Annotated in this window: 59 protein-coding genes (1 of these 59 cut by a window edge); 29 read left to right on the forward strand and 30 right to left on the reverse strand. The window is 71.1% G+C overall.

The window, feature by feature from the left end:
- From ABZ135_RS14805 to ABZ135_RS14835, 7 genes are all read left to right on the forward strand, one after another.
- Positions 1-424, forward strand: partial view of an SDR family oxidoreductase gene (locus ABZ135_RS14805; protein ID WP_356695538.1) — the 3' portion only. Its footprint begins 653 nt before the window's first position; only the last 424 of its 1,077 coding nucleotides appear in the window; the start codon falls outside the window, past its left edge; it ends in the stop codon at positions 422-424.
- Positions 421-1,707: an aminotransferase class III-fold pyridoxal phosphate-dependent enzyme gene (locus ABZ135_RS14810; RefSeq protein ID WP_356695540.1), complete on the forward strand. Its 1,287-nt coding sequence runs from the start codon at positions 421-423 to the stop codon at positions 1,705-1,707. Before ABZ135_RS14805 ends, ABZ135_RS14810 begins: the two co-directional genes overlap by 4 nt.
- A 1-nt stretch (position 1,708) precedes the next feature.
- Entirely contained in the window at positions 1,709-2,203 is a 495-nt protein-coding gene (locus tag ABZ135_RS14815; protein WP_356695542.1) for an SRPBCC family protein, read from the forward strand.
- Positions 2,200-2,733 carry a flavin reductase family protein gene (locus tag ABZ135_RS14820; protein ID WP_356695544.1) on the forward strand — a complete coding sequence of 178 codons (534 nt, stop codon included), beginning with the start codon at positions 2,200-2,202 and terminating at the stop codon, positions 2,731-2,733. Before ABZ135_RS14815 ends, ABZ135_RS14820 begins: the two co-directional genes overlap by 4 nt.
- Positions 2,734-2,776: 43 nt before the next feature.
- Entirely contained in the window at positions 2,777-3,619 is an 843-nt protein-coding gene (locus tag ABZ135_RS14825) for an SDR family oxidoreductase (protein ID WP_356695546.1), read from the forward strand.
- Positions 3,616-4,275: a sterol desaturase family protein gene (locus tag ABZ135_RS14830; protein ID WP_356695548.1), complete on the forward strand. Its 660-nt coding sequence runs from the start codon at positions 3,616-3,618 to the stop codon at positions 4,273-4,275. Before ABZ135_RS14825 ends, ABZ135_RS14830 begins: the two co-directional genes overlap by 4 nt.
- 252 nt (positions 4,276-4,527) lie before the next feature.
- Entirely contained in the window at positions 4,528-5,688 is a 1,161-nt protein-coding gene (locus tag ABZ135_RS14835; RefSeq protein ID WP_356695671.1) for a nitric oxide synthase oxygenase, read from the forward strand.
- Positions 5,689-6,155: 467 nt separating this feature from the next.
- Here the strand turns inward: ABZ135_RS14835 and ABZ135_RS14840 are convergent, their stop codons facing one another.
- Positions 6,156-7,031 carry a sterol desaturase family protein gene (locus ABZ135_RS14840; protein WP_356695550.1) on the reverse strand — a complete coding sequence of 292 codons (876 nt, stop codon included), beginning with the start codon at positions 7,029-7,031 and terminating at the stop codon, positions 6,156-6,158.
- A 67-nt stretch (positions 7,032-7,098) separates the two neighbouring features.
- Complete coding sequence (locus ABZ135_RS14845; protein WP_356695552.1) at positions 7,099-7,755, reverse strand: AraC family transcriptional regulator; 657 nt, start codon at positions 7,753-7,755, stop codon at positions 7,099-7,101.
- Between the two features lie 683 nt (positions 7,756-8,438).
- On the opposite strand from ABZ135_RS14845, the gene ABZ135_RS14850 reads away from it, so the two are divergent.
- The 4 genes from ABZ135_RS14850 to ABZ135_RS14865 all read left to right on the forward strand — a co-directional run bounded on the left by ABZ135_RS14850 (position 8,439) and on the right by ABZ135_RS14865 (position 11,459).
- Positions 8,439-9,023 carry a class I SAM-dependent methyltransferase gene (locus ABZ135_RS14850; RefSeq protein ID WP_356695554.1) on the forward strand — a complete coding sequence of 195 codons (585 nt, stop codon included), beginning with the start codon at positions 8,439-8,441 and terminating at the stop codon, positions 9,021-9,023.
- Positions 9,024-9,054: 31 nt separating this feature from the next.
- Positions 9,055-10,215: an NUDIX domain-containing protein gene (locus ABZ135_RS14855; RefSeq protein ID WP_356695556.1), complete on the forward strand. Its 1,161-nt coding sequence runs from the start codon at positions 9,055-9,057 to the stop codon at positions 10,213-10,215.
- 34 nt (positions 10,216-10,249) lie between these two features.
- Positions 10,250-11,023: a PIG-L deacetylase family protein gene (locus tag ABZ135_RS14860; RefSeq protein ID WP_356695558.1), complete on the forward strand. Its 774-nt coding sequence runs from the start codon at positions 10,250-10,252 to the stop codon at positions 11,021-11,023.
- A 70-nt stretch (positions 11,024-11,093) separates the two neighbouring features.
- Positions 11,094-11,459: a MazG-like family protein gene (locus ABZ135_RS14865; RefSeq protein WP_356695560.1), complete on the forward strand. Its 366-nt coding sequence runs from the start codon at positions 11,094-11,096 to the stop codon at positions 11,457-11,459.
- A gap of 188 nt (positions 11,460-11,647) precedes the next feature.
- Here ABZ135_RS14865 and ABZ135_RS14870 read toward each other — a convergent pair whose 3' ends face one another.
- Entirely contained in the window at positions 11,648-12,565 is a 918-nt protein-coding gene (locus ABZ135_RS14870) for an FkbM family methyltransferase (protein ID WP_356695562.1), read from the reverse strand.
- Positions 12,566-12,662: 97 nt separating this feature from the next.
- On the opposite strand from ABZ135_RS14870, the gene ABZ135_RS14875 reads away from it, so the two are divergent.
- A complete protein-coding gene (locus ABZ135_RS14875; protein WP_356695564.1) occupies positions 12,663-13,169 on the forward strand; it encodes an ATP-binding protein in 507 nt (168 codons plus the stop codon).
- Here ABZ135_RS14875 and ABZ135_RS14880 read toward each other — a convergent pair.
- The 4 genes from ABZ135_RS14880 to ABZ135_RS14895 are packed head-to-tail and all read right to left on the reverse strand — an operon-like array spanning position 13,127 to position 17,104.
- The gene (locus ABZ135_RS14880; protein WP_356695566.1) at positions 13,127-14,020 is read right to left on the reverse strand and encodes a glycosyltransferase family 2 protein; all 894 of its coding nucleotides are present in this window, start codon (positions 14,018-14,020) and stop codon (positions 13,127-13,129) included. The genes ABZ135_RS14875 and ABZ135_RS14880 overlap by 43 nt on opposite strands.
- Entirely contained in the window at positions 14,017-15,252 is a 1,236-nt protein-coding gene (locus ABZ135_RS14885) for a hypothetical protein (protein ID WP_356695568.1), read from the reverse strand. Before ABZ135_RS14885 ends, ABZ135_RS14880 begins: the two co-directional genes overlap by 4 nt.
- Positions 15,249-15,953 carry a hypothetical protein gene (locus tag ABZ135_RS14890; protein WP_356695569.1) on the reverse strand — a complete coding sequence of 235 codons (705 nt, stop codon included), beginning with the start codon at positions 15,951-15,953 and terminating at the stop codon, positions 15,249-15,251. Before ABZ135_RS14890 ends, ABZ135_RS14885 begins: the two co-directional genes overlap by 4 nt.
- Positions 15,950-17,104: a glycosyltransferase family 1 protein gene (locus tag ABZ135_RS14895; protein WP_356695571.1), complete on the reverse strand. Its 1,155-nt coding sequence runs from the start codon at positions 17,102-17,104 to the stop codon at positions 15,950-15,952. The genes ABZ135_RS14890 and ABZ135_RS14895 overlap by 4 nt, the downstream gene beginning before the upstream one ends.
- Before the next feature lie 142 nt (positions 17,105-17,246).
- On the opposite strand from ABZ135_RS14895, the gene ABZ135_RS14900 reads away from it, so the two are divergent.
- Both ABZ135_RS14900 and ABZ135_RS14905 read left to right on the forward strand, forming a co-directional pair.
- Complete coding sequence (locus tag ABZ135_RS14900) at positions 17,247-18,218, forward strand: helix-turn-helix transcriptional regulator (RefSeq protein ID WP_356695573.1); 972 nt, start codon at positions 17,247-17,249, stop codon at positions 18,216-18,218.
- A complete protein-coding gene (locus ABZ135_RS14905; RefSeq protein ID WP_356695575.1) occupies positions 18,215-18,784 on the forward strand; it encodes a peptide deformylase in 570 nt (189 codons plus the stop codon). Before ABZ135_RS14900 ends, ABZ135_RS14905 begins: the two co-directional genes overlap by 4 nt.
- Positions 18,785-18,900: 116 nt before the next feature.
- On the opposite strand, the gene ABZ135_RS14910 is transcribed toward ABZ135_RS14905, so the two are convergent.
- Positions 18,901-19,455, reverse strand: a complete 555-nt coding sequence (locus tag ABZ135_RS14910; RefSeq protein ID WP_356695577.1) for a flavoprotein — start codon at positions 19,453-19,455, stop codon at positions 18,901-18,903.
- Positions 19,456-19,574: 119 nt separating this feature from the next.
- On the opposite strand from ABZ135_RS14910, the gene ABZ135_RS14915 reads away from it, so the two are divergent.
- From ABZ135_RS14915 to ABZ135_RS14930, 4 genes are all read left to right on the forward strand, one after another.
- A complete protein-coding gene (locus tag ABZ135_RS14915) occupies positions 19,575-20,759 on the forward strand; it encodes a helix-turn-helix transcriptional regulator (protein ID WP_356695579.1) in 1,185 nt (394 codons plus the stop codon).
- 143 nt (positions 20,760-20,902) lie between these two features.
- The gene (locus ABZ135_RS14920; protein WP_356695581.1) at positions 20,903-21,079 is read left to right on the forward strand and encodes a hypothetical protein; all 177 of its coding nucleotides are present in this window, start codon (positions 20,903-20,905) and stop codon (positions 21,077-21,079) included.
- 257 nt (positions 21,080-21,336) lie between these two features.
- Positions 21,337-21,471 carry a hypothetical protein gene (locus ABZ135_RS14925; RefSeq protein ID WP_356695583.1) on the forward strand — a complete coding sequence of 45 codons (135 nt, stop codon included), beginning with the start codon at positions 21,337-21,339 and terminating at the stop codon, positions 21,469-21,471.
- Entirely contained in the window at positions 21,472-22,653 is a 1,182-nt protein-coding gene (locus ABZ135_RS14930) for a methyltransferase domain-containing protein (RefSeq protein ID WP_356695585.1), read from the forward strand. It begins immediately after the preceding gene.
- A gap of 116 nt (positions 22,654-22,769) precedes the next feature.
- Here the strand turns inward: ABZ135_RS14930 and ABZ135_RS14935 are convergent, their stop codons facing one another.
- The 3 genes from ABZ135_RS14935 to ABZ135_RS14945 are packed head-to-tail and all read right to left on the reverse strand — an operon-like array spanning position 22,770 to position 25,670.
- Positions 22,770-23,948, reverse strand: coding sequence for a cytochrome P450 (locus ABZ135_RS14935; protein WP_356695587.1), 1,179 nt, complete (start codon positions 23,946-23,948; stop codon positions 22,770-22,772).
- A 4-nt stretch (positions 23,949-23,952) separates the two neighbouring features.
- Positions 23,953-25,131 (reverse strand): MAB_1171c family putative transporter, encoded by a 1,179-nt coding sequence (locus tag ABZ135_RS14940; protein ID WP_356695589.1) that lies wholly within the window; start codon positions 25,129-25,131, stop codon positions 23,953-23,955.
- Positions 25,128-25,670, reverse strand: coding sequence for a regulator component (locus tag ABZ135_RS14945; protein ID WP_356695591.1), 543 nt, complete (start codon positions 25,668-25,670; stop codon positions 25,128-25,130). The genes ABZ135_RS14940 and ABZ135_RS14945 overlap by 4 nt, the downstream gene beginning before the upstream one ends.
- 336 nt (positions 25,671-26,006) lie before the next feature.
- Between ABZ135_RS14945 and ABZ135_RS14950 the strand changes: the two genes are divergently transcribed.
- On the forward strand, positions 26,007-26,840 hold the full coding sequence (locus tag ABZ135_RS14950; protein WP_356695673.1) for a helix-turn-helix domain-containing protein: 834 nt from the start codon (positions 26,007-26,009) through the stop codon (positions 26,838-26,840).
- 44 nt (positions 26,841-26,884) lie between these two features.
- Here ABZ135_RS14950 and ABZ135_RS14955 read toward each other — a convergent pair whose 3' ends face one another.
- A complete protein-coding gene (locus ABZ135_RS14955) occupies positions 26,885-27,319 on the reverse strand; it encodes a Secondary metabolite protein (protein ID WP_356695593.1) in 435 nt (144 codons plus the stop codon).
- Positions 27,320-28,133: 814 nt separating this feature from the next.
- Here ABZ135_RS14955 and ABZ135_RS14960 point away from each other — a divergent pair.
- From ABZ135_RS14960 to ABZ135_RS15000, 9 genes are all read left to right on the forward strand, one after another.
- Positions 28,134-29,018, forward strand: a complete 885-nt coding sequence (locus ABZ135_RS14960; RefSeq protein WP_356695595.1) for a helix-turn-helix domain-containing protein — start codon at positions 28,134-28,136, stop codon at positions 29,016-29,018.
- A 2-nt stretch (positions 29,019-29,020) separates the two neighbouring features.
- Positions 29,021-29,737: a hypothetical protein gene (locus ABZ135_RS14965; protein WP_356695597.1), complete on the forward strand. Its 717-nt coding sequence runs from the start codon at positions 29,021-29,023 to the stop codon at positions 29,735-29,737.
- A gap of 159 nt (positions 29,738-29,896) precedes the next feature.
- Positions 29,897-30,538 (forward strand): WhiB family transcriptional regulator, encoded by a 642-nt coding sequence (locus ABZ135_RS14970; RefSeq protein WP_356695599.1) that lies wholly within the window; start codon positions 29,897-29,899, stop codon positions 30,536-30,538.
- A complete protein-coding gene (locus tag ABZ135_RS14975; RefSeq protein WP_356695601.1) occupies positions 30,535-32,124 on the forward strand; it encodes a hypothetical protein in 1,590 nt (529 codons plus the stop codon). Before ABZ135_RS14970 ends, ABZ135_RS14975 begins: the two co-directional genes overlap by 4 nt.
- Positions 32,121-32,312, forward strand: coding sequence for a hypothetical protein (locus ABZ135_RS14980; protein WP_356695603.1), 192 nt, complete (start codon positions 32,121-32,123; stop codon positions 32,310-32,312). The genes ABZ135_RS14975 and ABZ135_RS14980 overlap by 4 nt, the downstream gene beginning before the upstream one ends.
- A gap of 320 nt (positions 32,313-32,632) precedes the next feature.
- The gene (locus ABZ135_RS14985; RefSeq protein WP_356695605.1) at positions 32,633-33,256 is read left to right on the forward strand and encodes a hypothetical protein; all 624 of its coding nucleotides are present in this window, start codon (positions 32,633-32,635) and stop codon (positions 33,254-33,256) included.
- On the forward strand, positions 33,253-34,995 hold the full coding sequence (locus ABZ135_RS14990) for a relaxase/mobilization nuclease domain-containing protein (protein WP_356695607.1): 1,743 nt from the start codon (positions 33,253-33,255) through the stop codon (positions 34,993-34,995). Before ABZ135_RS14985 ends, ABZ135_RS14990 begins: the two co-directional genes overlap by 4 nt.
- Before the next feature lie 163 nt (positions 34,996-35,158).
- Positions 35,159-35,602, forward strand: a complete 444-nt coding sequence (locus ABZ135_RS14995; RefSeq protein WP_356695609.1) for a hypothetical protein — start codon at positions 35,159-35,161, stop codon at positions 35,600-35,602.
- 79 nt (positions 35,603-35,681) lie between these two features.
- A complete protein-coding gene (locus ABZ135_RS15000) occupies positions 35,682-36,374 on the forward strand; it encodes a hypothetical protein (protein ID WP_356695611.1) in 693 nt (230 codons plus the stop codon).
- A gap of 234 nt (positions 36,375-36,608) precedes the next feature.
- On the opposite strand, the gene ABZ135_RS15005 is transcribed toward ABZ135_RS15000, so the two are convergent.
- The 3 genes from ABZ135_RS15005 to ABZ135_RS15015 form a co-directional block, all read right to left on the reverse strand.
- Positions 36,609-37,421: a DUF317 domain-containing protein gene (locus ABZ135_RS15005; protein ID WP_356695613.1), complete on the reverse strand. Its 813-nt coding sequence runs from the start codon at positions 37,419-37,421 to the stop codon at positions 36,609-36,611.
- Between the two features lie 15 nt (positions 37,422-37,436).
- Positions 37,437-37,727: a hypothetical protein gene (locus ABZ135_RS15010; protein ID WP_356695615.1), complete on the reverse strand. Its 291-nt coding sequence runs from the start codon at positions 37,725-37,727 to the stop codon at positions 37,437-37,439.
- Positions 37,728-37,825: 98 nt separating this feature from the next.
- On the reverse strand, positions 37,826-38,179 hold the full coding sequence (locus ABZ135_RS15015) for a DUF317 domain-containing protein (RefSeq protein WP_356695617.1): 354 nt from the start codon (positions 38,177-38,179) through the stop codon (positions 37,826-37,828).
- 296 nt (positions 38,180-38,475) lie between these two features.
- On the opposite strand from ABZ135_RS15015, the gene ABZ135_RS15020 reads away from it, so the two are divergent.
- Entirely contained in the window at positions 38,476-39,327 is an 852-nt protein-coding gene (locus ABZ135_RS15020; RefSeq protein ID WP_356695619.1) for a hypothetical protein, read from the forward strand.
- Between the two features lie 331 nt (positions 39,328-39,658).
- Here ABZ135_RS15020 and ABZ135_RS15025 read toward each other — a convergent pair whose 3' ends face one another.
- From ABZ135_RS15025 to ABZ135_RS15095, 15 genes are all read right to left on the reverse strand, one after another.
- Positions 39,659-40,525 (reverse strand): hypothetical protein, encoded by an 867-nt coding sequence (locus tag ABZ135_RS15025; RefSeq protein WP_356695621.1) that lies wholly within the window; start codon positions 40,523-40,525, stop codon positions 39,659-39,661.
- Positions 40,526-40,727: 202 nt separating this feature from the next.
- On the reverse strand, positions 40,728-41,798 hold the full coding sequence (locus ABZ135_RS15030; protein ID WP_356695623.1) for a SpaA isopeptide-forming pilin-related protein: 1,071 nt from the start codon (positions 41,796-41,798) through the stop codon (positions 40,728-40,730).
- Between the two features lie 49 nt (positions 41,799-41,847).
- Positions 41,848-43,581: a SpaA isopeptide-forming pilin-related protein gene (locus tag ABZ135_RS15035; RefSeq protein WP_356695625.1), complete on the reverse strand. Its 1,734-nt coding sequence runs from the start codon at positions 43,579-43,581 to the stop codon at positions 41,848-41,850.
- 36 nt (positions 43,582-43,617) lie between these two features.
- Positions 43,618-44,409 carry a DUF317 domain-containing protein gene (locus ABZ135_RS15040; protein WP_356695627.1) on the reverse strand — a complete coding sequence of 264 codons (792 nt, stop codon included), beginning with the start codon at positions 44,407-44,409 and terminating at the stop codon, positions 43,618-43,620.
- A gap of 54 nt (positions 44,410-44,463) precedes the next feature.
- Positions 44,464-44,952, reverse strand: a complete 489-nt coding sequence (locus tag ABZ135_RS15045; RefSeq protein ID WP_356695629.1) for a hypothetical protein — start codon at positions 44,950-44,952, stop codon at positions 44,464-44,466.
- A gap of 30 nt (positions 44,953-44,982) precedes the next feature.
- On the reverse strand, positions 44,983-45,852 hold the full coding sequence (locus tag ABZ135_RS15050; protein WP_356695631.1) for a DUF317 domain-containing protein: 870 nt from the start codon (positions 45,850-45,852) through the stop codon (positions 44,983-44,985).
- Positions 45,849-47,078 carry an ATP-grasp domain-containing protein gene (locus ABZ135_RS15055; protein ID WP_356695633.1) on the reverse strand — a complete coding sequence of 410 codons (1,230 nt, stop codon included), beginning with the start codon at positions 47,076-47,078 and terminating at the stop codon, positions 45,849-45,851. The genes ABZ135_RS15050 and ABZ135_RS15055 overlap by 4 nt, the downstream gene beginning before the upstream one ends.
- Positions 47,079-47,119: 41 nt before the next feature.
- Positions 47,120-47,422 (reverse strand): hypothetical protein, encoded by a 303-nt coding sequence (locus ABZ135_RS15060; RefSeq protein WP_356695635.1) that lies wholly within the window; start codon positions 47,420-47,422, stop codon positions 47,120-47,122.
- Between the two features lie 35 nt (positions 47,423-47,457).
- On the reverse strand, positions 47,458-48,693 hold the full coding sequence (locus tag ABZ135_RS15065) for an MFS transporter (protein ID WP_356695637.1): 1,236 nt from the start codon (positions 48,691-48,693) through the stop codon (positions 47,458-47,460).
- On the reverse strand, positions 48,690-49,208 hold the full coding sequence (locus tag ABZ135_RS15070) for a regulator (RefSeq protein WP_356695639.1): 519 nt from the start codon (positions 49,206-49,208) through the stop codon (positions 48,690-48,692). Before ABZ135_RS15070 ends, ABZ135_RS15065 begins: the two co-directional genes overlap by 4 nt.
- Positions 49,205-50,002, reverse strand: coding sequence for a helix-turn-helix domain-containing protein (locus ABZ135_RS15075; RefSeq protein ID WP_356695641.1), 798 nt, complete (start codon positions 50,000-50,002; stop codon positions 49,205-49,207). Before ABZ135_RS15075 ends, ABZ135_RS15070 begins: the two co-directional genes overlap by 4 nt.
- A gap of 40 nt (positions 50,003-50,042) precedes the next feature.
- Positions 50,043-50,456 (reverse strand): hypothetical protein, encoded by a 414-nt coding sequence (locus ABZ135_RS15080; RefSeq protein ID WP_356695643.1) that lies wholly within the window; start codon positions 50,454-50,456, stop codon positions 50,043-50,045.
- 10 nt (positions 50,457-50,466) lie between these two features.
- Entirely contained in the window at positions 50,467-50,886 is a 420-nt protein-coding gene (locus ABZ135_RS15085; RefSeq protein ID WP_356695674.1) for a hypothetical protein, read from the reverse strand.
- 23 nt (positions 50,887-50,909) lie between these two features.
- A complete protein-coding gene (locus ABZ135_RS15090; protein ID WP_356695645.1) occupies positions 50,910-51,389 on the reverse strand; it encodes a hypothetical protein in 480 nt (159 codons plus the stop codon).
- 104 nt (positions 51,390-51,493) lie between these two features.
- Positions 51,494-51,808 (reverse strand): SH3 domain-containing protein, encoded by a 315-nt coding sequence (locus ABZ135_RS15095; protein ID WP_356695676.1) that lies wholly within the window; start codon positions 51,806-51,808, stop codon positions 51,494-51,496.
- Between the last annotated feature and the right edge of the window lie 13 nt (positions 51,809-51,821).

Raw genomic sequence — 51,821 nt, forward strand, 5'->3', positions numbered from 1 at the left:
CGGCCTGATCCGTCGGGGTCGGCGGGACGGCGAGGTCTGGGTCACCGCGGGGACCAGTGCGCTGAGCACCCAGCGTGCCCTGCAGGTCATCGGCGAGACTGCCGAGGAGCTGGGCCTGACTGCTGTGCGGCCGCGCATGGTCGGCCCGGAGATGGTCGACCGTCTCATCCGTCCGGTGTTCATCGCGAACCTTCACGCCCGGGCGCGTCGCCGCTTCGACGACATGCTCGCCATGACGGCGCTGTTCGCTCACGGCCACGTGTTCCCCACCAGTCTGGGCCAGATCGCCGGGATACCCAAGGCACCGGACACGAGCGAGCTTGAGGCCGCGCTGCGGACGTCGGTCGCCTACATGGCCCACGCCAAGGGCATGATCCGCCGCGCGCCGGAGCCGGCGTTCGCGGGCGAGCAGGTGCCGGCATGACCGAACTGACGCTCCCCGCCCCCGCAACCGCCGAAGCGTCGGCTGCCGAGGTGCTGGGCATCTACCGCCGCCACTTGAGCAAGGGCCGGGCGCGGCTGGCGTCGCTCACTGGCGCCGCCATGGAGGTCGCCTCCGAGGGCAGCCGCGTGTGGGACGCGGACGCCAAGGAATACCTGGACTGCGGCGGGTACGGGGTATTCCTCCTCGGCCACCGCCACCCCCGTGTGGTGGAGGCCGTGATCGAGCAGATCCGCCGCCATCCGATGGCCACCCGGCTGCTTCTGGAGCCGGCCGCGGCCACAGCGGCGGCCGCGCTCGCCGCCGTCACGCCCCCCGGCCTGGAGCGCGTCCACTTCGTCAACTCCGGTGCCGAGGCCACCGAAACCGCGATCAAACTGGCCCGCGCCCACGGCAAGCGCCGACTGATCTCGGCGACCGGCGGCTACCACGGCAAGACCACCGGCGCGCTCGCCGTCACCGCCAAGCCCCTCTACCAGGACCCGTTCAGGCCGCTGCTGCCGGCCGAGCACGTCCCCTACGGCGACGCCGACGCCCTTGAGCGGGCGCTCGCCGACGGGGATCCGGCGTGCGTCATCCTCGAGCCCATGCAGGGCGAGGGCGGGGCGGTCCTGCCGCCGCCCGGCTACCTCACGCAGGTGCAGCGGCTGTGCGCCGAGCACGGGGCGATGTTCGTCCTGGACGAGATCCAGACCGGCCTCGGCCGATTGGGCACCTGGTGGGGCGCCGACACGGAAGGGGTACGGCCGGATGTGCTGCTGGTCGGCAAGAACCTCAGCGGCGGTGTGATCCCGGTTGCCGCCGCGGTCGCCACGCCACAGACATACGCGCCGTTCGACAAGGATCCGTTCCTGCACACCTCCACCTTCGCAGCCTCCCCGGTGGCGATGGCGGCCGCCGCGGCCGCCATCACCGCGATCCGCGACGAGGACCTGGTGGAGCGTGCCCGCACCCTGGGCGAGGACCTGCTGGGCCGGCTCCACTCGGCGCTGGCGCCGCTGCATGGCGAGGCGGTGGTGGACATCCGGGGCCGTGGCCTGCTCCTCGGTATCGAGATGCGCGACGAAGGCGCCGCCGGCGAACTCGTCCTGCATCTGCTGGAGTCGGGGCTGCTGGTCAACCACTCCCTCAACGCCCACCGGGTCGTGCGCCTGACCCCGCCCGCGGTGCTCACACCCGCCGACCTGGACTGGATCACCCGCGCTTTCACCTCTGCGGCCACCGCTCTGGCCCGCACCACCGCTTCTACGAAGGGGACACGCTGACATGCCCGAGGTGACCCTCGACGCCCTCATACCCGACACGACCGCCCCGGCCGTCTTCGAACGCCTGCGGGACTTCGCCGCCTACCCGAAGTACACCGAAGCCGTGCGCGAGGTGACCGTCACCGACACCGGCGGCGACACCCTGGACTCGGACTGGTCGGTGAACTTCCGCAACGGCATCCTGTGCTGGTCCGAACGCGACCGCATCGACGCCGCCAACCTGACCATCGAATTCACCCAGACCGACGGCGACTTCGACCAGTTCGACGGCGCCTGGACCGTACACGGCCACGACGATGGCGCGGTCACCGTACGGTTCACCGCCCGCTTCGACCTCGGCATGCCCAGCCTCGCCGCGATCATCGACCCGATCGCCTGCCAGGCCCTCATCGAGGCGATCAGCCTCGTCCTGCGCGGCCTGCTGGGCGAGCACATCACCCTCACCACCCCCGAGGCCGAACCCGTCGGCGCCTCAGCGGCAGCGGACGCACCGTGACCGGCGCCCTCACCACCACGGCGCTCCCTCACCCGGTCCCTGCAGCACCACCGGTAACGGAGCGGGAGTTCAAGGACGTCCTTGCCCACCTGCCCTCCGGCGTGACCGTGCTGACCACCAGCGGACCCGACGGCACCGGGGCGGCGGGCATGACGGCGAGCGCCGTGTGCTCCCTGTCCCTCGATCCGCCGATGCTCCTGGCCTGCGCGGCCAACCACAGCCGCACCCTGGCCCGGATCCGTACCACCGGCGTGATGGCCGTCAACGTGCTGCGCGAGGACCAGGCCCATCTCGCACGACGGTTCGCCGATCCCCAGCTCGACCAGGGCAACCGCTTCGCGGCCACCGCACACGGCCTTGAGGACGGCCTGCCCGTCCTCAACGACGCGCTGGCTTGGCTGACCTGCACCGTCAAGGCCGCCTACCCCGGCGGGGACCACACCATCCTCACCGCCGAAGTGCGCCGGCTCGGCCTGGGCGGCGGGCACCCGCTGCTCTGGCACAACCGCACCTTCCGCATCCTCGCCTGACCACCGCCCCGAACCGACCGCGACCCTTCTGGAGGCTTCCACCGTGCCCAGGGACATCAGGAACAAGATCGTCGCCATCACCGGCGGCAGCCGCGGCATTGGCCGCGCCACCGCCGAGCAGTTCATCGCCGCCGGCGCCAAGGTGGCCATCGGCGCCCGCAACCACGACTTCGCGACCAAGGTCGCCGCCGACATCGGCGCCCGCGCCTACCCGCTGGACGTCACCGACCCGGCCAGCGTCCAGGCGTTCTGGAAGGCGGTCGAGGCCGACCTCGGCGAGATCGACATCTTCGTCAACAACGCGGGCGAGATGATCGTCGGCCCCTTCGAGAAGGAGTCCGACGAGGACACCGCCCACCAGCTGGGCGTCAACCTCCTCGGCACCCTCAACGGCATGAAGACCGCCATCGGCCCGATGCGCCGGCGCGGACGGGGCCACATCATCAACATGGTCTCCGCCGTCGGCATGATCGGCCTGCCCGGCTGCGCCACCTACTCCGCCGCCAAGCACGGCGTCGTCGGCCTCTCCGAGGGCGTGCGTGCCGAACTGCGCGGGTCCGGCGTGGACCTGTCGATCATCCTGCCCATCCCCGCCCAGACGGAACTGACCTCCGGCGTCGGCAAGGGCCGCTTCGTGCCGCTGCTCACTCCCGACGACATCGCCAAGTCCGTCCTGCGCACCGCCCGCCGGCCCGTCTACAACCGGTACGTGCCCGGCTGGACCAACCCCGTCACCCGCTCCCTGTTCCTGCTGCCCCAGCCCTGGCGGGACGCGATGGGCCGCTTCCTCAAGGCCGACCAGCTGCTGCGCACCACCGACTACCAGGCCCGCATCGCCTACGAGGCCCGGGTGAAGGTCCCCACCGCGGAAGGAGCCGGGGCGTGACCTCGCAAACGCCCGCCCGCCCCAGCAACTACAAGGGCGCCGTCCGGCGGGGCACCGCGCCCGCCGTCGTCGGTTGGCGCTGGCTCGACCACCTCATCCACGTCCACCCGGTCACCACCGTCGCCATGTTCACTCCGGTGATCGTCGCCTGCGTGTGGTTCTCCCTAGGCGACGCCGACGGCTGGTCGCTGGCCGCATGGGCGGCCGCCGGCTACGTGACGTGGACGCTGTCGGAGTACTGGGGACACCGCATCGTGCTCCACTACGAGCCCGAGAAGGGCTTCGGTGCGCGCCTGCACTACATCCTGCACGGCATCCACCACGACTACCCCACGGATCCGCGCCGCTCCATCCTCAGCCCGCTGCTCAGCATCCCGATGGTCGCCGGAACGATCTACCTGGCTTCCGGGCTCGGGTCACTCCCGCTGATCTTCGGCGCCGGATACACCTTCGGCTACCTGACCTACGACCTGTTCCACCTCTACCTCCACCTCGCCACCCCCAGGAGCCGGCTCATGCGGCACCTGCGCTCACTCCACATGCGCCACCACTTCCGCGACGACACCAAAGGCTTCGGTATCTCGGCCCCGTACTGGGACGAGCTGTTCGGAACCTCCATCGCCCGGCAGTCCCGGTCAAACGACCTGGCCGCCTGAACCACCCCGCCGGCCCAGCGACCCGGCCCCTTCGCCGACGCGGGCACCTGCGCGGCAGACGGCTCACCCCCGAAGTCGTCGATGCCCCCGCACGGGTGCCCGCGCCCACCATCGCGCCACAGCTCTCCCGGCACCAGCCCGCCTGCGCATGGACCGCTGCCGGAGCCGAACGCCACCCGCGAGGAACCCATGAACTCCGAAACGCTTCTGGCTCGCATCTACACCCTCGACACCACCGCCGATGATCCCGGCATGCCGGCTCCCCGCCCCACAACGAGCGGTCAGCCGCACCCTGCCGAAGCCGACGGGGGCGAAGCGGAGGAGTTCGTACGCCTCCACCACGGCGAGCACCCCGACCAGCCCGTCCCGCTCACCGCACGGCTGCAGCAGATACGCACCCAGATCGACGAGACCGGCACCTACACCCACACCGCCGACGAACTCGTCTTCGGAGCCCGCGTCGCCTGGCGCAACTCCAGCCGGTGCATCGGCCGCCTGTACTGGAAGAGTCTGCGCGTCCTGGACCGCCGCCAGGCCACCACCGCCGACGACGTCCACCAGCACCTTGGCGACCACCTGCGCCAGGCCACCAACGGCGGCCGTATCCGGCCGGTCATCTCCATCTTCGCCCCCGACACCCCCGAAAGCCGGGCCCCGCGGGTATGGAACGACCAGCTCATCCGCTACGCCGGCCACCGCCAGGACAACGGGGACATCGTGGGCGACCCCACCTACGCGGACTTCACCGCCACCGTCAAGCGCCTGGGCTGGCAGGCCCCCGGCGGCGCCTGGGACGTGCTGCCCTGGGTCGTCGAGACCGACCAGGACAAGCCCCAGCTGTTCGACGTCCCCCCGAACCTCGTCCTCGAAGTCCACCTCACCCACCCCGACCGCCCCGACTTCGCCGACCTCGGCCTGCGCTGGCACGCCGTCCCGGCCATCTCGAACATGCGGCTGCGGATCGGCGGCATCAACTACCCCCTCGCCCCGTTCAACGGCTGGTACATGGGCACCGAGATCGGCGCCCGCAACCTCGTCGATGCCGACCGGTACAACCTGCTGCCGGTCATCGCCGAACACCTCGGACTCGACACCAGCAGCGAGGCCACCCTGTGGCGCGACCGCGCCCTGGTCGAACTCAATGTCGCCGTGCTGCACTCCTTCACCCAGGCCGGCGTCAAGATCAGCGACCACCACACCGAGTCCCGGCACTTCATGACACACCTGGCCAAGGAAGCCAAGCAGGGCCGCACCGTGCCCGCCGACTGGAGCTGGATCGTGCCCCCCGTCTCCGGCGGCATCACCCCGGTCTTCCACCGCTACTACGAAGAAGCCGACCAGCGCCCGAACTTCTACCTCGACGACGACGCCAAAGCCCGTGGCAAAGGCGGATGCCCCTTCGGCCACGGCTGACCGGGCTCCATGGACAACGCCGCCAGCCCGGCCACCGGGCTCCGCCAGCCGCCGAACCCTGGGATCCTGGCTGAACTCGGCCGCCTTCTGGCCACCGCAAACTCCCAGCACCGTGGCGCCCTGTGGCGCCTGACCGAACCCGGCCGCGGCCTGGATGCCAATGTCGTGCGCCTTCCTGCAGGTGCGAGCGTGGACGACCACGTCGAGGAGACCGTCGACGTGCTCCTCGTAATCGTCGCTGGGCACGGCCTTCTCAGCTCAGGCCAAGGCGCCGCCGACAGCGTCCTCACAGCCGGGGTGATCGCATGGCTACCGCGCTCCGCTCACCGGTCCATCGAGGCCGGTGACGACGGCCTGACCTACCTGACCGTCCACGCCCGCCGACCGGCGCTGGCCATCGGCCGCCCCGGAGCCGGACAAGGCGCGTTTGGCCCCACGCCGACCGTCGCCCCGAACTCCAGACAGCTTCATCCACCATCCATTTCAGACGTACACGCGCCGCGACCGCGGAACGGCTCCGACAACTGCGCCAGATAGCCCGCCGGGTAGCCCGGCTTGGCCGCGATGCCCAGGTCATCGGTGGAGAATCGCCGACCGGGATCGAAGGAGTACGAGCCGAGCATCCGGTCCCAAAGCAGCGTGAACAGGCCGAAGTTGACGTCGCCGACTCCGGCCCACTTCAGGTGGTGGAAGCGGTGGCCTTCATTGAGCGACAGCACGTACCGCAGCGGCCCGACCCGGTAGTCGGCGTTGGAGTGCTGCAGGAGCAGCTGCACGGCGACGGCCAGCGCCAGGGCCGCGGCAACGTCCACCGGCATCCCGGCGACCAGGAGAGGAGCGACACCCGCGGCCAGCTCCACACTCTGGTGCAGCGGGTGCTTCATCAGACCGTTGAAGCCATAGAAGCGCTTCACCGAGTGGTGCACCGCATGGAACCGCCACAGCAACCCGACCTTGTGGCTCGCGAAGTGCACCAGCGTGATGCCCGCATCGGCCACCAGCACCGCCAGCAACACCTGCAGGGCGAACGGCCAGGCGGAGGGCCACACGTCCACGGCCGTCACGACACCGGCCAGCACCGGAAGCGCCGCAACGCTCGCGAGGATCAGCGTCTCGTTCACGACCGCGTGAACGACATCCCGACGGCGATCGGCCATGGGGACGTTCCACTCCACGGCATAGGGCAACAGCCGCTCCGCCATGAACGACACCGCCACAGCGGCACCCAGCAGAGCGACCAGCCACGCCTTCGACGCGCCGGCGGCCGCCAGCGCGATACCTGCCCCGTTCACGCCGACCAAGAGCAGCGGGACGTATCCGTACCGGATGAGGATGCTGACCATGGCGACAGCGTGCGCTCCTGAGCCGTGAGCGGCTTGTACGAATCCGCTACCGCCCCAAAGAGCCCCCCTACGACGTTGTCGCCGTCGTGGAGTCCTGCCATCGAACGCCGCGCAGGAGCTCCGAGGGCGCCAAGCCGAACATCTCGTGCACGACCCGGGTGAGATGCGAGCTGTCGCAGAACCCCGCGCCGTACGCGGCCTGCGTCAGCGTCGCCCCGGCACGGACCAGCTCGATCGCGCGGCGCAAGCGCGCCCAACGCACATACGTCGGGAAGGACATCCCGACCTCCTGTGCGAAGAGGTGTCCGAGCCGGCTCGGGGAGATCCCTGCGACAGCCGCCACGTCCTCCAGATGGACCGGCCCGCCCAGCAGCAACCGAATGTGAGCAATCGCAGCACGTACTGCCGGGTGACCAACACCAGCCGCATGCTCCCCAATCAGCTCCAGCAGCGAATCTCCCAGCCGATCCGCACCTTCCCCTGGCCCCTCGGACTGCTCTGCTGCCCGCACCCAGTCAGAGACCCGGTCACTCAGAGCTCGATGGGATTGCGCGGCGCGGCCCAGGAGGGAATCCGCTTCGCAGTACACGAGAGTTCCCCGTGCGTCGTAAGAGCGAACGACGTGAACGGCCCGGGCCGGAATCACCGCACCGCACACCGTCCTGCTATGTCCGTGTCCGTCGATCAACTCGACCGTCCCGGACGTAACGATCAAGATCTGCACAGCGGCGTGAGCATGCGCATGGGCTGTCCCGATCCTCCCCCGGAACGTGAGCCGACCCGGCTCGAGGGCTACCTCGCCATCCCACGCTTGGGTCACCGGCGACACCTACCTCACCGGAGGCAACGTCACGACAACAGAGATATCCCCGGCCGACCGGCCGATCGAACGGCATTTATCCGTCAGGAACTTGGCGGAAGGGCCTCGGAAGCTCCGCCACGAGCGGCCCCACGTCGCTGGCCGTCCACCATGGGGCCACCCGAGCTCCATATGGGTGATTCTCTTCCGCAGGTCTCTTCCGGGTGCAGTCTGTCTCAATCAGCAACGGAGGCGTACGGCAGTCAGGATCCTTGGCAAGACGCTAGCCAAGGGTCCGGGGGAGGTGCCGCTGTCTCATGAGACATAGGTTTCGCGGAGAACTCCCTGCGGCAGATCCTGTGCGACCCGGCCTTTCAGGGCCGGATGCAGGCGGTCAGCACCACCGTGACCGCCGGAAGCCGTCCCCTGGCCGCCGCAGGCGCCGGCGCACTCGCACTCGTCCTGGACGTGCCAGCCGTCCTCGCCGTTGGCGCCCTGCTCCAGATCGTGCCAGTCCTCTTGCTGCTGGCCTCGCCCGTACGCGCTCTGCGGACCATGCCTGTCCTACCTGTCCCCGCGGCCGTGCCGTCCGCCCGAGAGGGAACCTCGTGACCGCCACCGCATCCACCGCGACCCCGGCCTATTGGGAGCCGTTGTGGCACAGCGGCCGTCGATACCGGCCGCTGTGCCAGGCCGAGAAGCAGCTGGTGGCCGAACACCTCGGCCCCGGCGAGGGCCGCCCCGCCCTCGACATCGGCAGCGGCGACGGCGCCCTCGCCCGCCACCTCCACCACGAGCTCGGCTACCGCACGACCGGCATCGACTGCTCCCCCAGCGCCATCACGCTCGCCGCCGCCCAGGGCCCCGGCCCCGGACCGACGTGGCAGTGCCTGGACATCGCCACGGGCGACCTCGACACCCTGCCGGATCCGGCATACGCCCTCATCACCTGTCGTCTGGTCTACCGGTGGATGGACGACAAGCCCGGATTCCTCGGCCGGGTCCGCCGCCTGCTCGCGCCTGGCGGCACGTTCTGGGTCGTCACCGAGATCGCCGGCCGCCGCACGACCACCAACCCGGCTCTCCTCGGACTCGGCATCCCGCCGACGGACGCCGAGCTGCTCGCGACCGGCTGGTCCGTCGCGCGGACCGCCGACCTCGACGTCCTGCGCTGCTATGCCCTGCGCCCCTGATCATCCGCCCACGAACGGAAGGAAGTTCCTCGTGCTGGACGTCGAGAAGGACATCGGCGAGATCTGGAATCTCTATGGCCGCCATCAGCTCGGCCGCTCGTTCGACCTGCCGGAGCTGGACACGTGGGCCTGGGATATCCCGCAGGCCGGGCCCGGCATCGAGGTGCTCGGCGAGGTCGCCGGCCTGCGCGTCCTGGACCTGGGAGCCGGAGTCGGCCGGCACGCCGCGCACTTGGCCGCCCTCGGCGCCGACGTCACCGCTGTCGACGCCTCCCCCACTCAACACCAGCGTGCCCTCGCCCGCTACCCCGACACCCCCGGCCTTCGCCTGGTGTGCGCCGACGCCGTCGACCACCTGCAGGAAGCCGCCCCCTACGATCTGATCTACTCCGTCAGCGGCGTCCCTTTCCTGGATCCGCACCGCCTTCTGCCCGCCCTGGCCAACAGCCTCAGGTCCGGTGGGCGGCTTCTGTTCAGCGCGCTGCACACCAACTCGAACGGCGACGGCCCCTCCAACGCCGTCACCGCCCGCCCCGAGATCCTGCGGCTCCCTGGTGCGGACACCGAGCACCAGCTGCCCATGTGGGTCCTCGAACCGCAGCTGTGGGAGGACCTCCTCGTCGACCACGGCCTCGTCATGGAGACGGTCACGACGATCGACTCCTCGCAGACCGACCAGCCGCTGTCGTACCGGCTGTACGCGGCTCGCCGCCCGGAACGGATCCGCAGCCGGCCCCGGACATCGGCGCCGCCCGCGCCCCACGCGGCGCTGGGGGTCGGCATCATCGTGCACGGCCCCGACGGTGTCCTGCTGGGACGCCACCGGCTCGGCACGTGGGAAGTGCCCGGCGGATCGCTGGAGCCCGGCGAGACGTTCGTCGAGGCCGTGGTCCGAGAGCTCGCCGAGGAAACCGGACTGATCGCGAATCCGGCCGACGTGCAGGTGCTCGGCACGCTTCTCGACCATGTGGGCGGCGTCCTCCGTCTCACGGTGCCTGCGCTGATCACCCGCTGGTCCGGTACACCACGGGAGCTGGAGGGGACGATCGGCTCGTGGCGGTTCTGGAGCCTCGACGCACTGCCCCAGCCCCTCTTCGTGCCGAGCAGCCAGTGCCTGACGGCGTGGAAGCAGGAACTCCCCCTCGACCACCCGCCGGCCGACTTCCAGCCCTACAGCACCCGCCTCGCTTAGCCCGGCGGCCATCATCCAGGAAAGGAACACCGTCATGACCCAACCGTCGCGCCCCTCTCTTCTCGCCGTCTTCGGTCACCCCGACGACGAAGCTCTACTGGCAGGAGGCGTCCTGGCACAGCACGCCGCCGCAGGAGCGGACACGGCCGTCGTCACTGCGACGTGGGCCACTGGCACCCATCGAGCCACGGAGCTGGCCGATGCGTTGACCGTTCTGCGCGCCGGGGAACCGCGGATGCTCGGCTATGCCGATGCGCGCGTCCCCGAGTCGTCCCCGGGCCGGCCGCGGCTGTGCGACGCGCCGATCGACGAGCTGGTCGAGGCGATCGTCGCGCACGTCAGGGCGGTACGCCCGCAGATCCTGATCACCCACGACGCGTACGGTCAGCTGACCGGGCATCCCGACCACGTCCGCACCCACCAGGCGACCGTCCTCGCCTTCCACGCCGCCGGCCTCGAACACCGCTACCCGGACGCGGGACCGCCCTGGCACCCCCAAGCCCTGTACGCGGCCACGCACCCGCACTCGAGTGCCGGCACGCTGAGCGCGCTCATGAAGCGGGTCGGCAAGACAACGCTGAGCGTTCCGGACGAGCAGGTCACCACGACGGTCGACGTGGGCAGCCATCTCGACCAGAAGTGGAGAGCCATCCTCGCCCACAGGAGCCAGGTCGCCAGGGAACGCCCCCTGCCCGGCATCCTCTCCCGTCTCGCCCCCGTCGGCCGCGAACCGCTCATCCGGACCGAGTACTTCACTCGCCTCTCCACCGGCCTCGCGCCCGGCGTGCTGCCCGAACTGACCAGCTGAAGAGCGCACTAACCGCGAACCGAATCACCGTCGCGCTACGCGCGCCGGACCCAAGACCATGGAGCCCGTTTTGAGCCCCTCCTCGTGGGAGACCGTCGGCCGACTCGCCGATCTCTTCACCCGCCTCGATACCTCGCGCGGGATTTCCGCTGAGCAGCAGTGGACCCTGCAGGTCCTCAAACTCTCCGAGGAGGTGGGCGAGTCGGCCCAGGCCGTGATCGGCGCCTGGGCCACCAATCCCCGGAAGGGGCAGAGCCACACCTGGGAGCACGTCCAGGAGGAAGTCGCCGACACCGCGATCACCAGTCTCGTCACATTGCACCGGATGCTCGGTGACGAAGCGCCGGCATTCTTCGAAGCCCTGCTCGCCCGAAAGGCCGCCCGGTTCTTGGCCCTCGGTGATGAGGCTGTTGTGCCACCCCTCGAAGGGGCCTGAGCAGTCCCAAGGGCCTCGGCGGCCTGTACGTGCCGGAAGGCGGTGTGAGGTCCTGACCGAGGGCTTCGCAGCGCGGTGCGCCGGGCAAGCTGAAGGGCTCCTCCGGTCCCAGGTGGCGCTCGTGTCAGCGGCCTTGGCGGGGGCCCCTCGCACGACATGCTGCTCTCCTCGAGAACAGTCGGCGGTGCTCAGGGCGCGAGCGGGAGGCTCGTGGCGTCGGTGCGGGAGAAGACCAGGTCGGTCATGTCCTTCGGGGTCGTGGTGCACCGGATGGGCGGCTGTGGCCGGCGCATGGCCCGGGGGTAAGTGGCCGGGTCGTAGTCGTTGGTGAGCATGTAGGGGTGGAAGCCGTGCGTGCGCAGGGTGGCGATGAGCGCAGCGGCGCTCTCGCCCTGCTTGGTCAGAAGCCGTGGTGTGACCTCGATGACGAGTTCGGCCTCGTCGCGCAGGTGCGGGAGCGCGGGCAGGAGCCCACGGACCGCTGCGGCTTCGGCTCCTTCGACGTCGATCTTGATGACGCGCGTGGTGGCGAGGTCGGCCCGGCTGACGAGGTCGGCCAGGGGCGCGGTGGGGACTTCGACGGTCGCGTGGACGTGGCGGGGGCGGACGGCGGTGGTGTGGCCCAAGTTGGAGGGGTCCTCCAGGTACAGGGTCAGGACGCCGGTGGTGTCGGAGGCGGCGGAGCGGACGAGATGGATGTTGGTGCGGCGGTTGGTGGCGGCTGCGGCGGCCAGGTCGTCGTGGAAGAGGGGGTGGGGTTCGATGGCGACGACGCGGCCGTGGGGTCCGACGGCGTGGGAGGCCAGGAGGCTGAAGGCGCCGCGGTGGGCGCCGACGTCGATGAAGGTGTCCCCGGGGTGGAGCCGGTCGCGCAGGAAGGCCGACAGGTTCGGCTCCCACTCGCCGAACAGGTACTGGAAGCGCTGGATGACGTCGCTTGTGGTGACGGAGACCGCGTCGCCGGACCGCAGCCGGACGGTGGCGTGGACAGGGTGGGTGCGCAGGTGCTCGCCGAGGAAGCGGTCGACGAGCCGGGCCTTGCCGAGGGTGCCGGGGGCGTGGCGGACGTAGGCGCGCAGCGTGCGGGCGAGGGCGGAGGCGGGCACGGACGGGCTCCTTCGGGTGGCGGCGGCCGGGACCGGGGGTCCGGTCCGGCCGGCGGTGGCAGACTGCCGGGAACGACGGCGGAGGTGAGGGGAGTTGATGGTGGTCGAGAGCGGTGCTCCGACGGTCTTCCTGCTGGTGGGGCTCACCGGATCGGGGAAGACGACCTATGCCCAGCGGGTGCTGGAGCCTCGGGGTGCGGTGCGGCTGTCGGTGGACGAGGTCGTCTTCGAGCGGCACGGCCGGTACGGCGTCGACTACCCGGAGAACACCTACTTCGAGAAGGAGGCTCCGGTCGTCGCCGAGCTGCACGAGCGGCTGGCCGAGCTGGTCGCGGAGGGCCGGGATGTGGTGTGGGACCACGGGCTGTGGCCGCGCAAGGACCGCGAGGCGATGAAGACTCTGGTGGAGGCCGCCGGAGGCCGGTGGCGGCTGCTGTACTTCCCCGTGGCCCGGGACGAGCTGCTGCGCCGGCTGGCGGAACGCAACGCACGGGGGGACGCGAACGCGCTCGTCGTGACGCCGGAGGCGCTGGACGACTTCTTCGCCCGGTTCGAGGAGCCTCAGGGGGAGGGCGAGGAGATCGTGGAGCCCGGCTGGTTCTGAGAGGTGGGCGGGCGCCAGGCGGTGGTGATCGTGGCCGCTTCGGGGGCCCAGCCCTCGGGGAGGCGGTCGAGGGTGACGCGGCGGAAGGCGAGGCGGGGGTCGGCGACGTCGATGCGGCCGGAGTGCCGGTCGACGTGCTCCAGCAGGCGGGACGCCTCGTCGCGGACGGCCGGGGTCTGCTCGGCCCACGCGCCGGAGGAGAACCGTTCGACCCGTCGGCGCAGGTCGTCCAGGACGCCCGAGCGCCACTTGAAGTGGTGCACGCACGCGAGCGTGTGCGGATCGGGCTTGTGGCCGGAGGCGCGGTGGTTGCCGGAGGCCACGGTCACCGAGGAGTGGGCGAGGACGATCTTGCGGGGGTCGCCTTGGAGGAGGCGGTGGGTGAGGTGGCCGCCGAGCGGGAAGGCCCGGTCCAGCCCGGGTTCCGGGCGCCAGGGGGCGAGGCTGCCGTCGGCCGCGACGCGGTCGAGCATCAGCCCGCCGATCACCTTGCGTCCGGTTTCCTCGGCCTGGGTGATTACGTCGGCCAGCGGGGCGGGGTAGGTCTGCAACTCGTCGGCATCGGCGATCAGGTGCCAGCCGGGCCCGGCCTTCTCGCGCAGGGCGTCGCGCAGCTCGGTGTTGGTGTGCTCGTGCCACGGGCCGGTGCTGACCTGGGTGGGGACGATGCCGAGGGCGTGGACGGCGGCGAGGAGCTGGTGGCGCTGGGCGTCGGGGACGTGGTCGGGGAAGTGGAAGGCGAGGAGGAACCGCTCGATTCCGAGCTGGCGGTAGTGGGTGGTCCAGGCGGCGAGCAGCGCGGGCTCGACGGGGCCGATGACCGCGACCAGGGTGGGAGGGATGAACGTCATCGGAGGCACTCCGTGAGCAGGCGGGTGTAGGTGGTGGTGAGGAAGGCGGCCTGCTCGGCAGCCGGGTACAGGTCCAGCACCGACGGCGCCGAGGTGCCCGGCCGGGCGGGCGTGTCGGCCGAGAGCTTGTCCAGCGCTTCGGCGAGCCTGCCGGCGTCGCCGGCCGGGAATGACCAGACCCACGGCTGGCCGGCGAGCCGGGCAGTCAGGTCGGGGTCGTGTTCGGAGACGAGGAGCGGAACACCGAGGCGGGCGGCGTCCATGACGAGTCCCGACTCCTTGCCCACGCCCGGGTGGCGGGCAACGAGGGCCGCGTCGGCGGCGCCGTAGACGAGCCGCAGGATCTCGTCGGCCACCGGGCCGGGCACGGTGTGGAGGCGGACATGGGGAAGCCGGTGCCAGCGGGCGAGGACGGCGTCGTCCAGCGGGGTGCCGCACACCAGGACGTGCAGCGGGGCGGTGAGGCGGGCGAGTGCGGCATCGATGGTGGCGATGTCCTTGTATGGCCACCAGCCGCCGACCACGCACACTGCCGTCGCCTCGTCGGGGATGGCGAAGGCGGTCCGGCCGCCGTCGCCCTCGGCCTCGGTCAGCCGCCGCCCGTCGTCGACCGCGAACGCCCGCACCGCGCCGGGCAGGGCCGGGAAGGCGGCGGTGATCTGATCGCGGACGGCCGGGGTCGGGTACAGCGCGACCACCCTTTTCTCGGCCCGGCGGGCGAGCCGCCCCAACCAGCGGACAGGGAGGTCCTCGGTGGTGACCAGCTCGTGGACGAACCGCAGGTGCGGGGTGCCACCGAGCAGGGCGGCCAGGCCGTGCAGGGCCTCGCTCGCGCTGAGGATCACCACCGCCGACGCCCGCGGGGCGAGGCGGCGCGCGGTCCGCAGGCAGGCGGCCTCGGTCAGACACCGGGCCAGAAGGGTGACCTGGTGCGGCATCCGGCGCACCACCCGCGGCCAGCGTCGGGAGACCAAAGCCCGCCGGCCGACCGCCGAGACGCGCTCCGCTGTCCGCGCGGCGGCCAGCAGGAACCGCGCCGCTGCCCCGTCCGGTCCGGCCGCGATCCGGGCGCCGGAGCGGGCCAGCAGCCCCAGGCCCTGGTTCAGGCCGGCCGGGGCGACGACCAGGCTCGCCCCGGTGGTGGCGAGCGCGGTCAGCGTGTGCTGGTGGTGCCCGCCGCCCCGGTGCGCGTACGGCTCGATCAGCACCAGCGGTCCCGGCGCGGTGCTCATCCGGCGACCGCCTGCTCGTCGCGCAGCACGGCGAAGTGCTGCTGCAGCCAGGCCGGGTCGTTGATCGCCTCGAAGCGCTCGGGGTCGCGGCCGACGGCCTGGGCGAAGTCGATTCCGTCGAGGGCGCCGGCCGCCGCGTAGGCGGCGAAGTCCCCGGTGCTGCTGGCCTTCCAGGCGTCGATCCGTTCCTGGGCGGAGGCGTCGGTCATGCCGTACTCGCTGCCGCGGGCGAGCATCGCGCACTCCCGGAAGCCCGCCTTCCACGCGTGGAACGGCGACTGGTTGAACCGCGTGGTCCCGGCGGTCTGGCGGCAGAACTCGACCCGGCCGGGCAGGGCGGCCAGCACGTCGACGGCCTGGCCCATCTCCCGCAGCGCCGTCCGGCGGATCAGCTTGAGCCCGCCGTAGCCGTAGACCAGGCCGTTGACCGGGTTGGCGGCCTGCCAGACCCTCATCGCCACCCCGTCGGCCAGCGGCTCCACCTCGCCGGCGGAGAAGTCCTCGTCGATGGCGAAGTCGCCGTCGGCGAGGAAGAACTGCTCGGTGTCGACGAGCTCGGCGGTGAGCCGGTAGGCCCGCCGCATCCCGCGCACGCCGTGCAGGCGCTTGACCGGACGGCCCAGGACGTGGGTGAGACGGGTGTGCAGGAGGTCGGCCTGCGGCTCGTCGTAGGAGAGCAGGACCGTGTCGAAGCCGGTCATCGGATCGCCTCCAGGTAGCGGGCGGCGATCGCGGCCGGGGTGAGGTCGGCGGTGGAGGCGTACGCGCGCTTGGCGTGGAGCAGGTAGAACTCCGGGTCCGTGGCGAGGCGCTCTGCGATCTGGACGGCCTGTTCGCCGGTGTCGAAGAGCAGCTCGTCGTCGATGTGCTCGGCCAGCCATCCGGTGCGCGGGGCGATCACGGGCAGGCCCATGGCCTGGCAGTCGATCACCGACATCGACCAGGGGCAGCCGGGGCGGAAGGGCGCGATGCCGAAGTGGGCGTCGGCCAGGGTGTTGCGGTAGCGGACGCGGTCTCCGCGGTCGGAGGCGATGGTGACGCCGTCCGTGGTCGCCAGCTCTTCCAGGTGCCGCTCGGGGCTGGGGTCGAGACGGATGCGCTCGGGGCTGCGGGTGCCGAACAGGTCCATCACCGTGAGCCGCACCGTGCCGCTGGCGACAAGACGGCGGGCCAGCTCGGTGAAGCGGGCGGTGCCGTAGTGGGCGTAGAGGCGGTGGTTGTAGATGCCGGTGGCCCGGCCGTCGGGCGGGGTGATGCCGGCCGGGTCGCGCACCAGCCGTACGTCCCTGGGGGCGGGGACGATGTGCAGCCTGTCGCCGAGGTCGACGCCGGTGCGGGCGGCGGCTGCGGTGGTCCAGGAGGCGGCGGTGGAGGAGTGGACCAGGACGCGGTCGCAGGCCGCGAGGCCGGCGGCGAAGGCCAGCAGCACACTGCGGCCCAGGCCCCGGTCGTCCATCGCCGGGTCCAGCTCCAGGACGCCGGTGTCGGTGAAGGAGAACGGCAGGTAGTGGCAGTACCCGACGACCGCTGCGTCCACCCCAGCCTCCAGGAGCGCGGCCCGGATCGCCGGGGCGGCCTCGACCTGGTTGGCCACCACCACCTCGGGCCGCCGCGCCCGGAACAGGGCGACCAGAGCGTCCATCCCCGGGTCGAAGCGCGCCCGGTACTTCGTGGACGGCGAGACGGTGGGCTCGAAGGCGACCCGTGCGTCACCGACCGCGACCGGCGAGGCCACCGTCACCTCGACCCCGGCATCCGTCAGGGCCGGGGCGAGCAGGTCGGCGAAGGTGAAACCCGAATCGGCAGCCAGCTGGCTGGCGTTGGAGACATTGAGCAGATACAGCAGGCGCATCCCCGCCGCCTTCCTCGTCGGGACCCGAAGGGAGACTCGGGCCGGTGAAGGAAGGAAACTGGCGACCGGGACCGTGACAGAATGATGAATCGAGATCACGCACGGTTCACTCATCTCATCCAGCATCCAGGCGGGGGCTTCGATGGACGCGCGAGACGATGCCCAGACAGTCGAGAAGGCCGCCGAGGACTTCGCGGCGACGGTCGCCCACTGGCGCGAGGTCCGGGGCCTCTCGAAGCGAGCGTTAGCCAAGAGGATGGGCTTCGACCCCTCCTACGTCAGCCACATCGAGTCGGGCCGGCACAAGCCGACCGAGGACTTCGCCCGCCGCGCCGAGGAGACCCTCGGCGCCGGCAAGGCCATCTGGAAGTGCTGGCTCGACTACGAGTCACGCAAGGCCCGCACGGCCCCGTCCGATCCTGTACCGGCCCCCCGCCGACCGGAGCAGCCGTACGCGACCGGTTCGGCGATCGTCGTGACGCACGACGCCGCCCGCCTCGACTACGACGGCCGCCTCTACCGGCTCACGATGCGCCGGCTGCTGCGGAACACCGGCACCGAGCCGATCACCCGCTACCTCATCCGCATCAGCGTCGACCGCTACCCCGGCGAGCCCGAACGCTCCAACGCCCACTACCGCGAAAACCCGTTGACCTGGGACGAACTCGCCCTGACCGCGACCTGCCGCGGGGAAGACATGCGCTGGCAGGCCAAACACGACCGCGACGCCTTCAAGGAAGTGTGGCTACGCTTCGAGAACAGCGAAGGCCGCTTCCCCCTCTACCCCGGCGAGTCGGTCTGGATCGAGTACACATACTCGGTGGGCGAGGAGCAGTGGGGCCGCTGGTTCCAGCGCGCCGTTCGCCTGCCCACCGAGCACCTGGCAGTCGAACTCGTCTTCCCCGCCGCCCTCGACCCCGCCGTCTGGGGGACCGAGACCTCCATGACCGCTGAAGCCGCCCCCCTCAGGACGGCACCGGTCCAGCGCGAGGAGAACGGAAAGCGGATCTTCTCCTGGAGCACCTCCACACCCGCCCTCCACGCCCGGTACCGTCTCGAATGGAGATTCCGGGCGAGGCCGGAACAAGACGTGATTCAAGGGGAGTTCAGGTGACCCAGGCACGGCCCAGCGAGCAGATGCGCGACCTCGGAGTCGTGCAGCGCGGAGCCCCCGTACTCGCTGAGCCGGCCCGCGCCTTCGATCTGCCGGCCGAACGCCAGGCGGCCGAGCAGGCCGTCGAGCAGTTGTTCTCGGCCATGGAACGGATCGGCCGGGTGCACCCGTTCGCGAAGGGGATGGGACTCGCAGCCCCTCAGATCGCGATCGGCCGGGCCGCCGCCGTGGTCCAGCCCCCTGCCCCCGGCACCCCGCCGATCGTTCTGCTGAACCCCCGCATCACCGACCGGTCCGACGAGACGGATGAACAGTACGAGGGCTGCTTGTCGTTCTTCGATGTCCGCGGCCTTGTCCCCCGGCCGCTGCGGATCACCGTGGAGACCACCACCCTGGAGGGCCGGGTGGAGACCGCCGTCTACGAGCGTGGGCTCGCTCGACTGGTCCACCACGAGATCGACCACCTGGGCGGTCTGCTCTACACCGCGCAGATGCGGGCCGGCGCCACACCCATCCCCGTTGAGGAGTACCGCCAGACCGGCCGGTCATGGACCTACGACCAGTAGGCCGCCTGGACGTCAAGCCGAGCTCGCCCCGCATCCGAAGGTCCCTGCCGTCGGACACCGCTGATTCGTGCCGCGGCTGTGGATTCCTGCGCCCACCAGCCGGTCAGCACGTCCTGTTAAACAGTCGAGGTCGGGTCGAGTACGTCGGCGACGGCGTCCAGGGCGGCCCGCCACGGGTATGCGGCGGGGTTGCCCTGGCCCGGTTCGTTCGGGATGAAGCCGCCTTCGCCGTACAGCACCCGGACCCCGGCTCCCCGGAGGCTGTCGATCGAGCGGTCGAACTGCGGATGGGCGACGTAGGCCCGGTTCACGCACGGCATCATCGCCATGGGGATGCCCTTGCCGATGCCCTCGGCGACCACGCCGACGAGCCACTTGTCCGTGATCCCGAGCGCCCACTGGTTGATCGTGTTGAAGGTCGCCGGCGCGACGAGGACGGCGTCCGGCTTCGGCCACATGTCTGGCTGTCCGGGGAGGCGGTAGTCCCAGCGGACCGGGTGGCCGGTGAGGGCGGCGAGGCCGTCGAGCGAGTCGGCCAGCCAGCGGGCCGCCGTCGGGGTGAGACCGAGGCATACGTCCCAGCCGTCGGCCTGTGCTTCCTCGATGACGCGGGCGACGTCGAAGACGGGCGGGGCCGCGCTGCTGAACAGGTACAGGGTCGGAGTGGTCATGGGGCTATCCGATCACAGCCGGACCACGCTCAACTTGGCGGATCCCTTGCGAATCGGCCTGTCCCGTCATCGAGTGGCGCGTAGCGTTCGGGGTGACGGGTCAGAGACGGGAGTCCGGTATGCCGACGCGGGACGACGACCACACCGGTACGCGGATCAAGGAGCAGCGGAGGCTGGCCGGTCTGACGCAGCGGGAGCTGGCCGACCGGATTCCGTACTCGTACAGCTGGCTCACGCAGGTCGAGTGCGGGGCGCGGCCGGCGTCCGCGGACTTCGTCGCGGCCGTCGCGCGGGCGCTGCGGATCGACGTCACGGTGCTGACGGGTCAGCCGTATGTGACCCAGATGCAGGAGGACCGGCTGGCGGAGCTGATCAGGCCGATCCGGGAGTCTCTCGACCTGTACGACCTCGGCGACGATCCCCGGGTCACCACGCGCACGGCTGGCGAGCTCGTCACGGCCACGGAGGAGCTGTGTGCCCACGTCCGCGCCACCCATCTGCACGCGGCGGCGGCAGCCCTTCCGGACGTGATCACGGAGCTGACCGTCCTGTGCTGGCGCTCGCCGACGACGGAGCTGTGGCGGGCCCTGGGCTCCGCCTACCGCACGGCGCACGACGTCACGGTGAAGCTGGGCTTCTTCGATCTCGCGAGCGTCGCCCTCGACCGGCTCGGCTGGGCCGCGGAGCGGACCTCGGATCCCTGTCTGGCCTCGATGCGGCAGTACTTCCGGGGGCTGGTCTACTTCCGCGAAGGCGAGTACGGCATCGGCCTGCGCCTGATCCGCTCCGGCCACGCGCTGCTCGACCCGGACGACACCACCCGCGAAGCCCTCACCGTCGCCGGCCAACTTCACCTCGGCAGCTCCGTGCTGGCCGCGCGGGCGGAGGACGCGAGCACCGCCGCGGACCACATCGCGCGGGCCCGCGAGTACGCGGGTCGGGTCGGCGACGCCAGTAAGGTGCACTGGCTCAATTTCAGCCCGGTGAACGTGGCCCTGCACGAGATGAGCGTGGCGATGGAGCTGCGTCAGTACGACGAGGCTCTGCGGCAGGCCAAGGCGATCAGGCTGCCGGCCTCGATCGCGACGTCCCGCCGCGCGCACTTCTTCATCGATCGGGCCCGTGTGGAGATGGAGCTGGGCCGGAGCGAGCCGTCGTTGAAGTCGCTGTGGGCGGCCCGGCGGGCGGCGCCGGAGCAGACCCGCTATCACCCCGGTGCCCGGGAGACGATCCGCGGGCTCGTTCACCTCTCCCGCCGGGCCCCGGAGCCGCTGCGGAACATGGCGGCCTGGATCGGCATGTAGGGCTGCCGGGGACTCTCTCTCAAGTGAAAGATTTTCCGGGGGCGCCGGCGGCCACGATGACGGCGTGAGCGATGACACGGACCTGACCGAGCAATGGTTGGAGGGGGCTGTCTCCCGAAGCGGTGGAGCAGGCCCGTGCGGCCATGGAGCGCCGTGAGGGACCCGCGGATGTGGAGACCTGCGACTACTGCCGGTCCGTCAGCGAGTCGATGTTCCGGGCGCTCGTGGCTGGCAGCGGGTTCGTGGCGCAGGTGGAGGTGGCCTGCTTCCACATCCACAACGCGCACCCGAATCTTGCCGCCGAGGGGGCGGCGCCCTGAGGCTCCCACCGCGGCCCGTGCTCACGCATCACCCGCAGACTTCCGAGGCCCGGTGGAGCCTGTTCCCCGGCAGTGAACGGGCGCGACGCGTCAGGCCGGCGTCCCGCCGGGTCTCGGAACCGAACACCCCGGATGCCTCCTGTCCGACCCACGCCAACGCGTCCTGGGGCAGTACCCCCGCCTGGCCGTCCCTCCGTGGGGACGGAAGACGGCCAGGCGGGTTCACCGAAGAGTCCGCGACCGAGAGGAGTCCCGGTATGGGATGGGGTACGGGTAAGGGCGGAAGCGGCGGCAACGGGCAGCATTCCGGGGGCAAGGACCCGGGAACGTCCAAGCCGTCGTCGGACACGGCCAAGCCGAAGGACCCGCCGAAGCACAAGAAGGACAAGTAGGTGACGGCACCGGATCTCGCCGCGTCCGAGCAGATCGCCCTGCGCGATCTGCTCGGCGCGGTCAAAGCAGAGATGGATACGCCCCTGGCGCCCGAGTGGGAGCGCGCGGCCTGGGCCGTTCCACGGTCCGCCTTCGTCCCCGCCCGCATCTACCTGGGCGAGGACTTGGAGCCGTGCGACCGGGCGCACGACCCGGCCGTGTGGCTGCGGGCGGTATACGCCAACGATTCCGTGGTGACCCAGATCAACGATGGCCAGGACCCCGGGGACGGTGAGCGGTGGGCGTCGTCGTCCGCCTCGGCCCCGGCCATCGTGTTCCGGATGCTGCGCATGCTTGACGTGCGCGAGGGACACAGGGTCTTGGAGATCGGCACCGGGACCGGGTGGAACGCGGGCCTCCTGGCCCACGTCGCCGGTCCTCGGAAGGTGACGACCGTCGAGGTGGACCCCGTGCTGGCGGCCGAAGCCGCGGAGCGACTGGGGAGGGAGGGCGCCGCGGCGGACGTGGTGACCGGGGACGGGGCCGAGGGATATCCGGACAACGCGCCGTACGACCGGCTCGTGGCCACCTGCTCCGTGCGGTCCGTCCCCCGCCCGTGGCTGACCCAGGTGAAGCCGGGCGGCGTCATCCTCACCCCGTGGGAGAGCCCCTGGATCTGCTACGGCCTGCTGCACATGACCGTGGACGACACCGGGAGCGCGTCGGGTAAGTTCTCGCCGCACTCCGCGTTCATGCTCATGAGGAACCAGCGCACAGACCTGCGGATCTTCCGCGACGTGGTGCGCGACGACCACCAGCCCGACGAGTCGACCACCACACTCCCGCCATGGCGGGTGACCGCGGACGATCACGCCGCGCAGTTCGCCATGGGGCTACAGCTCCGCGACGTGTGGTGGACGTGGCACGACAACCCCGACGTGGAAGGGGTCGCGTTCCGGCTGTGGCTCGCCACGACCGACGCCACGTCATGGGCAGCCGTGGACTGGGACGGCAAGTCCGACGACCAGTTCACGGTGTGGCAACACGGTCCGCGCCGGCTGTGGCATGAGGTGGAGGCCGCTCACGCCTGGTGGCGGATGCACGAACGGCCCGGCCCCGACCGATTCGGCCTCACCGTCACCACCACCGGTGAAACCGCCTGGCTGGACAACCCCGGTCAGCCCGTCCCTCTGGCCGGCTGACCCTCCAGACGCCCCGCTCGTGCGCTCCCCCCGTGGCGCGCGGGCGGGGTCCTCGGCGCCTGGGCCCCGGTTACAGAGGCCGTCGTACTGCCCTCGCGGGGCGCTGGACCGAGCGGCTACGCCAAGACGGGAAGCGAAGTGAGGCCGCGAACCAGGCGGGTACGTCGCCAGTCCAGTCGATCAGCCGGTACGGCGAGCCGGATTCCGGGAAATCGGACGAGCACCGCCCGCAGAACGATCTCCATCTCGGCCTTGGCCAGGGGAGCGCCGAGGCAGCGGTGGATGCCGTGTCCGAAGGCGAGATGGGCAGCCGCGTCCCGGTCGAGGTCGAGCCGGTCCGGCGCCGGGAACCGCGCGGGATCTCGGTTGGCTGCTCCGAGCGCGACCAGGACCGGGACACCGGCCGGAATATCGGTGCCGCCGAGTGTGACGGCTTCCGTGGTGAATCGGAAGGTGGCGGTGCTCACCGCGGAGTCGAAGCGGAGCAGCTCGTCCAGCACGGCCGAGACCTCGTCCGGATTCTTCCGGAGGTGGTCCAGTTCGGCCGGATGCTGGAGCAGAGCCAGGAGCGCGTTGCCGAGGGCGGAGGTGGTGGTTTCGTGACCGGCCACAAGCAGCAGCACGGCCAGGGAGACCAGTTCCTCCTCGCTCAGGTGGTCGTCTTCGTCGCGTGCCGAGATGAGCTGGTCGAGGAGAGAGCCGGTGGGGTTCCGGCGCTTGGCGGCGATGAGCTCCGTCATGTAGTCGGCCACCGTATGCGAGGCGGCGTCGATAGCTTCGGGCCTTCCCGCCGCGAAGAGCTGCGCGGACCATCGTTGAACATCGGCTCGGTCGGACTGTGGTACTCCGAGGAGTTCGCAGATGACGATGACCGGCAGGGGAACCGCCAGGCCCGCCACGAAGTCGAGCGGTTCGCCGACGGGCCACTGGTCCAGCAGCTCGTCGGTGGTCCGGGCGATAAACGGGCGCAGCTGTGCGACGGCCCCCGTGGTGAAGGCTTTGGTCACCAGCTTGCGCAGCCGGGTGTGCTGCGGCGGGTCGGTGGCCAGCATGGAGTGGGCGAACGCGGGATGCAGACGGCGCTGTGACCCCTTGCCCGCGAAGAAGACGGCCGTGTCCTTCGAGAGCCGGGCGTCGGCGAGAGATTCTCGGGCTTCCGCGTGGCCGGTGACCAAGTAGCTGGGGCGCTGGCCTGAACCGGCGGGCAGGGGCTGCACCGGGCAAGTCGAGCGCATGGCCGCATAGGCCGGGTAGGGGTCCTGAAGGAAGCGGGGGTCCTGAGTCGGGTCGGTCATGACCTCAGGCTCCAACGGGCTCCGGTCGGCCGTCGCCGGCGACACGCCCGACGCGGTTGGTGTAGGCGTCCGCCACCAGGAGGAGCCACTCGGTGTCCGCGCGCAGGTCCTTGCGGGAGGCGGCTTCCGCCGACGGCGGGGCGACGTCGACGGCGAACCGGCCGGTCTCCAGGCTGCGGAGCGCTGCCTTCACGACGGCTGCTTCGACTGCTGCGGCATCGCGTACCGTTCCAGTGCCGAAGGCGCCCTCGGCCGCTTCCTGCACGTTCCGGGATCGGTACGGCCGGAGGGTGAGGATGCCGTCGCTGATCTCGATGACCCGCCGCTGGAGCAGGAAGTCCGAGTCGGCCGACATGTCCTCGGCGTCTGCGGGCTCCAGGACGATGTGCGGCATCGCGGACGACAGGTCCTGCCACAGGCCGCCGAGAGCTTCGAAGGAACGCGCCTCCCAGCGCCGGCGGCGGGCCTGGCTGATCGGATAGGCCACGGCGGGCAGGGTGAGGCCGAGGCAGATCAGCAGGACGGCGAGCGCCGGCGCGGTCACGCTGAAGGCGCATCGGCCAACGAGTGTCGAGCACTCGGATGTGCTGTCGATGAGGCCCAGGCCCAGGCCCAGGTCGATGAGGCGGGTCGTCTTGTAGGCGATGTAGATCAGAGCGAAGACACAGCCCGCCGCTGCCATCCGGAGGCCGACGCGGACACTGCCGCGGCGGGTCGACTTCGACTGGCGTACGGCCTGCAGCATGAAGTCGACGACCGCGAAGCCGAGGTAGGACACGTACAGGAGCAGATACACGGCGTACACCCGCGGAGACCGGTGGGTCATCTCCTCGTAGGTGAACAGGCTGGCCATGCCGACGACCGCTACGGCAAGCAGGACGAGGCGTACGCGAATGCGCCGGCGGGCCTCCGAGGGGTCCAGGTTGAGCTGGAGGATGACGGCCACGACTGCCGTGGCAGCCGCGAGGGAAGCGGAGTTGCTCAGCAGCCGGGCGACGTTCGGCACGAGCGTCTCGACGGCGTCCTCGACCAGCGGCGAGTAGGAGGCGAAGGCCAGAGCGAAAGCCCCGAGGAGCGCGCCCATGGCCCACGTGCCGGCGGGGCGAGGCGTCCCTCGACCGAGCACCCAGTATCCGGCCGCCGCGGCAAGCAGGAGGGCCATACCAAGGAAGACGTAATTCATCGGCCGAACCGACCTCTCTTGAAGGGCTGGGCGAAGAGCGCGTCCCAGCTGTCCGGTCCCTTCTCGGGCCGGAGGGAAGGGGATTCTCGGTCGCGATAGATGCGCCGGCGAATGACCGACGCCATCATCTCGGCCTGTCGTTCGTAGGTGCCGGAGTAACTCGTACGCCCCGACATGCGCATCACCAGGGTGGGGTTCACTCCAAGGGCCCGAGCCGTCTTCGCGTCGATCTCCAGGCTTCCCGGATGATCGCAGTACACGTGGCACATTTCGTGCGTGAGGATGTGCCGCTGGTGGTGAACAGAGGTGCCTTCCTCGTAGAAGAGGAGGTCGGCCTCCGGGAGTTCCAGCCGTATACCGCAAGGCGCATCGACCGCGCCGAGCGTGGCCAGCGGCTTCAGAATGATCGGCTTTCCACGCCGTTCGGATATCGCCTCACGCAATTCACGCGTGCTGAACCGGTGCGGCAGGTTCAGGAGATCGACCTGCTCCTCACACCAGGCGCGCAGTCGATTCTCGTCATTCTCTGGCAAGGACATGGCAATCCCATCGGCCGTGGCTGTACGCCACCTCGCTGGTCAGCGGCCATGAGGATGCCAAAAGGAAGGCGGAACTCGCACTTCCCGGAAGCCGTAGTTCCGGTTACGGAAAGTGAAACGGTCGGGCGCCATTCCCGGGGCGCGGAACGCCTTCAACCCCACCCAGAGTGGCGCGACACCCATCACCTCGGGCTTACACATCCCACCGTCAATTGCTTGAAATATTGACCACCCGTTATGTCCGACTACTCTGAATGACTGATTCATGATCCGTTTGCCGCGATCGAGGAGACGGCGTGGCGCACGTCACCCGGCGAGGTGACCTATTTTCAGGTCATGGACTCCGGGGGTAAGCGGGTCGAGGGAAGAGAGCCTGACGGCGAGTCCCTGCCTGCGCTGCTGCGATCGTGGCGGAGCCGTACGAATCCCCGAAAGATCCCGGGCCTGGTGACCACGGGCCGGCGGGGCGATGGGCTGACTCAGAGCGATGTCGCCCGCCTGGCGGGAGTGAGCGTCCGCTGGTACGGCGCACTCGAACGTGGCATCGACGCCGACTACTCGACCGACTTCCTCGACCGGGTCTCGGCCGCGCTTCGGTTGAGCCCGGCGGAGCGCCGCGCTCTGTACCTGAAAGCGGTGGGCCGCCCGCCAGCTCTTACGGCGCCACCGGAAGCCGAGGTGGACGAGGCGCTGCTCCAGCAGTTCCTGGACAACCAGACCCCTGCGCCCGCCTTCGCGACGGATCTCGCATGGAACGTGATCGGCTATAACAAGCCGATGCTGGACTGGTTCCCCGGAGTTGTCGACCAGGCCAATCAGATGAGATGGGCGTTCCTCACGCCGGAGGCCCGCGAGCAGCTTGTGGCCTGGGAGCAGGACTGGGCACGCCCCTACCTGGGGCAGATTCGCTACGAGCGCGCCCATCACCCTGAGGACAAGGCGCTGCTACAGCTGGAGCGGGACATCCTCGCGGGATCGGCTGCCGCGCGGGAGCTGTGGGATCGGCGCGAGGTGGTCGAACACTCGCACGGCGCACTGCGCCGGCTCAGGCTCCCGTTCCACCAGGGACGGGAAGTCGCTGTTCGGATCGTCGCCCTACGGCCGACGCGCAGCGAACTTCTCCGTGTGGTCGTGCTGCTGGAGGACCGCGGAGGGGCCGGCAGAGCTTGAGCGACCTGCGGGCCTGGCATGCTCCGCGCTTCCGACCGAGGGTCTCACTCGTCGTCGAGCAGGTCCGACTCCTCCGACTCCGGCATCCCCTCGAGCCGGCGGGCCTGATTGATGACGCTGGTCAGCATGTCCAGACTCGCCGCACTGAGCCCGTTGGCGCGCAGGGCGATCCGCCGCACGTCCTGGTCGCGCATCGCGGCGAGAAGCTGAATCTCAGCACTCTGGCGCTCAGCTTCCCCCTCGTCGAAGAAGTAGCTCGGCTCCACCCCGAAGAAGCCGGCCAGCGCCCGGATGGTGTCCCTCTTCGGGTTCTTGTTGACTCCGGTGCGGAGCTGCTGGATGGCACTCGCGGAGATCTTCAAGCCGGAGGTCTCACGGATGCCCTGTGAGACCTGCTCGTACGTGTACGAGCCGCGCCCCTTCGGGTGCACCGTCCGAAACAGATGGTCGAGCAGCTCCGCGAAGCTCTTGTCAGTCATCCCCTGCCCTTCGTCACGGCCACCATTCTATCCACTCCAGTGGCGATCGCGCCCACTCTTGCCTCGCGCAGCGACATCACAGTTGACGACAGAGTGCCATTGCGATGTACGTTAACCCCGCAGCCACCCAGTCCAGTGTTGAACCCCTGGTCAGAGCGGGTGCAATCAATGAGGTCGAACTGGAGCCAAAAGTCCCATATGGCAGCAGATGGGGGGTGGGGTGAAGTGCTCACACGAGCCGTGACATACGCGGCGCGCGGGCGCACTCGCGCCCATCGAACGGGCGCCGGGACGCCGCACCCGGCGAAGCGCAGCAGCTCCGCCGGGGACCGAGAGCGGCAACTCTCGGACGGGCGTGAAATCAGGAGGCCCCGTGACTCTCTGCAACCAGTACAGAGTTTAAGAACCAAGCCTGGATCTTGACGCGGGTCCGCGCGTATGTTCGTCGTCCCCCGGGCACGCCACCCGGCACATCGGACGTAAGGAGCGCGGCAGATCGACCAGACCGCGTAGGTCCGCATACAGCGACGGCGCCCGGGAGCGGGAACTCCCAGACGCCGAACGCTAAGTGGCATGTCCGCCCCGGCAAGGGCGGCGATTGCCCACCATCACCACGCTGAGTCCTTCCGAGGGGCGCATCAGCGTGGCAACACTGCAACGAGGAGTATCGCATGCCTCCTGCCCTGCGCGAAAGGCCCTTCCGCCTGGCCTGCGCGGCAGCCACCTCCGCCCCGGCGCGTTCACGCGCCGCGACGGAGCCCGCCTCCCCCGCCCCGGCGAGCCGCCGGCGTCGCCCCGTCACCGGGAGCGGCCGATGAGCAGCGAAGCCCGCGAGTGGGTCTGGGAGCACAGCTCCAGCCGGGGGACGGCGCGCCTGGTCCTGCTGTCGATCGCCGACCGCGTGGCCGACGAGCAGTGCGTCTCCTGGGCCTCGCTGTCCAGCCTGGCCAAGCGCACGCGCGCGTCCGTCTCCACGGTGCGCGAGGCCATCGACCGCCTGGTCCACGCCGGTGAGCTGGAGCAGCTCGACGACCTCACCGGCCCGCAGCGCAGCACGGTCTACCGCCTCCCCCTCGCCGCCCAGGCCACAGCACAGACCGCGCAGGACGAGGACGCCGACCAGGCGCCGGCGGGCGAGCACGAGGCCGCCCCCACCCTGCGGGTCTCAGTTCTGCGGCGGTACGGAATCCGGCCGCGTGAGGTACCGGAATCCCCCGCGAGGGACCGGAATCCGGCAGTACCGGAAACCGGCAGGCCCCGGCGGAAACCGGCACCCCGACGTACCGGAAACCGGCACAGCGATGTACCGGAAACCGGCACACAGAACCGTAGTGAACCTGATTTGAACCGTAGGTACAGCAGTGGTGCCGCCGTCATCTCGGCCAGCGAGTGGCAGGTCGACCCCGCCACCCACACCTGGGCCCGCGAGCAGGGACACCTCGACCGGCTCGGCCAGGAGGGCCTGCGGGCGGCCGACGCAAAGTGGCGTGCCCACCGGTCGGCCTTCAAGCCGAGGTCGGCGGACGCCTGGGCCACCGACTGGCGCTCCTGGATCGCCCGGGAGCACGCCCCCAACCGCCCGAACCTCTACGCCGTCCCCGGCGGAGCCTCCGCCGCCACCGGCGGTATGACGCGGGCCGAGGCCCACACCGCCGCTCTCCTCGCCGCCCTCGACGAGCCGACCGGAACGGAGGGCTGACCGTGGACCGCCGCGAAATCGCCGCCCTGCTGGCCTACATCGGCCGGCTCGACCCCCGCACCATCCGCACCGACCCGGGTGAGGCCCGCGACCAGCTCGCCCAGTGGCACGAGCTGCTCGGCGACGTACCGATGGCCACCCCGCATGGCTGGGACGCCCGCGTCGCCGCCCGCCAGCACGTCCGCACCTCGCCGTACCAGATCCTGCCCGCGGACGTAGCCCGTCCCTGGGAGAGCTACCGGCGCGACCGCCTGGCGAGGCACTCCGACCCCACGCCGTCCGTCGACCCGGACGACCAGGCCGCCTGGACCGCCGAGCTTGCCGGCGCCCGCCGCGCCGTCGCCGCCGGCCTCGCGCAGCCCGCACAGGCTCGGGCGATCACCAGCGGGCGTAGCGGGATCGACCCGAAGCTGGAGGCCCGGCTGCGGGAGATCGGCTCCTGCATACCGCCCGCCGCCCGAGCCGCCCTCGCGCCCTACCGGCCCGCCCGGGCCGCACGCGAGGCCGCCGTCGCGCAGGGCCAGCCCGACCCTCTCGGCGTCCGCTGCGGCTGGTGCCTGGCCCAGCCCGGTGAGCCCTGCCGCCGACGCCGGATCGGTCCCGACGACGGGGTACGCGGAACCGCCCCGCGTGCCACCCCGCACCCCGGCCGCCTCGACCTTGCCGCCGCCCAACAGGCCCAGCAGGCCCAGCAGGCCCAGCAGCCGGCCATGGTCTGACCGGCGTCCACGGCTCGTGCACCCCGCTCGATGCACCACCGACCACCACCGTCCCTCCTCGGCTGCGGCGCACACTCCCGCGCCGCAGCCGGCGCCCGACGCCGCGCCCGCCGAGCACCGCCCTGGCCCGCCGACGCGGCAGCACATCGGAGAACCGCCTTGCGCCACATCACCACCCACGACGCTCCGGCCACCGGCCTGCGCGGCATCGCAGACACCAGCTGGCACACCCGCGGAGCCTGCCACGGCATGGACGTCGAGGACGCCGACGCCGTCTTCTTCCCTCTCCCCCGGGACCACGAAGCCATCGCCGAGGCGAAGGAGCTGTGCGGCTGGTGCCCGGTGCGCAGCGACTGCCTCAACTACGCACTGGAGAACGTCCTCAAGGAGGGCATCTGGGGCGGGCTCACCGAGGCCGAGCGCCGCCCGTGGCACGACGGGCTGCCTCAGCGCCTCGACTACCGGCGCGTGATCGCGTTCTTCCAGGGCCGCGACGTCCACCTGACCGAGGCCGAGCGCCAGGTCGTCGTCGACCACGCCTATGTCCGGGGCTGGCGGCCCGACCGGCTCGCCGCCGGTCTGCAGATCAGCCACAAGCACGCCCGTGACCTGCTGCGGCAGGCGGCCAACAAGGTGCTCGACCGCGACCGCCGCCAGGGTGTGCCACGGCCCAAGAAGAAGCGGCAGAAGACCGCTCCAGCATCGGGCCGCCCCGTGACCACCAAGCCCGGCACCCGACAGCCGGTGTCCCGCCAGGCGGCGTCGACCGCGACGCCCGCCTCTTTCGGAAAGGCCGCATGACCCACCCCGTCCTGTCCCTGGGTGCCGCTCCGGACCTCCCTCTCCTCCTCGTCGCCGGCGTCCCCGCTGCCTTCGCCCTGGTGCTGGTCGCCTGGACGATCCGGCGCCGGGGAGCCCGCCCGCAGAAGCGCGTCGGCGGTCCGGCGGTCAAGGTCGCCGCCGTCGCCGCCCTCGGCTGCACCGCCTACAGCGCCGACACCTCGTGGCGCTTCGCGGCCGACTACCTCGACATGGCCGGCACCGCCGAGCGTGCCGGGATGTTCGCCGCCGCCGAACTGGCGCTCTTCGCGACCGCGCTGATGGCGCGGCAGAACCTGGCCACGCAGGGCGCCCCCGGCCTGCCCGGCACCCTGGTCTGGGTGATCACCGGAGTACAGGTGATCCCCGCCTACGCCGAAAGCGGTCCCGTCGGCGGCACCGTCCGGGCCTTCGTCGGCCCGGTCATGGCAGCCATGCTGTGGCACCTCGCCATGGGAATCGAGCTGCGTCTCCACACCCCTGGCGCCGCCTCCCACGGGCTGCTCGCCGTCCTGGGGCGAGAGGTGCGCGAACGGCTGCTGTCCCGCCTCGGCATCGCCACCCGCGACCGCGACGCCGCGCAGATCACCCGCGACCGGGCCACCGCCCGCGCGGTCGACCTGGCCGCCCGCCTCGCCGAGCGCGCCCCCGAGCGGCGGGAAAGCTGGCGAGGCCGGCGGCTCGCCCGACGGCTGTCGAAGGCGGTCGCCAGGGCCTCGGTCGGCACCGACCCCCTCCAGCGCGCGCAGCTCCTCGATCAGCTCGCCGCCCGCCGGCACGCGCTCGCCCTCGCCACGGTCCCGCTCCCCTCTCCCTGGTCCCCGGGGCTTACCACCACCGCGGCTGCCACGGTCCCCGCGCAGCAGACGCCGGAAGCACCGGTCCCCGTGGCCGGTCCCCACGGTCCCGGCGAGTCGGAGGACGGGGACCGGGGACCGGGCGTCCCGAGGGGACCGGGGACCGAGAACTGGGACGTCAGCGCACCACCAGCGGCGGGGACCGAGGGCGATGGCATGGGGACCAAGACCCCAGACGTGAACGCCGTCCCGGGGACCGTCCCCGTCGAACCGGACCCCGGCGAGGGGACCGCCGACGGCGCGGGGACCGGCGGTCCTACTGCCGAAGTGCCTGCTCAGACGGGTGATTCGCATCGGGGACCGAGGGGCGCCGAGTCGGGGACCGAGCCCACCGGGGACCGGGGACCGACCGACACCGACACGGGGACCGAGCCCACCGGGGACCGGGGACACAAGGTCCCCCTCCGGCGGAAGACGAGCTCGAAGACCAGAGCCAAGGGCAAGGGACAGCGCGGCAGTCGCCCCCGCACCCCGCAGGCGCAGCGCCCGTCGCGCGAGTCGGAGCAGTCGGTGGACCAGCTCGTCCAGCAGGTCCTCCCTCACGTCCCCGCCCTGCTCGAACGGGACGGCAACCCGGCCATCACCCGAGTCCAGCTTCGGGAGATCCTCCGCCGCGAGGGACTGAAGGGTGGCCGGAACGACCGGCTGAGCCTCGTCCTGCAGGAGCTGCGGAGCATCGACAACACGACGACAAGGAGCAATTCCGGATGAGGACCTGCCACTACTTCACCACCATCCGTACGCAGTACGAGCGGGAGATCGGCTTCATGCTCGCCCACGCCAAGCGGTACGAGGGCAGTCCGGCGGCGAAGTCCAGCGCGAAGCAGGCCGCGTCGGCGAAGCAGCGGATGGCCCGGGCCCTCAGCGGCCATGTCGGGCGCTGCCCCGAGTGCGGCTGAGCCTGCAAAGCCCCAGCTCAACGCCCCTATCCCCCATGGGTGGCCCGGCCTCGCGCCGGGCCACCGCCCCGCTTACGGAGGTACGCCATGATTCCGCCTTCTCCTCGGTCATCCGAGCCTACGGTCACCGAGGCCAGCGCCTGGGCGGACGTCCTGGTCCGCCGGCGGCTCGTACACGCCGCTGTTCTCGCGCCCACCGGCCAGTGGCTCGTCCAGGGCCATCCCGACGGCCCAGTCCGCGTCCTTGCGGGACCGGCCGACATCCTCGAACTGGCCGCCGCCATCCAGCACCGCATCCGTTCCGCGAGGCCCGAATCCCGATGACCTACCCCACCCAGAACGGCACCACCCCGGAACTTTCTCGCGACCACAACTCGGTCTCGGGGCGAGCAAGTTGGGGCGGAAGTACTACTTCCGCCAAGCCCGCCCTTGAAGGGGCGGGAGAGGACCTGCACCGGGGGGCGCAGGTCCGGGGGGCTTCGACCGAGGGCGGATCGAAGCCGGAGGAGGAACGCACGCCGAATCGTCGACCTCGTGAGCGTCCCGCCCGTCAGCGTCCGCGTCAGCCGCCCGAGAAGAAGCGCCGCCACCTGCGCACGACCCGCTTCAACGATGCCGAGTGCGCCCTGATCGTTTCCGCCGCCGCCCAGTGCAACCTGACCGTCGGCGGCTTCCTCGCCCGTGCCGCGCTCGCCGCAGCCCGGGATCTCGACCGAACGAACGCCGAGATCGCCACCGAACGCGATGTCCTGACCGCCCTGTTCGACAGTCGGCGCAAGCTCGGCTGGGCCGGCAGCAACCTCAATCAGATGACCAAGGGCCTCAACGCCGGTGCCGATGCCACCATCCCTCAGCTGGAGGCGAGCCTCGCGGCCGTACGGCGGGCCGCCGACGCGGTGCACGCCGCCGCGACCGCCGTCCTCGAACAGCGGCAGGCATCATGATCCCGAGCGTCAACGACCCGGGCGACCGGACCATCGGCCTGCTCGCCTACCTCTACGGCCCCGGCAAGCACGAGGAGCACACGGACCCGCATCTCGTCGCCTCCTTCGACGGCATGTCCCCCGACCCCGGCCGCGACCCGAACGCCACCCTCAAGGACCTCCAGCAGCTCCTGGACCAGCCCGTGATGGCCCTTCCCAAGCACGCCCGCCCGGCCAAGCACGTGTGGCACACCTCCGTCCGCACCGCCCCCGGCGACCGGACGCTGTCGGACGAGGAATGGGCCGACATCGCCCGCCGGATCGTCGCCGCCACCGGCATCGACCCCGGCAACGGGCAGCCCGGCTGCCGCTGGGCCGCCGTACGGCACGCGGACGACCACATCCACATCGTCGCCACGCTCGTCCGCGAGGACGGCCTACGCCCCGACGACTTCCGCTCGGGCGCCCGCGCCCAGGCCGAAGCCCGGCTCATCGAGAAGGAACTCGGGCTCCACGAGGTCGCCCCCGGCGACGGCACGGCCGCTCAGCGGCCCACCAGCGCCGAGCGCCACAAGGCCGAGCGCCAGGGCCGCGAGCGCACCGCCCGCGAAGAACTGCGCGAGACCGTACGCCGCGCGGTGGCCGGCGTGAGGAGCGAGGAGGAGTTCTTCGACCGGCTCGCCGGCGCCGGCCTCCTGATCCGCAAGCGCACCGCACCCTCCGGGGACCTCCTCGGATACAAGGTCGCCTTGCCCGACGACCGGAACCGGGACGGCGAGCCGGTGTTCTACCCCGGCGCGCGCCTTGCCCCCGACCTCTCGTTGCCCCGCATTCGGGAGCGCTGGTCCGGCGACGCCCAGGACGCCCCCGCTCCCCGACCGGAGGACGCGGCTCCTTCGGGACCGAGCACTCCAGCCGCTGCCCGCCGCAGGACGGCATCGGCCGCGTGGCAGGCCATGCTCGTCATCGAGCACGGCGACGACGCGGTCGCCGCCGCCCACATCGCCGCGGCCGGCGAGATCCTCGACGCCCTCGCGAAGACATCCGCCGCCCACACCCGTCGCGAACTTCGCGACGCCGCCACGGCCTTCGAGCGGGCCTCCCGCTCCCATGTCCGCGCCGTGCGCGGACACGACCGCGCCCTGCGCCAGGCCGCCCGCGACCTCGTCCACGGCGGCCCGGCCCTCGGCCGCGGTGAGGACGGTGCGAGCACGGCGATGGCGATCGACACGCTGTTTTTCCTGATCACCGCCGCCGCGCACTGGCACGCGAAGAAGGGCCACGCGCAGCAGGCCGCCGCCGCGGCGCGGGCCGCCGAGCACCTGCGCTCCGCCTACCAGGAGGCCGCCGCCAACCCCCTTGGCGTGCTCTACCAGCGCGGCCGGCGCCTGAACCGGCCTCTCCTCCAGCGCCAGACCGTGGTGCTGCGCGAGGCGCTGCCCGGACTGGCCGAGCAGATCCTCGCCGAGCCCGGCTGGTACGCCCTGGCGGCCACCATCGCGGACGCCGAAGCCGCCGGCCACGACCCCGCCGCCCTCCTGTCCGAGGCGGTCGAGCGCCGCGAACTCGACACCGCGGAGTCGGTCAGCGACGTGCTGGTGTGGCGGATGCGGCGGATGGCCGACCTGCCCGCCGACGCCTCCGAACTGCCCGCGTACGGCACGACAGGCGGCTCGTCCCCGACGCGCAGGGCGGCAGCCCGGACCTCTGCGCCTGGCCGACGGCGCGGCGGGGAGGGCACCGCCGGAAAGACCCGGTGAGCCCTCCGGCCAGTGCGTGTGCGTGTCGGCACGCGCTCGGGAACAGGGACACCGCCGCCGTCCTGGCCTCTCGATGGTCACTGTGGGCTTTGTGAATTGAAGCTCCCAGAGGTGTGGGGCACGATCATGACGCGAGCAGGACGAGGCACAGGAGGACGTCAGGATGTTTCACCGGATACGCCGCCGGGCGGCGGAGCCCAGCGAGGCGCAGCGCCGATTCATCGAGATGTCGGCGCGGCTGCAGGACCAGGTCCCGCCGGGCATCGGGGAGCCGTCGGCCGAGCCCGAGCGCGGTGAGCCCGTCGCCGTGGTGGACGACTTCCTTCCGCCGGAGCTGCGGGTGCCCAGCCACGATCAGCTCGACGGCCGCATGATGCCCTGGGGGCAGCCGATCGTCCTCGACGGCGAGATGGTCGCCTGCACCGAGTGCGGCGCGTACCGGGACTGGCTCGTCCTCTCCACCCGCGACGAGATCTGGCTGCGCTGCCAGGCCGGCCACCAGCAGCAGGAGACCCGCCTCGACACCGCCTGGTACAACCGGAGCGCCGGGCCGGCGGACGCGACGCACGCCACGTTCGAGGACTGCCTGCGCCACCTCGGCCACTGACCCCCACCCCTACAACCCCACCGGGCCCGCGGGCCCGCACTGACCATCCGTCTCCAAGCACCAAGGGGTCAGTACCGTCATGCGCGTTCGCGTCGCCATCACCGCCCTCGGCATCACCGCCGCCCTCCTCGCCGTACCCGCCTGCACCAGCGGCGCCCTCGGCACGAAGCCCAACACCGCCTCCTCCCCCGCCGGGAAGCCGGCCCGCTCCGACCGGAACGCCGCCCCGCTGTCTTCGGACATCCTGAAGACGCGCCTGCTCGACGAGAGCGATCTCGGCAGTGGCTACGCGCGCGAGCCGGAACGCCCCAGCCAGCACGACGACGTCACCGTCATCGGCTGCCCGGCTCTGAACGAGCTGGGCGGCGAAGCGGCCACCGGCGGCACGCTCGCCTTCCCCCGCAAGGCGAAGGTCACCTTCACCTACGGCGACAGCGCCTCCGAGATCTCCGAGGAGCTGTACAGCGACAGCGCGAACAAGCTGTCCGACGGCATCGGCCGGATCTTCGACGCCATGACCGGCTGCCCGAGCTATCAGGTCGTCGGGGGCGGGACCCCGATCGACATCGCCTCGCAGAAGCTGACCGCACCCCACGGGCCCGGCGACGAGCGGTGGAGCCAGCTCCTGACGTTCTCCGCGGGAGGGCGGAGCACCGTGGTGAAGCAGACCGCGATCCGCGACGGCAGTCTGCTGCTGATCGTCTCCGGCTCGCCGGGCCTGGTCGACCGCCACCTCGACAAGGCCCTCACCAAGGCCACTGCGACGAGCTGACCGGTCCCGATACGCGGATGCCCCCGACCCACGCCCCTTGGGGCGGGTCGGGGGCATCCGCACGTCCACCGACCGTCAGCGCGTGCCGCGTAGGCCGGCACCAACATGCCGCCTCGGCCTCGACGGTGCGGGGCAGCATCGTGAGCAGGTGGGTTCCGGCCCGAACAGCAAGGAGCCCGGCGCTCCCATAGGGAGGCCGGGCTGTATGCGTCGGGCAAGAGGGGCCGCCAGGCGTTAGATGGCCGGCGCGCGAAGGAGCCGCTCGTGAGTGGCCTCGGGCAGGACCCGTCGCAGGACCGGTGCGGTCGAACTGAGGGATGCGGCGAAGGCGGCGACAAGGTCGTGCGGAACGCTGCTGCCGAACGACGCCACCCACAGGCACGGTGCGCCGAGCGCGGGCTCGGCCCATGCCTGCCACCCTGCCGGTCCCGCCTCGTCGGCGCTGGTGGTCAGCGCGCGCGGGTCGCCGTCCTGAATGAGGGGCGGTACCTCACCGAGACTGATGTGCGAGGTGAAGGTCGGGTCCGTCGCTGCCGCCTCGGGCTGGTCGATGTCGCGGAGCCAGCCGTGTGCGGCGACCGCGTCGAGGACCGCCTCCGGGCCGGTGAACGGCACGACGGGCTGGTCCCGGGCGTCGAGCGCGACGAGGAAGTCGGCCACGGCCTCGCCGGGTACATCGGGGGTGAAGTAGGCCGACCACCCGGCGAGCGGACTGCTCGTGCCCGGACGGGCGGAGATCTGCCAGGCGATCGGCAGCTCCCCCAGGTAGAACGGCTCGTCGGGCAGGCACCATTGGGCCCACCGGAGGGTGTCGGGGCTGATGTGCAGGACGGTGCTGCGCAGGACCTGACGGTCCCCGTCCGGCTCGTCGCGACCGCGGACGATCGTCAGGCTCGACCAGCCCAGGCCGGAGAGCGTGTCGGCGACGGTGTCATAGAGGCGCTTGTCGTCACCGGCCAGGTGCCGGGGGCCGACCCAGAACGCGGGCTGTCCGCCGGGGGGCGTGGACGGGACGAGCGGAAAGTCGGGGTACAGGGGCGCCTCCAAGGGCTCGATGCGGTTCTACTTGCCGCCGGCAATGCGGCGGGGGCGGCGTGGGGGTGCCTGGACGGGTTCCTGCCAGGTCAGAGCGATGGCGACCTCCGGGGGCAGGTGACCGAGCTGGGTGTTCTCGTCCCGTCCCTCGGCCAGGTAGACGACGGTCTGGCCGGTCTGATCGACGGACTGCACGACCTTCGCCAGCCGGTGGGCCGCCGGGAAGAACGGGTTCATGGCCTGGCGGACCGGAGCATCACGGTCGCAGCGGGACAGCAGGTCGGCGAGGTCGCCGACGGTCATCTCCGGGGGCGTCACGAAGTACCTCCTGGGTGAGGAAAAGCGATGAGCGGTGGAACCGACCGGCGGTCCGCCGGCCGCCTCGGAGCGAGGGGCTCCGTGGGATGCATGCGTTGTCACACGCGGCGTGAGGTCTCCAGCACGCGCGCTACGGTGACGGCCACGATCTCGGCCGGCGTCTCGGTGTCGAACGACAAGGAGTAGCCGGGCACCTTGGCCGTACCGGTGACGGCGATCTTCCATCCCTCCCCGCTGGTACCGGGGCGGCCGAGCGGGAACCAGCCAAGGTAGAACCGGCCGTCCTTCGAGCTGACGTGCACGTCCGCGCGGTCGTCCACGATGAGGTGGAAGTCCTCCGCGGAGAACAGGTCCATGACGAGCGCGGGCTGGCCGGGACCGAGTTGCCACTCACGAAGCCGAAGTGCTTTCACGTTCGTGGAGAATCCAGGGCTCACGGGAGCCACGGTCACGGGCTATCACCTCTTTGACCTGGGGTTTCTTGCGAGGTCGTCTACGTTGACATGCCCCTGCCCGCGTTGGCCAGTCTTTCCGCGGTCTTTCCTGTCTGCCCCCGGCGAACTGCGCCAACGGTTTCAGATGTAGAGGCTGGGGCTTGTCGGCGGTGCGGGTTCTGCGCTGCGACCTGCGGCCACCGCTTGGTCCTCTGCCTTCACATACGGGTGATCACCGTGGCCGTGCCTGTTCTCGGACCAACCTCGACCAGCAACACCACGATCTACAACCGGAGTCCTAGTAGCCTCATCTGGTGACGATTTTCGACTGGTGCCGACACTGCGGCAAGCACAGGCCAATGACCGAGGAGCACCTTCCGCCAAGAGTCGCGGGCAACCAGTCACCCGTCACCGTGTACAACGAGGAAGACGGAGCGCTGACGGTCCTTCGCAGCTTCGAGGCAGGCCACACAATTCCGTCGCTCTGCGAGGAGGACAACAACAGGGCCAGCCATCGGGGTCTAACGGAGGCGTACGCGCTCTGGCGCGATGACACCATCGGCCACCTCCGGGCGGCTGCTGCGGCGTTCCACCATGTCAGTGGTCAGCCACACAACGACCTGTTCTCCATCGCCGCCAAAAATGGCGGTGCCTTCATGTTGCCGATGGAGCACGGGACGCAGCTGGGATCAGAGCACATCGCGAACCTCAATCCCGGCAAGTTCGTTCGCCAGGTGCTCGGCATGATGCTGGCCGTGCAGGACACGCGCTACCTGCTGGACAAACAGCCACAGCTGGCCGCCGCATACCACTCCGACAAGCCGGCTTCGATCGAACCGTTCGCGCTGCACCTGGCGCTCATCAATTCCGGCGGCCTGTACTACTTCCAAAACAGCGTGCTGTCCGTATCGGTGAGTCTCACCGGTAAGGGTGCGAGCAGCTCCGAGTTCTGGGCCATCGCGTTCCCACCGTTTCTCATTCTCCTGACCAGTGGGCCTAAGGCACCCATCGAAGCCACTCGTATCGACCACTGGCTCGAATACCCGGTGAGCCGCGCGTTCAGCAAGCGTGATCGGAAAGTGCGCTATCCGATCGCCGACCGGCGCGAACTGCTTGTGGCCAAGCTCTACCAAGACCAGCAGAGGCTCGAAGAGATGGGCGGTTAAGACTCCCACCCCATACGCCCTGACCCCGCTGATCTTCAGCGGGATCAGGGCGTGATCTTTTCGCCCGTCACCCAGCACTCGCGTGCAGCCGCGCACCGGATCCGCTGGGTCCACCTGGCGCCAGCCTGTGGGGGCGCCGAGATCGTCGGTGCAGGAGATGCGCAGGCAGCTGGAAGGGGGTCCTGGCAGCGTGGAGGGCTCGTTCGCCGGTGCTGCCGCCAGATGCGCTGCTCACCTGTTTCGCGCCGAAGCCCCTGTCGGCCCTCGACGAGGTCCACCCTCGGTTTTCCGTACGGCGCGCAGGCGTCGTACAGCGGGCTCTCCTGCTCATTCATTCCGGCGCTCGGACGCGCTGAGGGCTACGGGGAGCCGTGAGGTTCGGCGGGCTCTGTTCCACGGAGGACGTACGGTGCCTGCGCAGGCGACGGAGCCATCCAGCGTTTCTCCCCTGGTAGCGGACGAGGGTGTCCGGCCGCAGCGCCCGTACCCATAGGGGAGCCCCAATCACGATTCGGTGGGCGTCGGCGAGGTCGAACCATCCGTCGAAGTTCCAGCGGGCATCGTCCAGAACAACGTCGGCGTAGATCTCGGCGCACCAGTGGGCTTGGCGGTCGTGGCCGAGGGTGTATCCGCGGGTCCAGGGGCGTCCCTCATGTTCCTGGTGCGGGCGCTGGCCCTGCTGCACGGCGATCTTGAGGGCTTCCACGGCGCGGGATTGGTCGTCGTCCCACTGCCAGGTGTTCTCTGTACCTCGGGTGCGGAGCAGCTCCTCGATCGCCGGGGCTGCGGATGAGACCCAGCCCTCGTCGAGCGCGTCGGCGGGGCGAAAGCCTTCGACGTGTTCCATGCTTCCGAAGAGAACGACGTCTACCCTCCGTCCTTCTCGGCAGCGGGTCCGGATGTGGCAGAGCACGGCCTTGTTCGTGGCGTACGTGCCGACGAACTCGGCGAACTCCACATGTCCGATGCCCTGGACGTAAGAAAGTGGAGGGGGACCGTCGAAGGAGGTGGCGGCAAGAGGACCGAGCTTGCGCAGGAGCCGTTGTGCCGTCCGCAGCCGGCTCTGGGCGCGGTTGCCTTCCCCGATCTGGTACTGCGTCATGGGCAGGTTGATGGTGAAGTTCCATCGCCAGCCACGTTCCAGGGACAGGCCGACTTCCTCGGCGACGGCACGCACTCGGCGGTCGGACCAGTACAAGTACCGCCCGACGGTATCTCTTCGTGCCACGGGTTCCCCTTCGCTTCCCGCACCTGTCCTCCGCTTCACTGGACTCTAGGCGTTCTGCCCGGGATCGCTCCGAGTTCGGCGAAACGTGTGCCCGCAGCGGGGACGAGACGGTATACAGAACAGCCCCCGGGAAGGGTGTCCCGGGGGCTGCGCGTCGAAGGGGCTCTGTGGTCTAGAAGGTCTCCTGGTCGTCCGGTTCGGGCTCGGCCGAGGCACGGCGTGATGTGGTGAGCACGGTGGCCGTTCCGATGGCGACGAGCAGTCCGCCAACCCCGCCGATAATCCACGCGATGGCGTCGGAACCGGTGTGAGCTAGGGCTCCTGCCGGGGTGGCCGGCGTGGAGGCGCCGGCCGGGGCTGCGGAGGCCGTGGACAAGGTGGAGGCCGGCTGGTTCGCAGAGGCGGTAGGCGAGGAGCCGTCGCCCGGCTTATTGGCGCCCGTCGACACAGGCTTCGGCATGCTGGTCTGGCCGTTGCTCGGCTTGGCCGTAGGAGTGGACGGGGTGCTGGTGGGCTTGTGCGTCGGCTTGTCCGAGGGGGTGGGCTTCGGGGTCGTCGCGGTCTTGGCGTTGGTAACGGTCACGGTCACCGGGGCGCCGGGGCCGGCGGTGAACGTCTTCGACGGCTTGTAGAGGTCGTAGCCGGCGGGGGCCTTGGTCTGCTGGACCCAGAACTGCGCCTTCCGGCTCGACACCGGCAGTTCCCCGGAGGCCGTGCCCCCAGCCCCGGTGGTGAGCGTCAGGAGCGTGGAGCCGCCGGTGCCGATGTTCACGGTGGCGCCGGGCAGGAGCTTGCCGGTCTTGCTGTCCTTGGCCTGCAGGAGAACCTTGGCGGCCTTGAAGGGGTCGGAGATGGTCAGCCGGGTGGTCGCGCCCGGTGTGACGATGACGTCCTGGTCGGCAACGACGTCATGGAGCGGGCTGCCGGAGGCCGTCTCCTTGAGCCGGTAGACGCCGGGCGCGAGGTCGGGGAAGGTGAGCTTCCCCTGGGCGTCCGTCTTCCCGCTTCCGGCCTCCTGGCCGGCGGCGTCGAGCAGCAGGAACGCGGCGCCGGAGAGCAGGTCCCCGGCCGGGTCCTTCTTGGTGATCTCGACGCTGCCCGCCTCGGGGGTCGGTGTCTCAGCGCGGGCGGAGGTCGCTGAGGGAGTCGGTTCGGGGGACGGGGCGGCGATGGCGGCAGCGGGTGTGGCGAGCACGGCCGCGGTGGTCAGGGTGAGCGTGGGCAGGATCTGATGGCGCTTCATGGCGAGAACTCCGGGCGGGCAATCGGTACGGGGAGGGCGGGCTCGACGATCAGCTGGCCTCGTCGCTCGTGCGCCGGCGGCGGCTGAACAGGTAGAGGCCCGAGCCGCTGGCGAGCAGAGCGGTCGCGCCGGCGATCAGCCACGGTGTGGTGTCCGCGCCGGTGTGGGCGAGGGAGCCGGACGGCGGAGCCGGGGGCGTGGTCGGCGCGACCGGGGGCGTCGTGGGCGGGGCCGGCGGAGTGGTCGGCGGTGCCGGGGGCGTGGTGCTCGGGGTCGGGGGCGGGGTGGTCGGGACGGGCTGGTCGGCGAGGGTGACCGTGACGTCGGCGCCAGGCTTCGCGGTGAAGGCGACGGGGGTGGTGTCGAGCTGGTAGCCGTCGGGGGCCCTGGTCTCGGCGGCCCAGTAGCGGGTGCCGGCCTTGAGGGTGACGTCGAGGTCGGCCTCGGCGGTGCCGTTCGTGCCGGTGGTCAGCGTGGTGACGACCTTGCCGGGGATGTGCTTGCCGGTCTTGTCCGTCTCGTCGGCCCGGATGGCGATGACCGCGCCCGCGAGCAGCTTGCCGGTGTTCTTGTCGATCTTCTTCACCGACAGGTCGGCCTTCTTGAACGGGTCGATCAGGTCGATCGGGTTGGCCTGGGCGGTGCGTCCGGCGGTGATGGTGACGGTCTGCTCGGGCACGAGGTCGTGTACGGGGCTGCCGGAGGAGGTCTCGCGCAGGCGGTAGGTGCCGGCCCGCAGCTGGTCGAAGGCGAGGATGCCCTGCGCGTCGGTCTTGCCCGCGGCGACCTTCTTCCCGTCCTTGTCCAGGAGTTCGAAGGCGGCGCCGACCAGGCGGCTGCCCTCGGGGTCCTTCTTCCGGATGGTGACGCCGCCGGTCGCCTCGTCCACGGTGACCGTGGCCGAGTCCTCCGCGCTCGTGGTGCCGCCGGCCAGAAGCATGCGCTGGGCGGCGGGGTTCTTCGGGGTGAGGACCTGCAGGTCGGTGGCGGGCAGGCCGTCGGCCTTCGCGGTGACGCTGGCGGTGCCCGCGGTCTTCGCGGTGAACTCCCACCGGGCGGTGCCGCTCGCGCTCGTGGTGACCTTCCCCGAGGCGGTGCCGGAGCCGGACTCGGCCAGCGCGACGGTCACCTTCGGCACGGGGGCGCCCGCGCTCGTGGCGACCTTCACCGCGACCGTGACCTTCGTCCCGGCGGTGGTGGTCGACACCGACGGGGTGATCGTGAGGGTGTAGGGGCCGGCGAGCCGCTCGGCCTCGGCGATGTAGCCCTGGGCGAGGGTGCGCGCGGTCGGCGAGACGACGGGGTAGGCGAGGCGCTGCTTGCCGCGGGCGCCGTCGAGGGCGTACATGCCGCCGGCCAGGTACTCGTACACGACCGCGTCGACGGCTGCCGCTCGGGCGTTGTCGCGGGTCTGCCCGTACTTGCCGATCACGTACGCCGCCTGGGCGAGACGCTCCTTCGGCACGGTCTTGCCGGTCACCGACGACGTCCAGGAGCTGACCGGCCGCGGGGCGCCGTAGCCGCCTGCGTCGGCCGGGCCCTTGCGCTCGGGGTCGGCGCAGTAGGTCTCGGTGTCGCCATGGACGGCCGGGCCGGGCGGGCCGTATGCGCCGATGTGGGAGGCGTCGGCGTGGCCTTCGGAGTCGGGGATCGTGTAGCCGGGGCCCAGGGAGACGGGAGCGGGGGCTGCCTGGGCGGGAGTCCAGGCCAGGGTGCCGGCCACGCCGGCGGCGGTGGCTACGGCCAGGGTTCGGAGGGCACCGCGAACGGTACGGGCATGCACGAGAAAGGCTCCTTGGTACGCGTGGGAGGACGAAGTTCAGAGAGATCGGCCGAGGCGGACGCCCTTGGGAGGCGGGGCGACGGGCAGAGGGCCGGTCGTCTGTTTGGCCGGCGCCGGTGCGGCAACGTAGAGGTGACGGCGGGTGTGGAAGGGGATGTCCTGGGCGGTGCGGTGGACCGGCTCGGTGGAGATCAGCGAGGCGGCGAAGGCCGCGACGAGCGTGGTCGGCGTACCGAACGAGAAGCGCGCCTGCCAGTGGGGTTCGCTCGGGTATCCGCCCCATGCCCGCCAGGTCGGGCCGTCAGATCCCGTGGTGGCGTAGCGGTGTCGTACGCCTCCGAGGCCGTCCGGCGCCAGGAAGGTCTGGGTGCCGTCCGTCTTGACGCTGTGGCTCCAGCCTCGCGCGAACAGTGGTGCATACGCCTCGTGCGGTGCTGTCGCGTCCTCGTGCAGCCAGTCGCGGTCGCTGTACCGGTCTTCGAGGTAGAGGTCGAGCAGTTCGGTGTGAAGGTCGAGCAGCGGCTCGATTGGTGTGGTGGCGTCGAGGGTGATCCGCCAGGCCACCGGGCCGAACGGAACGCGGTTGGCCCCGATGGTCCACGTTCCCTTGCCGGGCTCGTCAGGCTGGGGGGTGAAGCTGGTCCACAGCCTCAGGCAGGGGCTGGTGGCGATGGCCGTTCCTTCTTCGGGCTGGTGCAGTGTCCAGTCCTTGTCGAAGGGGAAGGGCCAGGCGGTGTGGATACTGGCCGGGCCGGGTCCTGCCAGGTGGCGAGGAAGGACCTTCACGCTCTGGGCGGGGTCGAGATTGTGGAACGGGTCGGTCGACATGAGTGGCTCCTGGAGAGACTGAGCGAATCGCTCGGCACGATGGGAATGCTCGGCTCACCGGGCTCGGCCGCCGCTGCGGGCGGCCGGCGGGGCGGGGGTCCTGTGAGCAGTACGGCCCGCGGTGCGTGACGACGCGGACTCGGCCCACGCACCGGGGAACCAGACGGTCGTGTACCGCTCGATGGCGACACGCAGCCCGGTGGTGACGGCGCCCTCCCACGGCGGCCTGCCGGGACGGCGGTATGCGGTGAACGTGCCGTACTGCTTGCTGTTCGCCAAGGTGTTGCGAGCCTCGTCGCGGCGGTGAAAGGTGCCGTGGTCCACGAAGTCGAGCACGACCGCGTCGATCTCGCCCCGGTCGGGGTGGGCGACCGCCAGGCGCAGGCCGCCGTACGTGTCCGCGTGAATGGTGCGGCTGAAGTCGATCCGCAGCCGCAGCGGTGCGCCCGCGATGGGGGCGGCGTAGTAGGTGGTGCCGACGACCGTGCTGTCGGGGAAGGGGAGGCACAGTTCGGCGAAGAACTCGGGGGCGTGCAGGGACAAGCAGCGTCTCCGGTCGAGGTCGAGCTGGTGTCAGCGGCGCGGGCCGGGCAGGGCCGGGCGGCTGGTGGTGCTCCAGCGCGGGACGCTGGCGGCGGGGAGCGTGGCAGGGCGGCGGGATGAGACGCGCTGCACGTCGAGCGGGGTCGGGGCCGGCGAGCTGGGCGGGAGGACGGGGGTGAGCTGGGCCATGCCCTCGACATAGCTGTGGGTGTCCTCACGCCAGCGCGGCAGCGGGGCCGGGTCGGAGACGCACTCGACGACGGCCTTGAGCAGGGCGACAGGGGTGTCGGTGCTGGCCGTGGCATACCAGAAGGGCCGGTCCAGGGACGTGCCCGCCCATATCTCCCAGCGGGCCGCGCGCGTGGCCAGTTCGCCCTCCGGGGCGAGGTGACCAACGGTGAAGTTGAGTGCGGCGAGCCCGTCGGGGGCCTTGACCACGAACGTGTCGGGCTGGGGACGGTCGAGCTGCCAGCCGCAGTTGACGAGCACGGCGACGGGGAGGAACGGATTGTTCTTCGCGCTGCCGGCCACGGGGCGTGCGAGGTAGGCGTCGGGGCCCTGTTCGTAGGCTTCGGCGAGAGCGGTGGTGAAGGCGGTCACGAACTCGGTCGGGGTGGAGTCGTTGAAGCACACGCCCCACGCGGGCGGGCCGAACGGGTCCTTGTAGGCGTTGATCCGCCACAGGCCGTCGTCCTCGCCTTCGGGGAGGAAACCGAGGCGGATCTTGCGGTCCGGGGAGTTGACGTAGACGTTGCCGAGGTCGTCGTGCTCCAGGTCCCAGCCGAGGGCGCGGAGCGGGGCGAGTGCGGGGTCGCCGATCGAGAGGGAGCCGGCGAGATGGCGCGGGGAGACGTAGACGTCTCCGTCGATATCGGAGCGCGGGTCGGGCGCGGGGCTCATCGGACCGCCTGGGTGGTGACGGTGATCTCGTGGGCGGCGGTGTCGAGGCGCTCGTTGACCTCGGTGGTGTCGCGGCCGGTGACGATGTAGAACCCGGCTCGGGCGGTGAACAGGTCTCCGTGGGGCGGCAGGAGGACCGGGTCGCCGATCTGGCGGGTCCACTGCACCTGGCGCAGCCAGGGGGTGCGGGCCGCGAATTCCTGGTTGATGTGGCGCTGGGTGAGGGTGCCGGAGGCGGCCGGGTAGAGCATGCGGATACCGGCGGTCTCGTGCCGGGTCGGGGTGAGGTCGGGGGTACGGCCGCAGGCGAGGTCGGCTGCGGCCTTGGGCAGGTCGATGCCGGTGGCGAGGCGGACGAGGTGGCCGATCATGTCGCCGCCGATGCGGGCGTTGACCTCGATCAGGCGGGGGCGGCCGGCGACCAGGCGCATCTCGACGTGCTGGACGCCGTCGGTGATGCCCAGGGCCTTGATCGCGGCGGCGGCGACCGGCGCGGCCTGGGCGAGGAGCGGGTCGTCGGGGTCGACGGTGTGGCCGGTCTCCTCGAAGTACGGCGCCGGGCCGAGGCTCTTGCGGGTGACGGCGACGGCGGTGGTCTCGCCGTGGTGGGTGACGCACTCGACCGAGATCTCGGGGCCGTCGAGGTACTCCTCGACCAGGACCGCGGTGTCCTCGCGGCTCTGGTCGGCTCCGGCTGAGGCGAAGTCGAAGGCGTCGGGCAGCTGCTCGGGCCGGTCGATGCGGATCACGCCGATGCTTCCGGCGAACGCGGCGGGCTTGAGTACGGCGGGGTAGCCGATGGTCATCGTCGCCAGCCCGGCCTCCACCAGGGACCGGGCCTTCATCGAGGCGGCCGAGGGCACGCCGTGGCGGGCGAACAGGGTGCGGGCGGTGGCCTTGTTGCGGCAGGCCCGCATCACCTCGACGGAGTTCGTCGGCAGTCCGAGCGCGCGGGCGAGGCGGGCGGTGGGAACGAGATGCCACTCCGTCCAGGTGACCACGCCGGCCAGTTCGTGGCGCTCGGCGAGGGCGCGGCCGGCGTCGAGCAGGTCGGTGGTGCTGTCGAGGTCGGCGACGGCGTGGTCGACGATGTACGGCTTCTCCCACGACGGCTCGGTGCCGGTCAGCAGGACGACGTCGTATGAGGCGGCCACCTGCTCAAGGCAGTAGCCGCGATAGATCACATCACCCGGCGAGACGACGAGGAGGCGGGGGCGAGCAGACAAGAAGGGGCTTCTCCGTATCGGTAGAGGGCGGGACGGGGCGGTCAGGCGGCGCGGCGGCGGCGCAGCTCGAACGCGCCGGCCCAGCGGGGGTGCTCGTCGACCAGGCGGCGGGCGTAGAGGGCGGTGAAGTTGTTGTTCAGCCCGGCGACGCCGTGCGGGAGTTGGCGGCGCAGGTCCTCGAAGAGGTCCTTCACACCGACGCGGGTGGCACCGGCGGCAAGACGACGCGCGGCCAGGCGCTCCAGGGCGCGGTACACGTGCGGGTTGTGTGCGTCGAAGGCGTGGAACTGCTCGGTGATGGTGCGACCGCGCGCAGGGTTCGAGCCGAGAGCGACAGCGGGCATGGGGGTCTCCACAGGCTGGGGAAAGCGTGGCGGGGTCAGGTGTGCAGGGCGGGATCGGTGCGCAGGCGGGCGAAGGCGCAGAACAGCCCGAGTGCCTGCAGCGCGGCGCAGGCGGTGATGACGTGGCCGAGTGCCTCGGGCGGGGTGAGCGCGGTCAGCACGCCGGCGACGGGGAAGGGCAGCAGGAGGATGAGGATGGTCACCGACAGGGTGCTGCCGAACTTCTCCGGCGGGATGAGGCGGGAGCGCAGGGTGCGCAGGACCACCGTCATGCCGCCTTCGCCCGCCATGAGGAGGGCGACGAGGATCAGGTAGGAGCGGTAGTCGGGCGCCTGGGCGGCGGCGAGACAGGCGAGCGAGGCGAGAGCGGCGCAGGCGGCGCCGACCGGCCACAGGCCCAGGCGGTCGATCGCGAACCGGCAGATGGTGACTGCCAGGAGCGTCGCTCCGGCGGCGGCGGACCAGACCAGGCCGACGGCGGTCGTCGACTGCCCGAAGTGCTGGACGACGATCACGGGCCCGGCCGCCTGGAAGAGGCCCGTGGCCAGGTTGGACACAGTGAGCCCGGTCACGAGCCAGCCGAGCGCGGGCAGGGAGCGGATGGTGCGCCACCCGGTGAGCAGGCCGGCGTCCGCCTGATTCCGGGGTGCCCGGGCCGGGGCGACGGGCGACGGGGGTGTGCGCAGGGCAAGCAGCGCGGCCAGCAGCGAGAGCGCGGTGATCACCGCGAGCATCTGCGGCGGGCCGGTGAGCAGGAGCAGTCCGGCGAGCGCGGGGCCGGTCAGGGTCGCTGTCTGGTCGATCCCGAGCAGAACGGCCTGGACCCGGTGGGCGCGTGCACCGGCTCGGCGGCCGGCGGCGGCCCCCGCGGTCTCGGCCGCGATGTAGCTGAACTCCGTGAGCACGCCGGTGGTCGCCGCGAGCGCCATCACGGTCACGCTCGCCACGATGCCGGACGGGTGAAGGTAAAGGAGTACCGCGCCGGCGGCGAGGGCCAGCGCCCGGCCCAGGGAGGCGAGGTGGAAGACGACGGAGGCTCCGCGCCGGTCGACGACCGACCCGGCCCACCCGAACGCCGCCAGCCTCGGGATCCACTCCAGCGCGAACGCGGCGCCGGTGAGTGTGGCGGAGCGCGTGGTGGCCAGGACCAGGAGCGGGATGCCGTAGGTGGACATGGCGAACGCCAGCGCGTCCGCCGTACGCGGCAGGTAGATGCCGCCCACCAGCCCGGCGGTGTGGCGCGCGTGCCGGGGCATGACCGCTGCGCTCACGCGGCCGGCTCAGGCTCGGGCAGCGCGGTGACCTGCGGATTGCTGGTCATCCACTGGATCAGCAGGGCGCGAAGAACACCGAGGTCCCTCTCGCGCCCGGAGCCGGACAAGGACCCGGTACTCGGGGAAGCGGAGCCCTCGGCCTGCTCGGTCGCGAGCGAGGCCGCCAGGAGGTCGAAGGTGTGCCGGACGCGGCTGCCGAAATCACTGACCGGCTCCGGACAGTTGTGGCGGCGGGCCCATCGGGCGGTCGCGTCGTAGAGGTCCGCCAGGGCCGAACCGGCCTCGGTGAGTTCCAGTCCGACGCCGGGTACGGACCGGACGAGACCATGGACGCGGCCCGTCTCGACAGCACAGCGCAGGTGGTGCGGGGACAGGTTGTGGAGGATGCCGGCCAGCCGTCGCGGCGGTATCGCCCCGTTGTCGTCGATCTCGGTGATGAGCCGGACCAGCGGCGGCGAGGCCAGCAGCACGATGGCCTTGTCGAGTTCGGCGGAGGTGAACAGGGTGGTCATCGGCGCGGGCCTCCCGCCGGTACGGCCGCCACCGGGCGGGCGGGCGTGGCGTGGGAGAAGAGGTCGCGGTTGCGCCACGTCGGCCGGGACTGGTTGCTGACCCATCCCTTCGGCGCGGGCGTCGTCTGGGGATGCCCCCAGACCGGGTGCTGGCCGGCCTTGCTGAGGGGCTGGCCGGCGGACCACGCGGACAGGGCTCCGAGAACGGGCCCCAGGCCGTCGCCCGCTGCGGACAGACGGTAGGGCCGGCCGATCCCGTCGGTGTCGACCAGGCCGTCGGCCACCAGCTGGCGCAGCGGCGGGTAGACGTTGGTCCAGTCGCTGGAGGGCATGACCATCCTGGCCAGCGCCCGGCCGCTGACTTCTCCGCGCTGCTTGAGCACCCACAGCAGGGCGGCGGCGTGCCGGCGGGTGAGCAGGATGAGGCTGTCCTCGACCTGCTCGATCGCGGGGAGCGGACGGTCCGGCTTCTCCAGGTGCTCCTCGGCCCAGGCGACGATCACCGGCAGCACCGGCAGCAGGGCGGCACCACGGTCGGTGTGGCCGTAGGTGACGTGCCGCGCGGTGTGTTCGGTGCGCTCGACGAGCCCGGCGTCGCACAGCGACTTGAGCTTGGGGTGGAGCTGGCCGTTCTGCAGCCAGGGCACCCGGGCCGCCAGCTCGCTGTAGCGCAGCGGCGGACCGGAGAGCGCCAGCATGATCCTGACGTTCCAGCGCGGAGTGATCATGGCGAGGGCCTCGGTGACCCGGGCGATGTCGGCGTCGGTGTCGGGAGGCAGAGCGGTGATGGCCAAGGGAGGGACTCCTGGGAAGTGAGAGGGATTCACCTGCGGGTCAGCGGCTTCGGGGCGCGCTTGGGGCCGGACGGGACGGAGCCGGTACGGGCGGCGCGGAAGCCGGCGGGGAGGGTGCCGGGGCCGAGGTACGGGTCAGGCTCTGCAGAACTGCGGAGGCCGACTTGGTCTGGGCGTCGCGGGTGGCGACGGCTTCGGCGAGCCGGCGGGCTCCGTCGAGGAGGTGAGAGACCTCGTGCCGGTCGATCTGCCGGTCCGGGTTCAGGAGCCGGGCGAGCTGATCACGGTGGAAGTCGATGCTGCGCTCGGCGAGGGCGAGGTCGGTGTGCATGCCGAGCAGGGCGGCGAGCATCCCGGGCGGCTGGTCTTGGGCACAGGCTTCGAGGTCGGCGAGCGGAGCGCCGTACAGTTCCTCGATCCGTCCGGCTATCTCGGTGGACGTGGGATGGGGCAAGCGGGGGCTTTCACGGTCGGCGGGGCCGGGCCGCCCCGGCACGCGAAGGTGCCGGGGCAGCAGGCGAGGCCAGGGCGGTGGTGGCCCTGAGCTGGGTCATGCGGACAGGCCGGGGCCGCTGATCGAGCGCGGGCATGGTGCGCAGCAGCTCCCCGAGCGCGGTGCGGTAGCCGTCGCGGGCTTCGAGCGCCGCCTCCAGCCACTGTGAATCGAAGCGGAGCTGGTCCGCCGACAGCTCGCCCATGTCGCGGTCCGGCCGCATGTCCGCGTGGACGCGGTCGCGGACGCGGGCGACCTGTTCCTCGGTCAGGGCGAGGAAGGAGCGCAGTTCCATGGCCCGGGCGAGCGCGGGAGAGGCATCGGGACCGCATGCCGCCTCGTACAGCTCGGAGACGGCGGCGTCGAAGACGTCCTGCAGCTCGCTGTCCATGGTGCTGGTCTTGATTCGCACGCTCACCGCAGGGCCCTTCCCGCTCGGGCCACCGTCGGCGCGGGGACTCCCGCAGGCCGGCGAGCCGGACTGGTCTGCACGGCCGGCCCTGTTCGGGAACGGAGGCGGGCGAGGCGTTCGGCGGCGAGACCCTTCTTCCCCGGAGCGTCCGGGTCGAGGAGCCACCCCACGACCAGGGCCCGGCCGTCGCGGGCGGTGACGGCCGCGTTCACACGGTGGGCGAGGTCCATCGTCGGGTCGTCGACCTCACTGGGCTGGGTCGCCAGCGCGGCGAGGAGATCGTCCTCCGCACGGTCGAGCACCGCCTGGGCGTCGAGAAGCAGACCGTGCCACTTGACGATGTCGGTGACGTAGGGGTTCGTGGCCGGATCGTCGGTGACCACGGCCTTCAAGTGGTCCATGCTCGCTCCGAGATGGGCTTCGATCCGTGCGGTGAGCACGCCCACGACGTCTTCACCGACGTCGGGTATGTCGTCAGACAAAGGGAAAGGTTTCCTTTCCGGAAGGCGAGACCGGAGGGGAAGATGGGGAGTTCGCGGGCGTCCCACGTTCAGCCGGTGGGACGGGAAGGGCGCGGGTGGGGCTCTCAGTCGAGGCACATGCGGACGTCGCGGTAGACGTACGTGCCGGAGACCCAGCCCTTGACGCCCGTGGTCCTGTCCGTGATGTAGAGCCAGTTGCCGCTCTTCTTGTGCACGGTGAACTTGTGGCTCTTGTAGAGAACGCCGAGGGCCGTGGACTTCGTAGTGGCCTTGGACCGGATGGTGACGGCCGCGGTGTGCACCTCGTACGGCAGCGGCGGCAGGTCGTAGCAGCTGATCGCGAGGGCCGCAGGCACGGCGGCGGGTGCCGCGCTGGCTGTGGTGGCGGACAGCACCGGCAGAGCCAGTGCGCCGAGCATCGCAGCAGATACG

Source organism: Streptomyces sp. NPDC006339 (assembly GCF_040612775.1).
Classification (GTDB): Bacteria; Actinomycetota; Actinomycetes; order Streptomycetales; family Streptomycetaceae; genus Streptomyces.

Bases quoted from the DNA above. Each gene is read 5' to 3' on its own strand.
- ABZ135_RS14885 (WP_356695568.1), bottom strand. From the start codon at position 15,252: ATGAGCACCGCGCCGGGACCGCTGGTGCTGATCGAGCCGTACGCGCAC.
- ABZ135_RS14990 (WP_356695607.1), top strand. From the start codon at position 33,253: ATGATCCCGAGCGTCAACGACCCGGGCGACCGGACCATCGGCCTGCTC.
- ABZ135_RS14910 (WP_356695577.1), bottom strand. From the start codon at position 19,455: ATGACCACTCCGACCCTGTACCTGTTCAGCAGCGCGGCCCCGCCCGTC.
- ABZ135_RS14925 (WP_356695583.1), top strand. From the start codon at position 21,337: ATGGGATGGGGTACGGGTAAGGGCGGAAGCGGCGGCAACGGGCAGCAT.
- ABZ135_RS15040 (WP_356695627.1), bottom strand. From the start codon at position 44,409: ATGTCGACCGACCCGTTCCACAATCTCGACCCCGCCCAGAGCGTGAAG.
- ABZ135_RS14915 (WP_356695579.1), top strand. From the start codon at position 19,575: ATGCCGACGCGGGACGACGACCACACCGGTACGCGGATCAAGGAGCAG.
- ABZ135_RS14985 (WP_356695605.1), top strand. From the start codon at position 32,633: ATGACCTACCCCACCCAGAACGGCACCACCCCGGAACTTTCTCGCGAC.
- ABZ135_RS14880 (WP_356695566.1), bottom strand. From the start codon at position 14,020: ATGACGTTCATCCCTCCCACCCTGGTCGCGGTCATCGGCCCCGTCGAG.
- ABZ135_RS15000 (WP_356695611.1), top strand. From the start codon at position 35,682: ATGCGCGTTCGCGTCGCCATCACCGCCCTCGGCATCACCGCCGCCCTC.
- ABZ135_RS14945 (WP_356695591.1), bottom strand. From the start codon at position 25,670: ATGTCCTTGCCAGAGAATGACGAGAATCGACTGCGCGCCTGGTGTGAG.
- ABZ135_RS14875 (WP_356695564.1), top strand. From the start codon at position 12,663: ATGGTGGTCGAGAGCGGTGCTCCGACGGTCTTCCTGCTGGTGGGGCTC.
- ABZ135_RS14955 (WP_356695593.1), bottom strand. From the start codon at position 27,319: ATGACTGACAAGAGCTTCGCGGAGCTGCTCGACCATCTGTTTCGGACG.
- ABZ135_RS14920 (WP_356695581.1), top strand. From the start codon at position 20,903: ATGGAGCGCCGTGAGGGACCCGCGGATGTGGAGACCTGCGACTACTGC.
- ABZ135_RS15060 (WP_356695635.1), bottom strand. From the start codon at position 47,422: ATGCCCGCTGTCGCTCTCGGCTCGAACCCTGCGCGCGGTCGCACCATC.
- ABZ135_RS14960 (WP_356695595.1), top strand. From the start codon at position 28,134: ATGAGCAGCGAAGCCCGCGAGTGGGTCTGGGAGCACAGCTCCAGCCGG.
- ABZ135_RS15050 (WP_356695631.1), bottom strand. From the start codon at position 45,852: ATGAGCCCCGCGCCCGACCCGCGCTCCGATATCGACGGAGACGTCTAC.
- ABZ135_RS14940 (WP_356695589.1), bottom strand. From the start codon at position 25,131: ATGAATTACGTCTTCCTTGGTATGGCCCTCCTGCTTGCCGCGGCGGCC.
- ABZ135_RS15085 (WP_356695674.1), bottom strand. From the start codon at position 50,886: ATGGACAGCGAGCTGCAGGACGTCTTCGACGCCGCCGTCTCCGAGCTG.
- ABZ135_RS15030 (WP_356695623.1), bottom strand. From the start codon at position 41,798: ATGAAGCGCCATCAGATCCTGCCCACGCTCACCCTGACCACCGCGGCC.
- ABZ135_RS14995 (WP_356695609.1), top strand. From the start codon at position 35,159: ATGTTTCACCGGATACGCCGCCGGGCGGCGGAGCCCAGCGAGGCGCAG.
- ABZ135_RS14860 (WP_356695558.1), top strand. From the start codon at position 10,250: ATGACCCAACCGTCGCGCCCCTCTCTTCTCGCCGTCTTCGGTCACCCC.
- ABZ135_RS14980 (WP_356695603.1), top strand. From the start codon at position 32,121: ATGAGGACCTGCCACTACTTCACCACCATCCGTACGCAGTACGAGCGG.
- ABZ135_RS14900 (WP_356695573.1), top strand. From the start codon at position 17,247: ATGGACGCGCGAGACGATGCCCAGACAGTCGAGAAGGCCGCCGAGGAC.
- ABZ135_RS14895 (WP_356695571.1), bottom strand. From the start codon at position 17,104: ATGCGCCTGCTGTATCTGCTCAATGTCTCCAACGCCAGCCAGCTGGCT.
- ABZ135_RS14975 (WP_356695601.1), top strand. From the start codon at position 30,535: ATGACCCACCCCGTCCTGTCCCTGGGTGCCGCTCCGGACCTCCCTCTC.
- ABZ135_RS14815 (WP_356695542.1), top strand. From the start codon at position 1,709: ATGCCCGAGGTGACCCTCGACGCCCTCATACCCGACACGACCGCCCCG.
- ABZ135_RS14835 (WP_356695671.1), top strand. From the start codon at position 4,528: ATGCCGGCTCCCCGCCCCACAACGAGCGGTCAGCCGCACCCTGCCGAA.
- ABZ135_RS15070 (WP_356695639.1), bottom strand. From the start codon at position 49,208: ATGACCACCCTGTTCACCTCCGCCGAACTCGACAAGGCCATCGTGCTG.
- ABZ135_RS14950 (WP_356695673.1), top strand. From the start codon at position 26,007: ATGGACTCCGGGGGTAAGCGGGTCGAGGGAAGAGAGCCTGACGGCGAG.
- ABZ135_RS15095 (WP_356695676.1), bottom strand. From the start codon at position 51,808: ATGCTCGGCGCACTGGCTCTGCCGGTGCTGTCCGCCACCACAGCCAGC.
- ABZ135_RS14840 (WP_356695550.1), bottom strand. From the start codon at position 7,031: ATGGTCAGCATCCTCATCCGGTACGGATACGTCCCGCTGCTCTTGGTC.
- ABZ135_RS14890 (WP_356695569.1), bottom strand. From the start codon at position 15,953: ATGACCGGCTTCGACACGGTCCTGCTCTCCTACGACGAGCCGCAGGCC.
- ABZ135_RS14810 (WP_356695540.1), top strand. From the start codon at position 421: ATGACCGAACTGACGCTCCCCGCCCCCGCAACCGCCGAAGCGTCGGCT.
- ABZ135_RS14935 (WP_356695587.1), bottom strand. From the start codon at position 23,948: ATGACCGACCCGACTCAGGACCCCCGCTTCCTTCAGGACCCCTACCCG.